44 protein-coding genes, 15 tRNA genes, 2 rRNA genes, 1 pseudogene and 1 other annotated feature (1 of these 63 running past the window's edge) are annotated in these 57,671 nt (G+C 43.3%); of the genes and pseudogenes, 22 read left to right on the top strand and 40 right to left on the bottom strand.

Going from position 1 to position 57,671, the window contains the following annotated elements; genetic code table 11:
* From EDD68_RS07025 to EDD68_RS07010, 4 genes are all read left to right on the top strand, one after another.
* Nucleotides 1-1,053, top strand: the 3' portion of a protein-coding gene (locus EDD68_RS07025; protein WP_243646786.1) for a DEAD/DEAH box helicase. Its footprint begins 789 nt before the window's first position; the window shows 1,053 of its 1,842 coding nt (coding positions 790-1,842); its start codon lies off the left edge, out of view; the stop codon is at nt 1,051-1,053.
* 13 nt (nt 1,054-1,066) lie between these two features.
* The gene (locus EDD68_RS07020; RefSeq protein ID WP_132371530.1) at nt 1,067-1,393 is read left to right on the top strand and encodes a hypothetical protein; all 327 of its coding nucleotides are present in this window, start codon (nt 1,067-1,069) and stop codon (nt 1,391-1,393) included.
* Nucleotides 1,394-1,495: 102 nt separating this feature from the next.
* Complete coding sequence (locus EDD68_RS07015; RefSeq protein ID WP_132371529.1) at nt 1,496-2,011, top strand: ImmA/IrrE family metallo-endopeptidase; 516 nt, start codon at nt 1,496-1,498, stop codon at nt 2,009-2,011.
* A 32-nt stretch (nt 2,012-2,043) separates the two neighbouring features.
* Nucleotides 2,044-3,591, top strand: a complete 1,548-nt coding sequence (locus EDD68_RS07010; RefSeq protein WP_132371528.1) for a recombinase family protein — start codon at nt 2,044-2,046, stop codon at nt 3,589-3,591.
* A gap of 49 nt (nt 3,592-3,640) precedes the next feature.
* Here EDD68_RS07010 and yhbH read toward each other — a convergent pair.
* Nucleotides 3,641-4,651 (bottom strand): annotated as a pseudogene (yhbH, locus tag EDD68_RS07005) (sporulation protein YhbH); the annotation flags it as partial.
* A gap of 163 nt (nt 4,652-4,814) precedes the next feature.
* Here yhbH and EDD68_RS07000 point away from each other — a divergent pair.
* Nucleotides 4,815-5,303 carry a hypothetical protein gene (locus EDD68_RS07000; protein WP_165902089.1) on the top strand — a complete coding sequence of 163 codons (489 nt, stop codon included), beginning with the start codon at nt 4,815-4,817 and terminating at the stop codon, nt 5,301-5,303.
* A gap of 334 nt (nt 5,304-5,637) precedes the next feature.
* On the opposite strand, the gene opp4C is transcribed toward EDD68_RS07000, so the two are convergent.
* The 8 genes from opp4C to EDD68_RS06960 all read right to left on the bottom strand — a co-directional run bounded on the left by opp4C (nt 5,638) and on the right by EDD68_RS06960 (nt 18,070).
* On the bottom strand, nt 5,638-6,549 hold the full coding sequence (gene opp4C, locus EDD68_RS06995) for an oligopeptide ABC transporter permease (RefSeq protein ID WP_243646785.1): 912 nt from the start codon (nt 6,547-6,549) through the stop codon (nt 5,638-5,640).
* 11 nt (nt 6,550-6,560) lie between these two features.
* The gene (gene opp4B, locus EDD68_RS06990; RefSeq protein ID WP_132371526.1) at nt 6,561-7,526 is read right to left on the bottom strand and encodes an oligopeptide ABC transporter permease; all 966 of its coding nucleotides are present in this window, start codon (nt 7,524-7,526) and stop codon (nt 6,561-6,563) included.
* A 39-nt stretch (nt 7,527-7,565) separates the two neighbouring features.
* Nucleotides 7,566-9,293 carry an oligopeptide ABC transporter substrate-binding protein gene (gene opp4A / locus EDD68_RS06985; RefSeq protein ID WP_132371525.1) on the bottom strand — a complete coding sequence of 576 codons (1,728 nt, stop codon included), beginning with the start codon at nt 9,291-9,293 and terminating at the stop codon, nt 7,566-7,568.
* Nucleotides 9,294-9,334: 41 nt separating this feature from the next.
* Entirely contained in the window at nt 9,335-10,354 is a 1,020-nt protein-coding gene (locus tag EDD68_RS06980) for an ABC transporter ATP-binding protein (RefSeq protein WP_132371524.1), read from the bottom strand.
* Entirely contained in the window at nt 10,351-11,373 is a 1,023-nt protein-coding gene (locus EDD68_RS06975) for an ABC transporter ATP-binding protein (protein ID WP_132371523.1), read from the bottom strand. The genes EDD68_RS06980 and EDD68_RS06975 overlap by 4 nt, the downstream gene beginning before the upstream one ends.
* Before the next feature lie 369 nt (nt 11,374-11,742).
* On the bottom strand, nt 11,743-12,969 hold the full coding sequence (odhB, locus tag EDD68_RS06970) for a 2-oxoglutarate dehydrogenase complex dihydrolipoyllysine-residue succinyltransferase (RefSeq protein WP_132371522.1): 1,227 nt from the start codon (nt 12,967-12,969) through the stop codon (nt 11,743-11,745).
* Complete coding sequence (locus EDD68_RS06965; RefSeq protein ID WP_132371521.1) at nt 12,956-15,847, bottom strand: 2-oxoglutarate dehydrogenase E1 component; 2,892 nt, start codon at nt 15,845-15,847, stop codon at nt 12,956-12,958. The genes odhB and EDD68_RS06965 overlap by 14 nt, the downstream gene beginning before the upstream one ends.
* Nucleotides 15,848-16,174: 327 nt before the next feature.
* Entirely contained in the window at nt 16,175-18,070 is a 1,896-nt protein-coding gene (locus tag EDD68_RS06960; protein WP_132371520.1) for a PrkA family serine protein kinase, read from the bottom strand.
* Nucleotides 18,071-18,239: 169 nt separating this feature from the next.
* On the opposite strand from EDD68_RS06960, the gene EDD68_RS06955 reads away from it, so the two are divergent.
* From EDD68_RS06955 to trmL, 5 genes are all read left to right on the top strand, one after another.
* On the top strand, nt 18,240-19,952 hold the full coding sequence (locus EDD68_RS06955) for an ABC-ATPase domain-containing protein (protein ID WP_132371519.1): 1,713 nt from the start codon (nt 18,240-18,242) through the stop codon (nt 19,950-19,952).
* Between the two features lie 75 nt (nt 19,953-20,027).
* Nucleotides 20,028-21,164, top strand: a complete 1,137-nt coding sequence (gene queG / locus EDD68_RS06950) for a tRNA epoxyqueuosine(34) reductase QueG (protein ID WP_132371518.1) — start codon at nt 20,028-20,030, stop codon at nt 21,162-21,164.
* 217 nt (nt 21,165-21,381) lie between these two features.
* Nucleotides 21,382-21,906: a methylated-DNA--[protein]-cysteine S-methyltransferase gene (locus EDD68_RS15585; RefSeq protein ID WP_132371517.1), complete on the top strand. Its 525-nt coding sequence runs from the start codon at nt 21,382-21,384 to the stop codon at nt 21,904-21,906.
* A gap of 61 nt (nt 21,907-21,967) precedes the next feature.
* Nucleotides 21,968-22,828, top strand: coding sequence for an amidase domain-containing protein (locus EDD68_RS06940; RefSeq protein ID WP_132371516.1), 861 nt, complete (start codon nt 21,968-21,970; stop codon nt 22,826-22,828).
* A gap of 47 nt (nt 22,829-22,875) precedes the next feature.
* Nucleotides 22,876-23,349: a tRNA (uridine(34)/cytosine(34)/5-carboxymethylaminomethyluridine(34)-2'-O)-methyltransferase TrmL gene (trmL, locus tag EDD68_RS06935; RefSeq protein ID WP_132371515.1), complete on the top strand. Its 474-nt coding sequence runs from the start codon at nt 22,876-22,878 to the stop codon at nt 23,347-23,349.
* Between the two features lie 423 nt (nt 23,350-23,772).
* On the opposite strand, the gene EDD68_RS06930 is transcribed toward trmL, so the two are convergent.
* Nucleotides 23,773-23,846, bottom strand: a tRNA-Gly gene (locus tag EDD68_RS06930).
* Between the two features lie 125 nt (nt 23,847-23,971).
* On the opposite strand from EDD68_RS06930, the gene EDD68_RS06925 reads away from it, so the two are divergent.
* The 10 genes from EDD68_RS06925 to EDD68_RS06880 all read left to right on the top strand — a co-directional run bounded on the left by EDD68_RS06925 (nt 23,972) and on the right by EDD68_RS06880 (nt 34,807).
* Nucleotides 23,972-24,124 (top strand): DUF1540 domain-containing protein, encoded by a 153-nt coding sequence (locus tag EDD68_RS06925; RefSeq protein WP_132371514.1) that lies wholly within the window; start codon nt 23,972-23,974, stop codon nt 24,122-24,124.
* A 237-nt stretch (nt 24,125-24,361) separates the two neighbouring features.
* Entirely contained in the window at nt 24,362-25,297 is a 936-nt protein-coding gene (locus tag EDD68_RS06920; RefSeq protein ID WP_132371513.1) for a metal ABC transporter solute-binding protein, Zn/Mn family, read from the top strand.
* A 13-nt stretch (nt 25,298-25,310) separates the two neighbouring features.
* Entirely contained in the window at nt 25,311-26,063 is a 753-nt protein-coding gene (locus EDD68_RS06915) for a metal ABC transporter ATP-binding protein (protein WP_132371512.1), read from the top strand.
* Between the two features lies 1 nt (nt 26,064).
* Nucleotides 26,065-26,931, top strand: a complete 867-nt coding sequence (locus tag EDD68_RS06910) for a metal ABC transporter permease (protein WP_243646783.1) — start codon at nt 26,065-26,067, stop codon at nt 26,929-26,931.
* Nucleotides 26,921-27,805, top strand: coding sequence for a metal ABC transporter permease (locus tag EDD68_RS06905; RefSeq protein WP_132371510.1), 885 nt, complete (start codon nt 26,921-26,923; stop codon nt 27,803-27,805). The genes EDD68_RS06910 and EDD68_RS06905 overlap by 11 nt, the downstream gene beginning before the upstream one ends.
* 372 nt (nt 27,806-28,177) lie before the next feature.
* Complete coding sequence (locus EDD68_RS06900; RefSeq protein ID WP_132371580.1) at nt 28,178-29,365, top strand: CaiB/BaiF CoA transferase family protein; 1,188 nt, start codon at nt 28,178-28,180, stop codon at nt 29,363-29,365.
* A gap of 11 nt (nt 29,366-29,376) precedes the next feature.
* The gene (locus tag EDD68_RS06895) at nt 29,377-30,603 is read left to right on the top strand and encodes an acyl-CoA dehydrogenase family protein (protein ID WP_132371509.1); all 1,227 of its coding nucleotides are present in this window, start codon (nt 29,377-29,379) and stop codon (nt 30,601-30,603) included.
* Nucleotides 30,600-32,003 (top strand): APC family permease, encoded by a 1,404-nt coding sequence (locus EDD68_RS06890; protein ID WP_243646782.1) that lies wholly within the window; start codon nt 30,600-30,602, stop codon nt 32,001-32,003. Before EDD68_RS06895 ends, EDD68_RS06890 begins: the two co-directional genes overlap by 4 nt.
* Nucleotides 31,978-33,297 carry an aminotransferase family protein gene (locus EDD68_RS06885; protein WP_132371508.1) on the top strand — a complete coding sequence of 440 codons (1,320 nt, stop codon included), beginning with the start codon at nt 31,978-31,980 and terminating at the stop codon, nt 33,295-33,297. The genes EDD68_RS06890 and EDD68_RS06885 overlap by 26 nt, the downstream gene beginning before the upstream one ends.
* A 55-nt stretch (nt 33,298-33,352) precedes the next feature.
* Nucleotides 33,353-34,807, top strand: a complete 1,455-nt coding sequence (locus EDD68_RS06880) for an NAD-dependent succinate-semialdehyde dehydrogenase (RefSeq protein WP_132371507.1) — start codon at nt 33,353-33,355, stop codon at nt 34,805-34,807.
* Nucleotides 34,808-35,277: 470 nt separating this feature from the next.
* Here the strand turns inward: EDD68_RS06880 and EDD68_RS06875 are convergent, their stop codons facing one another.
* The 6 genes from EDD68_RS06875 to EDD68_RS06850 form a co-directional block, all read right to left on the bottom strand.
* Nucleotides 35,278-35,586 carry a DUF3870 domain-containing protein gene (locus EDD68_RS06875; protein WP_132371506.1) on the bottom strand — a complete coding sequence of 103 codons (309 nt, stop codon included), beginning with the start codon at nt 35,584-35,586 and terminating at the stop codon, nt 35,278-35,280.
* Nucleotides 35,587-35,610: 24 nt separating this feature from the next.
* Nucleotides 35,611-36,372, bottom strand: coding sequence for an IclR family transcriptional regulator (locus tag EDD68_RS06870; protein ID WP_132371505.1), 762 nt, complete (start codon nt 36,370-36,372; stop codon nt 35,611-35,613).
* Nucleotides 36,373-36,473: 101 nt separating this feature from the next.
* Nucleotides 36,474-37,646, bottom strand: coding sequence for a saccharopine dehydrogenase family protein (locus EDD68_RS06865; protein ID WP_132371504.1), 1,173 nt, complete (start codon nt 37,644-37,646; stop codon nt 36,474-36,476).
* A gap of 61 nt (nt 37,647-37,707) precedes the next feature.
* Entirely contained in the window at nt 37,708-39,210 is a 1,503-nt protein-coding gene (locus EDD68_RS06860; protein ID WP_132371503.1) for an aldehyde dehydrogenase family protein, read from the bottom strand.
* Between the two features lie 50 nt (nt 39,211-39,260).
* Nucleotides 39,261-40,898, bottom strand: a complete 1,638-nt coding sequence (locus EDD68_RS06855) for a thiamine pyrophosphate-binding protein (RefSeq protein WP_132371578.1) — start codon at nt 40,896-40,898, stop codon at nt 39,261-39,263.
* A 38-nt stretch (nt 40,899-40,936) separates the two neighbouring features.
* The gene (locus EDD68_RS06850) at nt 40,937-42,115 is read right to left on the bottom strand and encodes an LL-diaminopimelate aminotransferase (RefSeq protein ID WP_132371502.1); all 1,179 of its coding nucleotides are present in this window, start codon (nt 42,113-42,115) and stop codon (nt 40,937-40,939) included.
* A gap of 266 nt (nt 42,116-42,381) precedes the next feature.
* Nucleotides 42,382-42,626, top strand: a binding site (T-box leader).
* A 100-nt stretch (nt 42,627-42,726) separates the two neighbouring features.
* Between EDD68_RS06850 and EDD68_RS06845 the strand changes: the two genes are divergently transcribed.
* On the top strand, nt 42,727-43,884 hold the full coding sequence (locus EDD68_RS06845; RefSeq protein ID WP_132371501.1) for a pyridoxal-phosphate-dependent aminotransferase family protein: 1,158 nt from the start codon (nt 42,727-42,729) through the stop codon (nt 43,882-43,884).
* Nucleotides 43,885-43,886: 2 nt separating this feature from the next.
* Nucleotides 43,887-45,473, top strand: coding sequence for a phosphoglycerate dehydrogenase (gene serA / locus EDD68_RS06840; protein WP_132371500.1), 1,587 nt, complete (start codon nt 43,887-43,889; stop codon nt 45,471-45,473).
* Nucleotides 45,474-45,853: 380 nt separating this feature from the next.
* On the opposite strand, the gene EDD68_RS06835 is transcribed toward serA, so the two are convergent.
* The 24 genes from EDD68_RS06835 to EDD68_RS06720 all read right to left on the bottom strand — a co-directional run.
* Nucleotides 45,854-46,687: a histidinol-phosphatase HisJ family protein gene (locus EDD68_RS06835; protein ID WP_132371499.1), complete on the bottom strand. Its 834-nt coding sequence runs from the start codon at nt 46,685-46,687 to the stop codon at nt 45,854-45,856.
* 180 nt (nt 46,688-46,867) lie between these two features.
* Entirely contained in the window at nt 46,868-48,250 is a 1,383-nt protein-coding gene (gene argH, locus EDD68_RS06830; protein ID WP_132371498.1) for an argininosuccinate lyase, read from the bottom strand.
* A gap of 19 nt (nt 48,251-48,269) precedes the next feature.
* Nucleotides 48,270-49,484: an argininosuccinate synthase gene (locus EDD68_RS06825; RefSeq protein WP_132371497.1), complete on the bottom strand. Its 1,215-nt coding sequence runs from the start codon at nt 49,482-49,484 to the stop codon at nt 48,270-48,272.
* Between the two features lie 79 nt (nt 49,485-49,563).
* Nucleotides 49,564-50,511 (bottom strand): ornithine carbamoyltransferase, encoded by a 948-nt coding sequence (argF, locus tag EDD68_RS06820; RefSeq protein ID WP_132371496.1) that lies wholly within the window; start codon nt 50,509-50,511, stop codon nt 49,564-49,566.
* Between the two features lie 688 nt (nt 50,512-51,199).
* Nucleotides 51,200-52,438: an MDR family MFS transporter gene (locus EDD68_RS06815; protein ID WP_165902087.1), complete on the bottom strand. Its 1,239-nt coding sequence runs from the start codon at nt 52,436-52,438 to the stop codon at nt 51,200-51,202.
* Between the two features lie 134 nt (nt 52,439-52,572).
* A complete protein-coding gene (locus EDD68_RS06810; protein WP_132371494.1) occupies nt 52,573-53,256 on the bottom strand; it encodes a fumarylacetoacetate hydrolase family protein in 684 nt (227 codons plus the stop codon).
* A gap of 184 nt (nt 53,257-53,440) precedes the next feature.
* Nucleotides 53,441-54,388 (bottom strand): ferritin family protein, encoded by a 948-nt coding sequence (locus EDD68_RS06805; RefSeq protein WP_243646781.1) that lies wholly within the window; start codon nt 54,386-54,388, stop codon nt 53,441-53,443.
* Nucleotides 54,389-54,868: 480 nt separating this feature from the next.
* Complete coding sequence (locus EDD68_RS06800; RefSeq protein WP_132371492.1) at nt 54,869-55,246, bottom strand: nuclear transport factor 2 family protein; 378 nt, start codon at nt 55,244-55,246, stop codon at nt 54,869-54,871.
* A gap of 309 nt (nt 55,247-55,555) precedes the next feature.
* Nucleotides 55,556-55,638: transfer RNA gene (locus tag EDD68_RS06795), tRNA-Leu, on the bottom strand.
* Between the two features lie 10 nt (nt 55,639-55,648).
* Nucleotides 55,649-55,719, bottom strand: a tRNA-Cys gene (locus EDD68_RS06790).
* Nucleotides 55,720-55,722: 3 nt separating this feature from the next.
* Nucleotides 55,723-55,797, bottom strand: a tRNA-Gly gene (locus tag EDD68_RS06785).
* Between the two features lie 5 nt (nt 55,798-55,802).
* Nucleotides 55,803-55,877: transfer RNA gene (locus tag EDD68_RS06780), tRNA-Gln, on the bottom strand.
* Nucleotides 55,878-55,887: 10 nt separating this feature from the next.
* Nucleotides 55,888-55,960 (bottom strand) — tRNA-His (locus EDD68_RS06775).
* A gap of 10 nt (nt 55,961-55,970) precedes the next feature.
* Nucleotides 55,971-56,044, bottom strand: a tRNA-Trp gene (locus EDD68_RS06770).
* 11 nt (nt 56,045-56,055) lie between these two features.
* A tRNA-Tyr gene (locus EDD68_RS06765) sits at nt 56,056-56,140 on the bottom strand.
* Nucleotides 56,141-56,164: 24 nt separating this feature from the next.
* A tRNA-Phe gene (locus tag EDD68_RS06760) sits at nt 56,165-56,240 on the bottom strand.
* A 176-nt stretch (nt 56,241-56,416) separates the two neighbouring features.
* Nucleotides 56,417-56,493, bottom strand: a tRNA-Asp gene (locus tag EDD68_RS06755).
* Nucleotides 56,494-56,497: 4 nt separating this feature from the next.
* Nucleotides 56,498-56,574, bottom strand: a tRNA-Met gene (locus EDD68_RS06750).
* A 222-nt stretch (nt 56,575-56,796) separates the two neighbouring features.
* A tRNA-Val gene (locus tag EDD68_RS06745) sits at nt 56,797-56,869 on the bottom strand.
* Nucleotides 56,870-56,876: 7 nt separating this feature from the next.
* Nucleotides 56,877-56,948, bottom strand: a tRNA-Glu gene (locus tag EDD68_RS06740).
* A 9-nt stretch (nt 56,949-56,957) separates the two neighbouring features.
* A tRNA-Ser gene (locus EDD68_RS06735) sits at nt 56,958-57,049 on the bottom strand.
* A gap of 2 nt (nt 57,050-57,051) precedes the next feature.
* A tRNA-Asn gene (locus tag EDD68_RS06730) sits at nt 57,052-57,126 on the bottom strand.
* Between the two features lie 199 nt (nt 57,127-57,325).
* Nucleotides 57,326-57,441 (bottom strand): 5S ribosomal RNA (rrf, locus tag EDD68_RS06725).
* 130 nt (nt 57,442-57,571) lie between these two features.
* Nucleotides 57,572-57,671: ribosomal RNA gene (locus EDD68_RS06720) — 23S ribosomal RNA — on the bottom strand; the annotation flags it as partial.

Raw genomic sequence — 57,671 nt, 5'->3', positions numbered from 1 at the left:
GCTGAATTTTCAATCCAACATTTAGAAGACAAGAAAAAAATCTCTGATAAACCACATAAGATAATTGCCGTTGCCTGCAGCATTAAGCACGCTGAACAAATTAAAGAGATTTATGAAAAAATGGGCTATAAATCCGCAATTGTACATAGTAAAATGGAGAAAAACGAACAAGAAAAAGAATTAAGTAAAATAGAAAATCATGAAGTTGATGTTGTCATAAATGTATCGATGCTTGGCGAAGGTTTCGACCACAAATATTTGTCAATTGCTGCAATATATAGGCCTTTTAAAACATTGTTACCTTATGCCCAATTCGTAGGAAGAGTTTTAAGATCAATTGAAAATGAAGATGGAACATATAATGAAGAAGATAATATTGCTTCGGTAATTCATCATTCAGAACTTGGTTTAGAAAAGCTGTGGGAGTACTATAAAAAGGAAAAAAAGAAAAGGGATGCTATCAGAAAAATCAAGAAGGATTTAGAACCTATAGATCCTAAAGGACCAAAAGATATAAGTTATGGTAATGCAGAAGAATCAGAAGAGTCAAAAATTGAAAAGGATGCCTTTATAGAAACTGAACTTTTAAAAGCTAGAAAACAAAGAATACAAGAAGAAAATGAAAAAATACAATTGTTACAGAAATCATTAAACGTCACCGAAGAGGTTGCTAGAGATCTTTACAGGCAATCTTTAAAAAGTCGAGATAAACAGAAGTTTTTACGACCGGATAAACATTATTTTCGTACAAGAAAAGACTTTGATAATTTAATTAGATATGATATTATTCCGTCAATAGTAGCTGATTTTGATTTAGAAATAGATGGTACTGAACTAATTGAAAATAAATTTGTATTACCAAGAAAATATCAATATCTCTACAAGGCATCTAAAAACAATGGAGCTCTATTAGGAAATTATTTTAATTTATCATTAAAACACCAAATTGGTGATAAAAGAGATAACTGGGAAATTGAAGACTTTGAAACAGCAGTAAATATTGCTAAAGATTTAGAAAAACATATAAGGTCCGTTTTGAAAGCCAAATTATAGGAGGTGGTTTTAAGTGCAGAAATTAATAAAAAAATTATACGACGAATTGTACTCCCCTAAATTAACACCAGAAGAACTATTAAACAACATAAAACATGATAATTACATATCAGTTAATTTTTCTAGAGAAGATGGTAAAATAATAGGAATAACAAAATGTTACTTAAAAAATGGTCTTTTAGCAGAATATAAATATGTTTTTGATAATGAAAAAAAACTAATTAAACTTTCTTCAAACATCTGTGGCGAAGAAGAAATCATATATGATCGAGATACTGCTATTAAAAAAATTTATAAAGAGATAAAATTGAAAAAATCATCATTAGAAAAAGCTATTTAATTAGTCATAATGCATCTTCATGAAATGAAGGTGTATTTTTTTATATTGCCAAAAGGAACATATGTTCTTATAATATTCATAAACAGATTTAGGGGGGATTACATGTATTTTCCACAGTACATAACCACTGCACTGGAGGATTGGGTAACAAATCTTTATAAACGGTTAGGGATTTATGATCCTGGAGAATTAAAAGTGTCTAGAATTTGCCGGTACTTTGAAATTTTTCTCAAAAGAAAAGAGATGCCTTCCCGCTTCGACATTATTGGTCGTTATAAAGCCATCACCGTAGATTCCCGTTTGACAGTCCAGAAACAACGGGAGCAATTTTTTCATGAGCTCTGCCACGTCCTTCGTCATGTCGGCAACCAATCTATGATGCCTGAAGCATTACGGGAACTCCAGGAACGGGATGCCAGGCATTTTACACGCTATGCAGCATTACCCTTCCATATGATCAGACGTTACGACCTCTCAGATCCGGACATCCTTCGAATACTTGCCGATGATTTTCGTGTTTCAGAATCCATTGTTCTTGAGCGTTTGCTGCAAATCGAAAGACGTTCCAGGGAATTTTGTACCATGCAAGTGGCCGAAAAAGATATACCATTTAAATAGAGCGCATATAGTGTCTAGTAGAAGGTGATGCCATGTACCGTTTAGAAAATCTGGATGTGTTTATATACTTGCGAAAAAGCCGTAAAGACATTGAGGAGGAGCAAAAAGCCATTCAGGAAGGCCGGCCCTTCGATACCCTGGAACGTCATCGCAATCGGTTGCTGGATATCGCAAAACGGGAAAACCATAACATCTTAAATATTTACGAAGAAGTCGTATCTGGTGAATTTATATCGGAACGCCCTATGATTCAAAAGTTGCTTCGTGAACTTGAAACAGGGATTGCTGATGCTGTCCTGGTCGTCGATATCGACCGCCTGGGCCGCGGAGATATGCTCGATTCTGGTATCCTGGATCGGGCTTTTCGCTATTCTGGAACGAAGATCATTACACCGTCTGAAATCTATGATCCGGAGTCAGAAGAATGGGAGCTCGTCTTCGGTGTTAAATCCCTCATGGCCCGCCAGGAACTGAAGGGAATAACCCGGCGTCTGCAGAATGGCCGGATTGATTCAGCGAAAGAAGGTAAATCGATTACGAAAAAACCTCCATATGGATATAAACGAGATGAGAATCTGAAGTTATATCCAGACCCTGACACCAGCTGGGTGGTGAAGAAGATTTTTGAAATGATAGCAAACGGTAAAGGAAGGCAGGCAGCTGCCCAGGAACTAGACCGTTTGGGAGTAAAACCACCTGAATCCGATCTATGGAGCCCTTATACTGTCTCGGCTATCGTGAAGAATGAAGTCTATCTTGGCCATATCGTTTGGGGAAAAACCAAGTACACCAAACGGAACGGAAAGTATGTAAAAAAAAGAATGCCTAAAGAAAAATGGCAAATATGCGAAAATGCCCATGAACCTATTGTTTCTGAAGAAATATTTCATGCGGCTAACCAGGCGTTAAAAGACAGGCATCGGGCACCCGTAAAGTCCAGCCACACCCTGTCCAATCCTCTGGCCGGTATAGTGCGCTGTGAAATATGTGGCCGGTCACTGATCTATACTCCCATGAAAGACCGGTCTGACCGACTCAGATGCCCCAATCATGCCTGCAAAGGAAAACAAAAAGGAGTCATCTTTGAATTAGTTGAGGAAAAAGTGATGGACGGATTGCATGAAATCGTGGACTCTTTTGAAATCAAAGAAAAAATGATGGAGCATAAAGTGCAGCACGAAAATGTAATTTCCCTGAAACAGAAAGCCCTGGACAAGAAAAGGAAGGAGCTTGATCAATTAAACAAACAAAAGAATAATTTACATGACCTTTTAGAACAGGGAATCTATGATATCGAAACCTTCATGGACCGGCAAAACATTATCACTGCCCGATTGAAGAAAATCAAAAAAGAAATGGATCTCTTGAAGAGTGAAATTATAGAGGAAGAAGAAAGACATAAAAAGCGTGACCACATCATTCCCCGAATACGAAAAGTCCTGGAAATCTATCATCATATTGAATCAGCAGAACGAAAAAACTCTCTCTTAAAATCCGTCATTGAAAGGGTCGATTTTATCCGTAAACCCGAATGGAAGAAAAAAGATCAGTTTGAAATCAGAATTTATCCAAAAATATAGCCGGTTATCCTTGATATCATCGGCTTTTTGAATGGTGATATCCTGGTTAGTTGTACTGGTTCACTTCCCCGTAAGCGAACATGTTGGAGTAATTCATTAATTCATTGACAAGTTTTACACAGTTTTTGTTGTCGGATGTGAGATTGTCGCCGTCAGAAAAGTGGATCGGATAAATATTATATCTAGATGGGGAATATTTTTGACCGATCAGCTCCAGTGCTTTACGGTAAGCCGATGAGCAGATCGTCCCTCCGCTTTCTCCTTTTGAGAAAAATTCATCTTCTGTAACAATTTTTGCTTCAGTATGGTGGGCGATAAATTCAATATCTACCGTTTCATACTTTTGCCGCAAAAATCTAGTCGTCCAGAAGAAAAAACTTCTTGCCATGTATTTTTCCCACAATCCCATAGATCCTGACGTATCCATCATGGCAAGCACTACTGCTTTTGAATCGGGCTTTTGAACGTCTTCCCAGGTTTTAAAGCGCAAATCATCGGGATAGATGGGCTGAAAAGATGTTTTCCCATCTTTGGCGTTTCTTCTTAATGCTTCGATAAGGGTACGCCTTTTATCAATGTTTCCGGTTAATCCTGTTTTTCTTAGGTCTTTAAACTCTGGCTCCACATGAACAATTTGATCCTTCTCTTTGCTTTCTAAATTCGGGAGTTCTAAATGCTGAAAAAACTCTTCCTCAAGCTCGGCAAAGGAGACTTCCGTTTCATAGTAGTCCTGGCCTGGTTGATCGCCTGCCTGATTTTCTCCTCCCTGACCCTTTTTCTGCTGATCTCCGTCTTTTGCCACCACATCCCCTATTTGACTGTCTCCGTCTCCCTGGCCTACATGTTTATTTTTATCATAGTTGTAGCGGATCTTATATTCATTAAGGGAACGAACAGGAATCTTAATCACATCTTTACCATTAGACATGATAATGCTCTCTTCTGATATCAATTCTGGCAATTTCTTTTTTATGGCTTCTTTCACTTTTTCTTTGTGACGTTTCTGATCTTCATGTCCTTTCTTGTGGAGGGACCAGTCTTCTTCCGAAATGACAAACATCTTATGATTACCCAATGCTTTTCCCTCCTTTTACGGTTATTACTCTAGTGTATGCAGGTATAAGATACGATTTGAGTGTTTTCCCCCTAAAATTTTGGCGAGATTAGAAACACAACCAATGATTAATACGACTAACCTTTCAGAAAGAGAGGTGCTAAAAAAGGTGAAAAAACTGTTTATGTTCTTCACTGTGTTAGGTATTCTGCTCTGGGGATGCGGAACAGATCACGGAGGTTCCCCTGAGTCTGATCTTTCTGGGATGTACATTTCAGCATTCGAAAAGCTTATCCAGCAGGATTCAGGCTTAAATCATCCTATGAACTTCATTAGTTTTGACTTTACGGAGCTGGAATTGTCACGGGCAGAAAAGGAAAGAATTATGGAGTACTTTGAGACGAGGTATGAGGTAGAAATGATGGAAAAAAACCTGGAACAGCTGCGGGATGAAGGCTATTTTGATGAAGAAAAAATGATGTTGGAAGAAGGTTTTCTGTTATCCATTAAAAAAGTTGAAAAACTTAGTGAAGATCATTATAAAATCGAAGGTGAAAAATACCGTTCCGGATTAGGAGCAATCGGATTAGCCATTGAAGTTCAAAAGAAAAATGATAGCTGGGAAGTCTCCGAAACAACAATTTTATGGATTTCCTAAGAAATCAAGATGAGGCTGGGACAAAAAGATTTGTCCAGTTAAGCAGATAATCAAATCATTGTTTAACAATGATCGAGTCATTTTACGCAGACTGCGAAAACGCAAAAGTAATAAACTAAGAGACAGAGAAGTGATCTTCCTTTAGGAAGGCCTGGTTCGCCCACCTGAATGATAGCCTGTTCGAAAAAAGATATATCCGAACTCATGCATATGATGGATGAAAGCAGTCCGGATATTTCCTTGCCTTTTCATGTTTTTCCCCATATTTAACGGTATATAACAAGATCGATACATGGTAGTCATAGCACCAGGTATCGATCTTTTTTCGGATAAATTAACGATAAGATTTTGGATTCAGGGCATCTTTAATCCCTTCCCCAATAAAATTAATGGACAAAATCGTCAAAGTTAACACAATTGCCGGTGGAATCCATGTCCATGGCATATTCTGCATCACATCTGGATCCCTGGAAGTCGATAGCATGTTCCCCCAGCTTGGTACTTCGGTCGGAACACCAAATCCTAAATAACTTAAGCCCGATTCGGCAACAATCATGGTTGCGAACAAGATCGTCGCCTGTACAATAATCGTCGACAGCACATTGGGCAGCAAGTGTTTAATAATAACTTTTGATGGCCTGCACCCAATCGAAATCGCTGCTAGAATATATTCATTTTCCTTTTCGGAAAGGATTTTGCTTCGGACCAGACGGGCTACCCCGCCCCAGCCAAGGACGCTAATCACCACGATTAGTACCCACACACCTGATAAATGTCCGAACAAAATCGCATTTAGCACAATCACAAATACTAAAAATGGAAAGTTTAAAATAAAGTCGGTAAAACGCATTAAAACACTGTCAACCACACCGCCAAAGTAACCGGCAATGGATCCAACAATCGTTCCAAAAACAACGATTAAAAAGGTACATGCCAGACCAACCAGCAGTGATACACGTCCGCCATAAAGTAGGCGGACAAATACATCCCTGCCGCTTTTATCGGTTCCGAGCCAGTGCTCACTGGATGGCGGAAGAGACATCTGTCCAAGGTTTACTCTGCTGATATCAACTGTAGTAATATATGGAGCTAAAAAAGATGCAATCATAACAATTAACAGAAATACGGAACTGGTCATGGCCAGTTTGTTTCGGACGAATTTTCGACGGGCGATGGCCCATGGGGACATGTTTTTTGGTGGCTTTGACGGTGTCTGGTTTGTGTTTTTTTCAGTGAGTGCTTCCACAGCCACTCCTCCTAATCAAGACGTATTCGAGGGTCTACAACCCCATACAATATATCTGCGATTAAATTACCAACCAGTACTAAAAACGAAAACATCATCGTTAGTGTCATCAATACCGGATAATCCTGATTCATAACGGAATTCAAGAAAAGTTGTCCAATTCCCGGATAAGTAAAAATCGCCTCCGTTATGATGGCTCCGTTGACAAGATTGACGATGTCAAATCCAAGAAAAGTAATTAAGGGGATAATTGAATTCCGTAATATATGACGGTTGTATATTTTGCCTTCCGGAGTACCTTTGGCTCGAGCTGTCCGAACAAAATCTTTGCGGCTGTTTTCAATAATGTCATTCCTCAAAAACTGGGTATAACTTGCAATATTTAATAATCCAAGCACAATGGCTGGTGTAATGACATGATGCAGTCGGCTCAGCCAGTACTCCAGCGTACCTTTTTCAACGGTAATATCCACAGATCCCTGAAAGGGGATCCAGCCCAACTGAAAGGAAAAAATGTAAATAGCAAAAACACCAGCGATATACGAAGGGATTGCCAGTCCAAAATAGTTAAAGCCACCGATAAAATGGTCACCCAGTGTGTAAGGTTTCCTTCCGGCGTACATGCCCATCGCAAATGCCAGTATATAAGTAATGACAAGGGACGTTGCCCCGAGCAAAACTGTATTTGGCAAACGTTCTGCAATTAAATCTGACACTTCCATTTTATATCGGGTAGATTCCCCGAAATCCCCCTGGACAAAATTGGAAATCCAGCGGGCATACTGGATGTGTAAGGGATCATTGAGTCCAAGCTTCTCCCGCATTTCTTCTATATATTCTGGATCTGTGTTGTTTGGATCGATTTCCCCCGAAAAGGGGTCCCCTGGCATGGCTAATGCCAGGGTAAACACCACAACGGAGATAAGGAAGAGCATTGGTATCATGCCTAATATTCTTCGGAGTGTATATTTTAACATCATCATTCTCCTTATCCATGCTTCTAGTCGGCTTTACACTTATTCTTCAATGTACCAGTGAACAGGGCTATTCCAGCCGGATACATCAAATTCCATCCCTTTTAAGCGTTTGCTTACAGCAACGGTCTCTTCAAGCTCCGTAATATAAAGCATTGGTACTTCTTCATTCACAAGTTTCTGCCACTCAACATATATTTCTTTTCGTTTTTCATCAGAAGTTCCAACCACATCCATATCTAGAGCATCGTCAAGCAGCTGATCACTTTCAGGGTTATCGTAGCGGGTATAGTTCCATAGTGCATTGGATTTCCAGGTTGCAGATGGATCAGGATCTGTTCCTGTACCCCAGCCGCCATAGAATACTTCAATTTCTGGATTGTCATTTTCAAGCATATCGTAGTACAGATTGACTTCTACCATTTCCAGCTCTGTCTGAAGGCCGACATCGTTCCAGTACTGAGTCAAGGCCTTGGCGCGGGACTCATACTGCGGATCCCCTACATCATAATGAGAGAATTTTACAACGAACTCATTGCCATCTGGATCTTCTCTCCAGCCGTCGTCGTTAACATCTTTGTAACCAGCTTCATCAAGCAGCTCTTTTGCCTTTTCCGGATCATATGGATATGTGTTCAGCTCACTGTCATCAGCAGCAATCCAGTGGGCGGTCGGTACGGGACGGTTAACGGGCTTGCCAAATCCGCTGAAGAATGCATCAATCCATTCCTCCCGGTTAATGGCATAATACATAGCCTGTCGCAGCCTTTTATCTGCATATTTATCATATTTTTCTACGATCTCCAGAGACTCATTGTCAAATTTGCCCAGCTTGAATCCAACATAGTAGTAAGACAGTCCGGGATAAGTGACAAGATCTGCCGTATCAAGCTCTTCTACCTGTTGCCCCATTGACGGATGAACGGTGATAAAGTCAATTTCACCTTTTTCAAGGGCTCCCAGAACAGAGCTTCTGTCTACGACTTTGACAATGATTTTGTCCATTTTTGGTTCGCCATTCCAGTAGTCTTCAAATGGTACCAGTTCAACAGATTCTCCCGGTACAATATTTTCTACTTTGTATGGTCCTAAACCAACAGGATTTTTACGGACAGGATCAGATCCTGACATATCAGCCACTTCGATTCCTTCAAAAGCTGTACGGTTCATCGGATACGCCCATAGATTCGTCAGGTTATTCACCCTTGCTTTGTCAAAAGTAATCTTAATGGTATAATCATCGATCACTTCAATTCCGGAAATGCTGTCAGCCTCTCCATTTCGGTAAGCTTCTGCACCCTCAATGGTTTTGACGTTTTCATATCTAGGTCCATCATAGTCCGGGTGAGCAATCGTTTCGAGGGCAAACACCCAGTCATGTACAGTCAGTTCATCACCGTTATGCCATTTAACTCCTTCCTCAAATTTAAAAGTAAAGGTTTTGTTGTCCTCTGTTTCCCAGGTAGCCAGATTAGGCTGTGGTTTTAGATTTTCATCATATTCAATTAGCCCTTCATCAAATAGGGAAATAATGTCGGCATCCGTTACGATTCCGTAGAATGCCCAGTTAAAAAGCCCTTCCGGCTCAGAGTCTACAGCAAACACCATGGTGCCACCTTCAGATGATGTCTCATCTGAATCTTCAGTATCCGTTGTATCCTCCTGCTCATCGTCTGTACCGCTGGATTCCTCTCCGCCGCATGCTGCTACAAACAGCGAGAGACCAAGCAACATGGCCAAAAGCCAAAACAACGATTTTTTGTTTCTCATTTGTTCTACCCCCTGTAAATTTGTCAATACAAGTGAACCCCTTAATCGTAAAGAATACAGGCTACTCGATGGTCTGGCTTCACCTCCTTTAATTTTGGTTTTATTTCAGAGCACGCTTCTTTTGCCATCGGACATCGGGTATGAAATGGACATCCGGAAGGCGGATTAGAAGGGCTCGGAACATCTCCCTGCAATACAATTCTTTCTTTTTTTCTATCAGGATCCGGTTCTGGAATAGCTGAGATCAGGGCCTGTGTGTAAGGATGCAGCGGTTCATCATAAATCGAATGTTTATCTGCAACTTCAATCAGATTTCCCAGATACATGACACCGATGCGGTCGCTCATATGTTTCACGACACTTAAATCATGTGCGATAAACAGATAGGTTAAATCAAATTCATCCTGCAGTTCCTTTAACAGGTTTAACACCTGTGACTGTACAGAAACATCTAACGCTGAAACAGGTTCATCTGCCACGATCAGCTTCGGTTTTAGCGCCAGAGCCCTAGCAATGCCAATTCGCTGACGCTGGCCGCCTGAAAACTCATGGGCGTACTTGTAATAAGCATCAGATGGCAGGCCCACTCTGAAGATTAGATCCATGACTTCTTCTTTGATTTCCTTTTTCTGTTTTCCCGGGTAAAAGTTTTTAATTGGCTCTCCTATGATATCTCCAACCATCTGCATCGGATTCAGAGAAGCGTAAGGGTCCTGAAATACCATCTGAAAATCTTTTCGCGCTTCTCTTAATTTGTTTCCGGATAAATTGGTGATATCATTGCCGTCAAAAATAATCTGGCCTTCCGTTGGTGATAACAGCCTTAAGATCGTCCGCCCAGTTGTTGATTTCCCGCAACCTGACTCCCCAACCAGACCAAAGGTTTCACCTTTTCTTATTTCAAATGATACGTTGTCAACCGCCTTTACATGACCGATTGTTCGCCGAAAAAATCCCCCTTTGACGGGGTAGTAGGTTTTTAAATGTTTAACTTCAAGCAGATTTTTTTTTGATTTCGTTTTTGCTGTCATGCTATTTTCGTTATTGATGGTGATATTCATGTGACATTCGTCCCTTCTCCTGTTTTGCTGGACTCATACAGCAGGCATGAAACTTCGTGTCCTTTTTCAGCTTCGGCTAATACCGGTTTCAGTTCCGTACATTCCGGCATGGCTTTGGGACAGCGGTTGGCAAATTTGCATCCTGTTCGGGGCATATCTTTTAAAGAGGGAACGATGCCTTTAATGGAACCCAATTTTTCTTCTTCTACATCCATTTTTGGGATCGAATCCATTAATAGCCTGGTATATGGATGTTTTGGGGCTTTAAATAAACTTCTAACATCCGACCGTTCAACGATTTCCCCTGCATACATCACCATCACTTCATCGCAGATTTCAGCCACAACCCCTAAATCATGAGTAATCAAGATAATCGCCATATCATTAACGGATTGTACGTCCTTCAAAAGTTCCAGAATTTGTGCCTGGACGGTTACGTCAAGAGCAGTAGTAGGTTCGTCTGCAATGAGCAATTTCGGCTGGCAGGCAATGGCCATAGCAATCATAACCCGCTGCCTCATCCCCCCTGAAAGCTGATGGGGATACTCATTGACAATTTGCTCCGCACGTGAAATTCCAACACTTCTTAATAATTTAATCGATTGTTTCCGTGCATCTTCTTTGGTGATTTTAAAATGGTTATGTAAAACTTCCTCAATCTGGTATCCGATTGTAAAAACTGGATTCAATGAAGTCATTGGTTCCTGGAAGATCATCGATATATCTTTGCCACGGATTTTATTCATTTCCTTTTCTGAATAATGTTCGATATTTTTGCCTTCAAATTTCACTTCTCCCCCGCGGATTCTGCCAGCACCCTTTGGCAAAAGTTTCATAATGGATAAAGACATGACGCTTTTACCGCAACCCGATTCTCCAACAACACCAAGAATTTTTCCCCGTTCAACGGTAAAAGAAACTTGATCAACCGCATTATAGTAATTTCCATCAATTTTAAATGCTGTTTCGAGATTCTTTATCTCTAATAACGGCACTTTTGAATGTAAGTAATGTTCCATAGTCCATTAGCCCCCGTTATATAGTCCTGTTTTTATTTTCTGTCTTTTCTCATATTTGTGAAAAATCATATAATATAATCGTCTCCTAGTCAATGCCTTTTTTGGTATATTTTGTGTCGAATTTTGTAGAAAAAATGGAAATGAAAAGAATCATCAAGTCGTTTCATTCATAGTTGAAGAACAAAAAATTTTCTAAATAACAAGAAAAAACCCTAAAACACCCGTTTACTCTGAAGAGAGACGAGTCCTGAAAGAGAGGCTGAGCAGCAGGCTGGCCGAAGCATCTCAAGGGGGAGGCGTACACAAAAAAAGCTCAACGAATGGATAGTCATTCGTTGAGCTTAAATTTATGCAAATATTCGTTTTTTCTTATCCCTCTAACAATAAATCATAAGGATCTTCAATAAGTTCCTTCACTTTCACCAGGAACTGTACGGCTTCACGGCCATCGATAATACGGTGATCATAGGATAGAGCCAGGTACATCATCGGACGAACTTCAATGGTATCATCAGGCATCACAACAGGACGTTTCTGAATCTTGTGCATTCCTAAAATACCTACCTGAGGCGCGTTTAAAATTGGCGTAGATACAAGAGAGCCAAAAATACCACCGTTTGTGATCGTAAATGTACCGCCCTGAAGCTCGCTTAAAGAAAGTTCATTGTTTCTTGCCTTTGTCGCAAGATTTGCAATTTCCTGTTCGATTCCGGCAAAGCTCAGGCGATCGGCGTCACGGACAACCGGTACGACAAGGCCTTCCTCAGTGGATACTGCAATACCGATATCATAAAATTTCTTGATGACAATTTCATCTCCCTGAATTTCTGCGTTCAAGAGCGGGAATTCTTTCAAAGCACCGACAACCGCTTTGGTAAAGAAAGACATAAAACCTAATTTAATGCCATGTTTTTCTGCGAATTCATCTTTGCGTTCACTGCGCAATTTCATGATCGCCGACATATCCACTTCATTAAATGTTGTAAGCATGGCGGCGTTGTGCTGTGCTTCAACTAACCGCTTCGCAATGGTCTGGCGGCGGCGGGACATGCGCACACGCTCAACAGATTTGTCAAATTCTGTTTTTTCAGCTGGTTTTTCCTGTTTTTGCTGCGGTTTTTGTACTTTGGACTGATGGGCAGCATCTACATCCTCAGGACGAATTCGTCCCAGTGGATCCCTGGCTGCCACTTCATTTAAATCAATACCTAATTCCCGTGCTCTTTTCCGTGCTGCAGGTGATGCGACTGGACCTTGAAGGGACTCCTCCTGTTTTTCTTCTGCGGGTGCAGGTTCTGGCTTAGCAGGTTTTTCTTCCTTTGGTTCTTCCGTTTTCTTCGCTTCAGGAGCAGGTGCCTTACCAGATTCATCCACCTTCGCAATCGCCTGGCCAACTTCTACATCATCGCCTTCTTCAGCAAGAATTTCTGCAATAACACCGGCATAATCAGAGTTGACCTCAACGTTTACTTTATCGGTTTCCAGTTCAACGACAGGATCTCCTTTTTCCACTTTGTCTCCTGGTTTGACGAGCCACTGGGCAATGGTACCTTCTGTTATGGATTCGGCTAGCTCAGGTACTTTAATTTCTTTCACGAGAATCTCCTCCTTTGGACAACTTTAGCGCCTCTTTTATGATGCGTTTTTGTTCGGTTTTATGAACATTTGGTTCCCCAACAGCCGGTGATGAGCGATGCGGCCGGCCGACATAATGAAGGGTCTGACCCTCAGATAAAAGATTCAGAATGGTTTCTTTGACAAAGTCCCAGCTTCCCATATTTTTTGGTTCTTCCTGAATCCAAATCAACTCTTCCGTATTCGGATAACGGGACAGTATTTCTTTTACCTGTTTTTCAGGGAATGGATAAATTTGTTCAATTCGCAAAATATGGAGCCAATCAAACTGATCATAACCGTGTTCTTCCAGCGCTTCCTCCAGTTCAACCATCACTTTACCGCTTCCCAGGACAATGGTTTTGACTTGGTCTGTATTTGCACCAAGTCCCGGCTGTTCCAGCACTGGCTTAAATTTACCCTCACTGAATTCTTCCGGTGAAGAAGCGACTCTTGGGTTTCTGAGCAGACTCTTTGGCGTCATTAATATGAGCGGACGGGCATTATCCTTGCCGCCAATAGCTGCCTGACGTCGAAGCAGGTGAAAATACTGGGCAGCTGATGTAACATTGGCCACCGTCCAGTTATTTTCGGCAGACAGCTGCAGGAAACGCTCCAGTCGGCCACTGGAATGTTCAGGTCCCTGTCCTTCATAACCATGAGGAAGCAGAAGAACCATACTGGATTTTTGATCCCATTTGGCACGTCCTGAAGAAATGAACTGATCGATTAATACCTGACCAGCATTTGCGAAGTCACCAAATTGGGCTTCCCATAAAACGAGCGTTTCTGGTGCCTGAACGCTATATCCGTACTCAAAGCCAAGCACACCTGTTTCAGAAAGGGGGCTGTTGAATATATCAAATGAAGCTTTTGCTTCATCGAGTCCATGCATGGGACAATAGGTTTCATCGGTTTCCGTATCATGTAAAACGAGATTTCTGTGTGCAAAAGTTCCCCGTTCGCTATCCTGACCGGTAATGCGGATTGGGTTTCCATCTTTTAAAATAGAGGCAAAGGCAAGAGCTTCCCCAAGGGCCCAATCCACTTTGTTTCCTTCTTCCAGGGCATTTTCTCTTCTTTTTAAAATACGTTCAAGTTTTTTAAAGGAATGGAACCCTTCCGGACGTTTTAATAAACCTTTATTCAATGCTTTTAAACTATCAAGCGGCACAGCCGTTTCAATCTGGTCTAAACCGTTTGCGATCGCCTCCGGAATCGCATCTACATCAGGATCTTCAGTTTCACTTTCCTTCATGCTGATATAAATTTCCCGAAGTTTATCATCCACTTCTTTTTTCATCTGCTCCATATCTTCTTTCCTGATCGTTCCTTCTTCCATTAATCGATCGGCGTAGATATGCAGAACTGTTGGATGCTGATCGATATCCTTATATAACGCCGGCTGAGTGGCGCGTGGTTCATCCATTTCATTATGTCCGTAACGGCGGTAGCCGACCAGGTCAATCAAAATATCTTTATGGAAGGTTTTCCGGTACTCATAGGCAAAGGATACAGCCGTTAAACATGCAACAGGGTCATCAGCATTAACATGAATAACAGGGATTTCAAATCCTTTAGCAAGATCACTGGCATAAGTGGTCGAACGTCCCTGTTCTTGATTAGTAGTAAATCCAATCAAGTTATTGGCGATAATATGAATGGTTCCTCCAGTCTGATAGCCTCTTAAACCGGACAGATTCAAAGTTTCTGCTACCACACCTTCACCGATGAAGGCTGCATCTCCGTGAATCAATACGCTTAAGGCTTTATCCACATCCTGTTCGGAATATCCAGGATTCGAACGATCATCCTGGGCCGCACGTGTATAGCCTTCAACAACCGGATTCACAAACTCCAGGTGAGAAGGATTATGGGCCAGAGTTACACGCATTTCTCTCGCATCATCTTTCACTTCACGTTTCGCACCAAAATGGTACTTTACATCACCAGTCCAGCCATAGTTAATTCCCATGGAACCTTCTGATGGTACCAGCTCTTTATTCGGGGCATGATGAAATTCAGAAAAAATCAAATCATAAGGTTTTCCTAAAACATGGGCCAGAACGTTCAGACGGCCGCGGTGGGCCATCCCCAGCATGACGTGTTCGGTAGCATCACGGTAGGCTTCCTGTACAATCCGATCCAGCATCGGAACCATCATATCCAGCCCTTCAATGGAAAAGCGCTTCTGTCCAACGAATGTTTTATTTAAGAAATGCTCAAAACCTTCAACTTCTGCCAGACGTTTCAGAAGTTGTTTTTTCTCATCAGGATTTAACGAAACATTTAAAGCTCCTGTTTCGACCTTATGCTGAAGCCATTCCCGTTCTTCATCATGGTGCACGTGGTAAAACTCGAAAGAAATTGTGCCTGAATATCTTTCTTTTAATGTTTCTACTACATCCAGACCATTCCGGACATGACCGGGCGCATCTTTCCACAGCCATTGTGCTGGAATAGACCTTAAATCAGCCTCTGACAGACCATAGGTCTTGATATCCACCAGAGGAGTATAGCGATTCTTCCGCTTTCCTACCGGATAGATATTCGCTTCTAAATGACCATGACGGCGAATCGCTTCCACTAACTTTAGCGCAGCCGTCACCTTTTGGATATCAACATCAGAAGCTCCACCTCTGTGTTCATGGACTCCTTTTTCTTGTGTGACCCAGTGAGGTGCTCCGTATTCATCAAACACTTCCCGCAAAGACGGATCAACCGTATCAGGGTCTTCTAAGTATTTCTCATATTGTTCTTCGATGTAACCCACATTAGGGCCATGGAAATGTTCCCATATGCTTTCGTTAGACCCTCTGTTAGACACTTTTACTACCCCCAATAGTTTGTGAAAATCCATTTTTTATTATAGTTTTCATCCATATAAGTCTCAAATCATATACCCCGATGATTAGACTGAACTATGGCGAAAAAAATGATGCTGTTTCATACCTTCAACTAGTATATATTAAATCTTTAAACCAGAAAAGCCATATCTCACGTTTTTCTTACACTTTTATGCAATCTGAATCACATATGCTGTTTCATCGTTTCAATCGTGTATGTTTAAGGCAAAAAACGCTATTTTAATGGAAATTTTTGAATTTTACCAATTAATGGACAGAATAAAAAAAGGGATAACCCATTAATTAAGTTATCCCAAAATAACAGGTTCAAACATGAATTTTTATCGATTGAGCAGGCTTCCTACATATCGAAGCAACTCATTTGCTGAGGTGGAATCATAGCCGTATTCATCAATCAGCGTGGCAATCACTTCATTGATCTTTTTTAGCTGCTGTTCATCCGGCGTTTTCGTAGTCGTTGTTATTTTGACCACATCTTTTAGATCAGCAAACAGTTTCTTCTGTATCGCTTCCCTGAGTCGTTCATGCGATTGATAGTCGAATCGTTTCCCCTTTCTGGCATAAGCGGATATTCGAATCAAAATTTCTTCCCGGAATGCTTTTTTGGCATTTTCGGAAATGCCGATCTGTTCTTCTATGGAACGCATCAGTTTTTCGTCCGGGCTCATCTCTTCACCGGTCAGGGGATCTCTCAGTTTGGTGTTATTGCAATAGGCTTCGACATTATCTAAGTAATTATCCATCAATGTTCTTGCCGATTCTTCATACGAGTAGACGAATGCTTTTTGTACTTCCTTCTTCGCAATTTCATCATACTCTTTTCGTGCTATATTAATATAGGTTAAATATTTTTCCTTATCTTCTTTTGTAATGGAAGGATGATGATCCAGCCCTTCCTTTAATGAACGGAGAACATCTAGAGCATTAATTGATTTTGCTTCTTTTTTTATGATGGCCGATGAAATCCGGTTCATGACAAACCTGGGGTCAATGCCATCCATTCCTTCGTCCGGATGTTCCTTTTTTAATTCTTCAACATCTATATCGCTGAACCCTTCTACACTGTCTCCATCATACAATCGCATCTTCTTTAACAAATCAATATCTTTTCGACTGGACTCTTTTAGTCTCGTCAATATGGTAAATATCGCAGTGATTTTTAATGTGTGGGGGGCGATGTGTACATCATGCATATTGCTTTCTTTAATCATTTTCTCATAAATTCGTTCTTCCTGACTCACTTTCAAATTGTAAGGGATCGGCATAACAATCATTCGTGAATGGAGGGCTTCATTTTTTTTATCGGCAATAAAGGAACGATATTCGGCTTCATTTGTATGGGCAATAATTAATTCATCCGCGCTGATCAGGGCAAATCTTCCCGCTTTAAAGTTCCCTTCCTGAGTCAGTGACAGGAGATTCCATAAAAATTTTTCATCACATTTTAGAATTTCCTGAAACTCCATAATTCCCCGATTGGCAACGTTCAACTCACCGTCAAAACGATAGGCTCTCGGGTCTGATTCTGATCCATACTGGGCTATAGTGGAAAAGTCTATTGAACCGGTTAAATCGGCAATATCCTGAGATTTCGGATCCGATGGGCTAAAGGTGCCAATTCCCTTTCTTTTGTTTTCAGATATAAACACCCTTTCCACCATGACATCTTCAATCCGTCCCCCGTATTCTTTTTCAAGACGCATCATGTTAAGAGGCGACAAGTTTCCCTCGATCCGGATGCCATACTCTTCATAAAAATCATCCCGCAAATGGTGCGGAATTAGATGAAGAGGATCTTCCATCATCGGACAGTCTTTAATGGCAAAAACAGCACCTTTATCTGTGTAGGAAAAGCGTTCCAGCCCCCTTTTTAGTAATGTCACAATGGTGGATTTTCCGCCGCTGACCGGTCCCATTAATAATAGGATGCGCTTCCGCACATCAAGCCGTTCGGCTGCGGGATGAAAATATTCTTCCACCAATCGTTCCATTGCTTCTTCAAGTCCAAAGATGTCATTGCTGAAAAACTTATATTCTTTATGACCGTTTTTTTCTTCCACACCGGCCTCTTTAATCATTTGATAAATACGGGAGTGAGCAGACTGAGCCAGATAAGGTTTTTCTTTTAATAACTTCAGATATTCAGCGAAGGTCCCTTCCCATTTTAACTTTTCTTCATCTTCTCGCTGGCTTTCAATTTTTTTGATAATATCCATTCATTGACCTCCCTGCAGGTTTTGAGATGGTTCGTTCATATACACTTTATGATGAAAGCAGCCGTTTCATGAAGAGAATTCATAGATGTTAAAGCAGTTTGCAATCGAAAGGGTAAGATAGTATTCTTGTCAGAGGAAACGACCTGAATGGGTAGAGAGGTGAATCGCAATGCAAAAACTCCGTTCGAGTCTGAAACAGATGGATGGAAAAGGGTATAAAGCCTACAAATCTCTCCAGGGGAGGTATCAGTATTCCCGTTTTAAGCTAATGGTGGATTACGTTCAGGGAGATCCTTTTGCTTCTCCGTCAAAAATCCGCATCCTTATCCCCTTTGACCAGAGACCGATCAAACCAGGCTGGAAAGATTGTAAGGAAAGAAAAATATACGCGGAAGACTGTCTTGCCCGCAGTGTAGCAAAAGCCATACGACGGTTAAACATTCCTGTCAGAGGAACAGGCAAAAGTGGCATGGTCTCCATTGATGAACCGGGACAGGAAATTCTGGAACGGGCAGCTGTAACCATAGGAGATGCTGAAACGACTATCTGCTTATCCATTGGGCTTCCCGCAAATGGCCGAAGAATAAACGGAAGGGAAGCAGATAAATTATTTTTTACGGTTCTTCCTGCCATACTGGATCAATCGATTTTTGCGATTTCCGATCAGGAAATCGATCAGGCCGTTCAGCTTTCGGATCAGCATCAGGCTATTCGAAAACAAATGAAAGAAAACAACTGGATCGCATTTGTAGCTGACGGAGCTGTCCTGCCCAGGGAAAGTGGTATCAGCAACCGCCCGCTGAAACATGCGATACCTTTTAAAAGCCCTGAGGAAAACCGGGTTTCCATCAATATCCCCCATCGGGACGAACCCCTTACCGGAATGGCACTGAAAAAGGGAATTGTTTTAATTGTCGGTGGAGGATATCACGGCAAAAGCACCCTTCTGAATGCCATTGAACGGGGCGTATATCATCATATACGTGGGGACGGCAGAGAATATGTCTTAACAGACCCTGCTGCCGTAAAAGTCCGGGCGGAAGATGGCAGAAAGGTGACCACGGTCAATATTTCTCCGTTCATCAATCACCTGCCCCACGGGGAAGATACGGTGCATTTTTCAACCGACAATGCCAGCGGAAGCACATCCCAGGCAGCCAATGTGATGGAAGCACTTGAAGCAGGAGCGAAAACGTTGTTGATTGACGAAGACACAAGTGCGACCAACTTTATGATTCGGGATGAACGAATGCAGGAACTGGTCGTAAAAGAAAAGGAACCGATTACTCCTTTTATTGATAAAATCAAGCAGATGAAAGAGGAACTGGATGTCTCCACTATTCTGGTTATGGGGGGATCCGGTGATTACTTTGATGCAGCGGATGAAGTTATAATGATGGATCAATATCTTCCTCTTAACGTGACGAAAAAAGCAAAAGAAATTGCCGAAAAATATCCGTATCAGCGGGAAAAAGAAGGCGGGGAATCCTTTGGGCAACTGCCGAGAAGGAGGTTTTTACCCGGCAGCCTGAACAGTCAAAAGGGAAAAAAATCGAAGGTTCAGGCTAAAGGATTATCCAAAATTGTGATGGGAAGACACGAAATTGATCTCTCCCAGGTTGAACAGCTTGTGGATAGTTCCCAGACAAGAATGATTGCTGAAATCATTCACTTTTTAGAACGCCGAAACAGACTGGAAAAAAACATTTCCTTAGCAGAATTGCTTGATCAGGTGGAAAAACAAATGGACACAGAGGGATTATCTTCCTTTACCCCACGTCCGGATGAACACCCGGGGGAAATCGCGAGACCGAGAAGGTTTGAAATTGCCGCAGCCTTCAATCGCATAAGAATTGCCAGAGTTGTTGAACTGTCATCATAAGACGATGCAATATATAATAAAGTTAGCAAAAAAAGATTAGCTGACACGAGTCCAGTTCAGGGAGGGATTCAGGCGATGACATATGACAATCTCAAACAGGAAGTCATAGAGTACAGCAGAGAAATCGGCATTGATAAAATCGGATTTGCTTCTGCCGATGTATTTTCAACCTTAAAAGAACGGCTAAAAATTCAGGCTTCCCTTGGTTACCAGTCCGGTTTTGAAAAAGGCTCGATTGAGGAACGGACGGAGCCGGAGCGTCTCCTTCCGGAAGCGAAATCCATCATTTCGATTGCCATGGCCTATCCCTCCAGAATGAAAAATGCCCCCAGAGGAACAAGAAAGGAGCGCAGGGGGATCTTTTGCCGGGCTTCATGGGGAAAGGATTACCACCATATTTTGCGGGAACGTCTTGAAAAACTGTCCCAATTCTTGAAGGATAAAAACCCCGATGTATTAACCAGAATCATGGTGGATACGGGCGAATTATCGGATCGTGCAGTAGCAGAAAGAGCTGGAATTGGCTTTTCCGGAAAAAACTGCTCCATCATTACCCCTGAATTTGGTTCGTATGTTTATTTAGGTGAGATGATCACCAACATTCCTTTTCCCCCCGATCAGCCGGTGGAAGACAGCTGCGGTGACTGCCATATCTGTGTGGACGCCTGCCCTACCGGTGCCCTTGTTCAGGGCGGTCAGCTAAATGCCCGGCGCTGCATTGCTTTTTTAACTCAAACGAAGGATTTTTTGCCTGACGAATTTCGCGGGAAAATCGGTAACCGGCTTTACGGATGTGACACCTGTCAGCAAGTATGTCCAAAAAACAAAGGAAAAGATGTTCACCTCCATCCGGAAATGGAACCTGAACCTGAAAACGTTAAACCGAAGCTCATACCATTATTGAAACTATCCAACCGGGAATTTCGGGAACGTTTTGGTTCCATGTCCGGCTCCTGGCGGGGAAAAAAACCGATTCAGCGTAATGCTATTCTGGCTCTTGCCCATTACAAGGATAAATCAGCGGTGAATGATTTAATTGCTATGATGAATGAGGACCCCAGACCGGTTATTCGGGGAACGGCCGCATGGGCCCTAGGAAAAATCGGTGGCAACAAAGCGGAAGAGGCAATTAAAGAGGCTATGCAAAAGGAAACGGATATGCAGGTTATTCAGGAAATGAAAAAAGGATTAGATCTGTTAAAAAAATCTTAAAAATATCGAATTTTTAATATCTGTTCCTGTATCATTCAATCAATCAGACAGAGAATTTGGTTCCCTTTCACCCGATCGTCCTTTCAACGATAGAACATTTTTTATTGCTCGGGAAAAAGGACAAATCCGTTCACGTGGTGGACCGGTATGTAGTGTTTACCATACGAATATGGATGTTTCCTTTTTGCCGGAAAATCAGTAAAGAAGGGGATTTGGTATGTCCGCAAAACCTTTGTTATTCGTAGACGACATGGAAAGCCCAATTGGACCGTTAACCATCCTGTCAAGTCAGAATGGTGTTTGCCAGATTGTTTTCGGAAGTAAAAATGACGTCTGCTCATCCTTAAAACAATGGGCGAGAAAATATTTTCTGTCCTGTGGAATGGAAGAAAATCCAGAACGGATAAAGGCAGTAACATTCCAGTTAGAGGAATATTTTTCAGGAGACCGTACCGATTTCACCTTTCCAATCGACCTGCAGGGAACCCCCTTTCAGAAACGAGTATGGAAATCGTTATTAACCATTCCTTATGGCGAGACCCGTTCCTATAAAGAGATAGCTCAGATGATCCATTCGCCAAAGGCTGCCCGTGCAGTTGGCGGAGCAATTAATCGTAACCCCATTGCCATTGCTGTCCCCTGCCATCGGGTAATCGGAAGCAACGGGTCTCTTGTGGGATACAATGGAGGACTGGATAAAAAACGATTTTTGCTCCAATTAGAAAATATACCTGCAGAATAACCATTCCCTCTCATCCATTCCCCCATCCCTTCATACACTTTTTTATAAAGGGGGAATAAACATGAAAGATCAGTTGATCAAATCCTGGCAGCGTATTTTTTTAGACTGCCCGGGTGATATGGACTGGTGGACAAGAAAAATGAACTTAATGAAGAAAAGAGACGCAGAGATAATTAAAATTTCTGGTTATATCCGATGTTATCGCTATTTTCATGTACCTGATTACATCTGCCAGGTCGAATATTTTTTACATTTAGCGTACTTGATCCGGCAATACAATCATTACTACATGGAAGAAGAAATTGTGCCCATACGGGCTGACTTTGATGACGGACAAATCACTAATCAGACGATGATGATCCCCCGCCCAGCCCGAAAATCACCTTCCCTTATGTCACCAGATCCTTCTCCTCAAAATGATCCCGTTTCTTCTCGGAGATTTCACTATGACCGGAGAAAAGCCGTACAATATGCTGAAAGATGGTGGAATGACTATAACCCTGCTTTTCGGAATTTTGAGGTAGACTGTACCAACTATGTTTCCCAGTGCATGCTGGCAGGAAATGCGCCTATGCGGGGCTACCCGAATCGTTCCAGAGGATGGTGGTACAAACATGACAACTGGAGCTACAGCTGGTCTGTAGCCCATGCCTTAAGGTGGTACTTAAGCAGTTCTGAACAGGGCCTCACAGCAAGAGAAGTCGATAAAGCTAATCAGCTCAGTCCAGGAGATGTCATTTGCTATGATTTTGAAGGTGACGGCAAATGGAATCATAATACAATTGTGGTAGCGAGAGATGCAAATGGAGAGCCCCTGGTCAATGCCCATACGGTAAACAGCAGACATCGATACTGGAGTTATGAGGACTCCCATGCCTGGACACCTGAATGCCAGTATAAATTTTTCAAAATCGGAGAATAAGATGGTATAATGTTCGAGGTTATATTCAACTAAAGAGGGTGAACAGAATGGGTTTACATGTTGTACTCTATCAGCCAGAAATTCCAGCAAATACCGGAAATATTGCCCGAACGTGTCTTGCAACCAACACAACCCTTCACCTGATCCGGCCCCTCGGTTTTTCGACCGATGATAAAATGTTAAGACGGGCAGGGCTTGATTACTGGCATCATGTGGATATCCATTATTACAATTCTATTGATGAACTGTATGCGACGTATCCAGAGGGTTTTTTTTATTATATTGAGAACTTTGGAGAAAGGTATTATACAGACTACGATTTCAGTGATCCAGACCGGGAATGGTTTTTTATATTCGGTAGGGAAACCAACGGTATTCCCAGGGAGATCATTGAAGGAAAAGAAGATCGATGCCTGCGGATTCATATGACGGATCAGGTGAGATCGTTAAACCTCTCCAATACGGCAGCGATCATTGTATATGAAGTACTCCGCCAGCAAGGATTTCCGGGTGTGAAATAAATGAATGTAAAATGGCATAACCCTGGCTAAACCTAAAAAACGCCAGCATTTAATTTATGTTGGCGTTTATGTTTTTGCAATGTTATTGATTTGGTCCACCTGGTTTTGATTCGTAACCCGCTGTGAAAATAGCCGTTAAAAATGCGACAGTAACCATTAAAATCAAAAATAATTTCATCTGCCGTTCCTCCTTTATGCATACTTTTCGCATATGTATCCTTCACTATTCTTCATTATAACAAAAATTTTTTCAGTGTGAACCCTCTTTTATGTACAATTTTTGATCATCATGAACAGCAAGAAGGTACTCATTATTGCCGGAAAATGAAGTGAAGTATTCTGTTGGCGGGAGTATCGGGAAAAAACTAAAAAACGCAATGCTTCGTGACTGAATCAACGAAACACTGCGTTAAACACATTTGATGGAGCGGGTGATGGGAATCGAACCCACGACATCAGCTTGGAAGGCTGAGGTTTTACCACTAAACTACACCCGCTTGTCCCTGAAAACATTTTTTATTATACCAGCGATTGAACAACCGTTCAATACCATACTTACACTTTTTTTATTTACATAAAAATAACTTTTCTGCGGCACAATGATGATAAGGGGGGATGACGCTTGGCACAAGATGTACTCTGTGAAGTCAAAAATTGTGTACACTGGGATCATGGAAACCAATGTACAGCCGATGCCATCTATATCATCAGTCACAACGGAACTGAGGCATCGGAACAAAAAGAAACTGACTGCAAAACCTTTGAACCACAATAAAAGGAACGCCTGGGCATCACGCTCAGGCGTTATTTTGTTGGTCAGTTAGAAAATATATCTTGACAACTTTTGCCCGAAACTATATATTTTTCATTAAAGAAACTTTTGTTGTTTAGGCTAATTTTTTTACATTGATTCACATTCATGGAATCATCGCATACAGTTTAAATATCTATATTTTTTTGTTCAAAAGTTGGTTTAAGTAAACTTTTTTAACCTGCGGAAAGGAGAATATCGATGAGAAAGATCGTTTTGTATGTACTGGCATCTTTTGCACTGACGTTAGCTGGATGCGGAGCGAAGGATGCATTATCTAAACAGGATCATGATTCCAGCCAAAACGTTAAAGTGGTGACTACCATATCCCAGATCGGAGATATCGTAAAAAATGTTGGAGGTGAGTATGTCAATGTCAAGAGCTTGATGGGACCGGGAACTGACCCCCATTTATACAAAGCGGTTCACAGTGATATCCAGGATATGAGTGAAGCCGATATGATCTTTTACAACGGACATCATCTGGAAGGTAACATGATTGACATTTTTGAACAGATGCGGGAACAAAAACCGACTATTCCAGTTGCAGAGGCGATTCCTGAGTCCAAACTGCTAGCCGACCCCGAAAATCCGGAAATCTACGACCCGCATGTCTGGTTTGATATTGAGTTATGGAAATATGCTGTAAAAGCCGTTCGTGATGAGTTAATTGCCATTGACCCTGAACATGAAGAAGACTATATCCAAAACACAGAAAGATATCTTCAAAAGCTGGATGAACTGAATGCATATGCAATAAAGAAGGTTTCTGAAATACCAGAAAAAAGCCGTGTGCTGGTTACTGCTCATGATGCTTTCAGTTATTTTGGGAATGCTTTTGGATTTGAGGTCATGGGACTCCAGGGATTAAGTACAGAAGCTGAATTCGGATTAAAAGATGTACAACATTTAATTGATACCCTTGTGGAACGGAATATTAAGGCTGTATTTGTTGAAAGCAGCATTTCGGAACGATCGATTCATGCGGTTGTAGAAGGAGCAAAGAAAAAGGGGCATAACGTTTCCATTGGAGGAGAGCTGTATTCCGATGCAATGGGGCCTGAAGGAACGAAAGAAGGCACCTATATCGGAATGTTCAAACACAATATTGACACCATTGTGGAGGCTTTAAAATAAGGAGGTTTGTGAAATGAATGCGTTATCTGTTCAAAATTTAACGGTGACCTATGATAAGACGCCTGTATTACAACATGTCGGTTTTGACATTCCAAAAGGGTCTTTAACAGGAATTATCGGGCCAAATGGGGCCGGTAAATCCACACTAATTAAAGCCATTTTGCAATTAATCCCCCGCACTTCTGGAGACATTCAGGTATACGGAAAACCTTATCATCGAAAGCGCCGTTTAATCGGCTACGTTCCCCAGCGGAGTGAAGTGGACTGGGATTTTCCCACCAGTGCCCTCGATGTGGTCCTGATGGGAAGATATGGGCACATCGGCTTCATCAAACGCCCTGGAAAAAAAGAAATCCAGATGGCTCAGGAAGCATTACGAAAGGTTGGCATGGAAGATTATCAGGATCGGCAAATCAGCCAGCTTTCAGGGGGACAGCAGCAAAGGGTGTTTTTAGCCCGTGCTCTGGCCCAGGATGCCCGGATTTATTTCATGGATGAACCTTTTGTCGGGGTGGACGCCGCAACGGAAAAAGCCATCATCCAGCTCATGCAGGAATGGAAGGACGAAGGAAAAACGGTACTGGTCGTTCATCACGACCTGCAAACCGTTGAGGACTATTTTGACCACGTCCTATTATTAAATAAATCCCCGGTTGGATGTGGACCGACCCAGAAAGTATTCACCATGGAAAATTTAAAGCAAACCTATGGAGGATCCTTGAAATTTATAGGTGAACATTCTGTTGTCCTTCAGGAGCGTGTCTGACATGTTTGATCTACTGTCCAATGCCAATACCCAGTGGGTTTTGATCGGTTCCATCATGCTGGGATTTGCAAGTGGGGTTATCGGAAGTTTTGTATTATTGAAAAAGCAGAGTCTGATCAGTGATGCGATGGCCCATGCCACATTACCGGGAGTCGGGCTCATGTATATCATGTTTGAATACAAATCTATACCGCTTTTTTTAATTGGAGCAACCATGACAGCATTGCTGGCCACCTACTCCATTCAGCTGATTATCAAACATTCCCGAATCAAAACCGATGCAGCCATTGGGTCGGTATTATCCGTTTTTTTCGCCCTCGGAATTGTTTTTCTTACCTACATTTCGAAAAACACTTCCGGAAATCACAGCGGTCTGGATGATTTTATTTTCGGGCAGGCAGCATCACTAGTAGCCAGTGACGTTCGGATGATTACCATAGGGTCAGCAATCTTAATCCTGCTTTCAGCTTTATTTTTCAAAGAGTTTAAAATTACCATTTTTGATCCTCTTTATGCGATGGGACTGGGACTTCCCGTACGGTTCTTAAACATGGTGCTCTTAGGACTGGTGGTAGGAATTGTTGTGATAGGCATTCAAATGGTTGGGGTAGTGCTGATTGCCGCGCTCCTCATTACCCCTCCCCTTTCAGCCCGATACTGGACGGATCAGCTGGGCTACATGACGATTCTGTCCGGGATTTTCGGTGCTGTATCAGGTGTGGCCGGAACAGTAATCAGCACGATTGGTGAAGGGTTGCCTACCGGACCTATGATCGTGTTAAGTACGTCTGTAATCTTTTTGTTTTCCCTCCTCCTTGGAAGCAAGAAGGGTTTGATCCCAAAGGTGGTGAGTACCCATGAGTTATGATGCCTGGATCCTGCTAACAGGAAGCCTGGTCGGACTAACATGCGGAGTGACAGGGGCACTTCTTGTATTGCGGAAGATGTCCATGCTGGCAGATGCCATCAGTCATACGGTTTTATTAGGCATCGTAGGAGCTTTTTTTGTTACCCAATCCTTGAATGGCTTGCCGATGTTCATTGGAGCAGCCATTGTCGGAGTGTTAACTGCCTTTTTTGTACAGATGCTGGATTCCAGCGGCGTTCAATCTGATGCAGCCATAGGAGTTGTTTTCACATCTCTGTTTGCTCTTGGCGTTGTTCTCATCTCTTTTGTCGGTGATTCTGTACACCTGGATGTGGAGCATGCTCTCATGGGGGAAATCGCCTTTATTCCATGGGATACACTGAATTTTCAGGGAATGAACCTCGGTCCAAAAGCCGTATGGATGCTTGGATCTGTTTTTTTGATCAATATTCTGGTTATCACCCTCTTTTATAAAGAGATTAAGCTGACTACTTTTGATCCACAATTCGCAGTATTACTTGGCATTCCGGTTATGTTCATCCATTATTTGCTTATGGGTATGATTTCCCTTTCTACGGTAGCATCGTTTGATAGTGTCGGTGCGATTCTGGTAGTTGCCATGCTTATCGTTCCAGGAGCAACTGCCTATCTTCTCACAGACCGATTTTTAGTTTTACTCATTCTCAGCGGGTTAATCGGTATTTTGTCAGCCATAACCGGCTTTGCCTTTGCTGTTTGGTCTAATGTGTCCATCGCCGGATCCATAGCATGTGCTACCGGGCTATATTTCATCCTTGCGTTTATTTTTAGTCCAAAACACGGTGTATTGATGAAAAAAATACGAAACGATAAATTTTCTTCCAGTCAGCCATAAAAGCCGACATTTGACCGGATAGAGTTGTTAGACCAAATATATACCAAAATTTTTCAAAATATATTTACAAATTTTTCTGAATATTATATCCTATTACCAGGCAGGGCAAAGCAAGTTGTAAACGCTTGCTCTTTCCCCTGTCGGACTTATATTCAAATAAAAAGCTGTTCAGTCTGCTCACAATCCTTGCCCGGATTGTTTCAGCAGATAGAAGCCAGTTTTATCTGCACGCAATATGTGGGATAAGACTGGCTTTTTTTGTTCCGGCTGTCCCCGGCTCGCTCTCGACCTCCCCGCGGTCGGGGAACAGCCCTTTACAGACCTTTAGGAGAATACAGGTCATCATTTTTTGATCAGAAAGAGGTGATACAACTGTCAGGAGCGTTAGCAGGAATAAAGGTACTCGATTTATCCAGAGTTCTGGCTGGTCCGTTTTGTACCATGATTCTTGGCGATCTCGGTGCAGAAATCATTAAAGTGGAAGCCCCTGGAGGAAGTGATGATACAAGAAAATGGGGACCGCCCTTTCAAAAAGGTGTCAGTGCCTACTACCTTTGTGCCAATCGCAACAAAAAAAGCTTAACCGTTAATTTAAAATCTGCACAGGGAAAGGTCATTATTCAAAAACTTGTCAAACAGAGTGATGTCATGATTCACAACTTTAAGTCGGGGACGATGGAACGTCTTGGACTGGGTTATGAAGCGATCAGACAGATCAATCCGGAAATGATTTATTGTTCCATCACAGGATTTGGAGAAACAGGTCCATATAAGCATTTACCTGGTTACGATTTTATCATTCAGGCGATGAGCGGACTGATGAGCATTACCGGTGATGACAAATCCGGTCCCCAGAAAGTGGGTGTGGCCATTACCGATGTACTCACCGGCCTGTATGCATGTATTGGCATTCAGGCAGCTCTGATCGAACGTCAACATTCAGGTTCTGGCCAAAAACTGGATATTTCTTTATATGATTCTGCAGTCAGCTCCCTTGTCAACATCGCCAGTAATTATCTCATATCCGGGAAAATTCCAGAGCGCCTTGGAAATTATCACGCCAACATTGTTCCTTATCAAACCTTTCAGACAAAAGACGGGGAAATGGTGATTGCAGTTGGGAATGATCGGCAGTTCCAGACCCTCTGCCAGATCATTCAGAAACCGGAACTTGCAGAAGACCCACGATTTCTATCCAATCCTGACCGGGTGGAAAACCGCCATGAACTGACTTCCTTATTACAGGCGGAATTTTTAAACCACACAACGAACCACTGGAAAGAACTGTGCCATCGTTATTCCATCCCGTGCGGTCCGATCCAGAGCCTGGAGGACCTTGTGGATGATCCGCAGTTAAAGGAAAGGGAAATGTTTGTAACCGGAAAACATCCTACCGCCGAGGAAATCACTATGGTAGGGAGTCCCCTGAAGCTATCCCGTACGCCAGTTGACTACAGGAAACATCCGCCTGATCCAGGGGAGCATACCGAAGACATTCTCCTATCTTTAGGTTACAAAAAAGAAGAATTAAAAGAACTGAAAAAAAATAAAGTGATATAGGAGTGATCATCATGAATTTTGATTTCACAGAGGAACAAAACATGCTGAGGCAGACAGTGCGCCATTTTGTAGACCATGAGATTATGCCCCATATTGCGAAATGGGACAAGGAAGGAAGTTTTGACCCTGAAATCATGTCAAAGCTTGCCGATCTCGGGCTGATGGGTGTCTGTATACCGGAAAAGTATGGCGGAAGCGGAATGGATTATAATTCCCTGGCTATCGTATGTGAAGAACTGGAACGGGGAGACACCGCCTTTCGGACCGCTGTCTCCGTGCATACTGGTCTCAACAGCTTAACCATTCTCCAGTGGGGAAATGAAGAACAAAAGCAAAAGTATCTCGTTCCCCAGGCTAAAGGCAAAAAAATCGGCGCATTTGGGCTGACCGAGCCCGGAGCAGGTTCAGATGTAGCTTCCATTCAAACAACAGCCGAAAAACAGGGGGATTATTACGTTTTAAACGGCCAAAAAACCTGGATTTCCCTCTGTGATACGGCTGACAACTTTATCGTTTTTGCCTATACGGATAAAAGCAAAAAACACCATGGAATCTCTGCCTTTATCGTCGAGAGAACCATGCCCGGTTTCTCTTCAAAAGCGATCAAAGGAAAACTGGGGATACGCGCCGGCAATACCGGTGAATTATTTTTTGACAACGTCAAAGTTCCGGCAGAAAACCTTCTTGGTAAAGAAGGAGAAGGGTTTAAAATTGCCATGTCCGCACTGGATAACGGGCGTTTTACCGTTGCAGCAGGTGCCTGCGGGCTGATCGAAGCATGTCTGGAAGCCAGCGTGAAATACTGTCACGAACGGGAGACATTTGGGAAACCAATCGGAAAACATCAGCTTGTTCAGCAAATGATTGCCAACATGGAAGCAGGACTTCAGATGAGCCGACTGCTCGTTTACCGGGCGGGGGAGTTGAAAAATCAGGGGAAACGGAATACAAGGGAAACTTCACTTGCTAAATGGCAGGCCTGTGATTTTGCCAACAAAGCGGCAGATGATGCCGTTCAAATTCATGGTGCCTATGGCTATTCCAGCGAATATCCGGTAGAGCGATACCTGCGCAATTCCAAGGCACCTGTGATTTATGAAGGTACAAGGGAAATTCATACCATTATGCAGGCTGAATATGTCCTCGGCTACCGTAAAGATAAACCGCTAAATCACATGTTGCCTTCATGGCCATTTGACGATGATTCAAATTCCATTGACAGAGGAGGGTCTCAGTGAGCGATAAACATCGTTTTAATCGGGTTTTAACAAGAGTGGATATTCTCGTTCTGGCATTTGGGGCAATGATTGGCTGGGGATGGGTTGTTTTATCAGGAGAATGGATAATAGAAGCAGGTTCAGCTGGTTCAGTCATTGCCTTCCTTATCGGAGGAGTTCTAGTTTTATTTGTCGGTCTGACTTACGCCGAATTAACGACTGCCTTTCCGAAAACGGGTGGCGCTTACTACTTTGTGGAAAACGCACTCGGAAAAAGACTGGCTTTTGTTGTATCATGGGCTCTTTTACTGGGCTATGTTTCCGTTGTGGCATTTGAAGCCGTTGCACTGCCAACGGTTATCGAGTACATTTTTCCAGATTTTCAATTTGGTTATTTGTGGACCATCAGTGGATGGGATGTGTACTTTTCATGGGCCATCATCGGTATGGCCGGTTCAATCCTGATTACATTGATTAACTGGATCGGTGTCAAACAAACGGCTTTTGTCCAGCTAGTTCTCACCCTGACACTGGTAGTGGTCGGACTGATGCTGGCAACAGGAGCCTTCGCAAATGGAATGACAGAAAACGTAACCCCTCTCTTCACTTCCAGCGGCGGTCTGATGATTGTATTAATTATGACTCCTTTTTTATTTGTCGGTTTTGATGTCATTCCCCAGGTAGCCGAAGAAATGAATATTCCAAAAAAAGCGATCGGCAAAATCCTCACCTTATCGGTCAGTTTTGCTGTCCTCTGGTATGTGCTGATTATCGTTAGCGTGTCATTAGGGTTAAACAGCAGTCAGCTTGCCGGAGCCAGCCTGGCTACTGCTGATGCCATGGCAGCCTTATTTGGCTCCGCCCTATTCGCGAAAATTTTAATTCTTGGCGGAGTTGCCGGCATTTTGACAAGCTGGAATGCCTTTATTTTAGGAGCCAGCCGGATGATGTATACCATGGCAAAGGAAGGAATTCTACCAGGTTGGTTCGGTAACATTCATCCGAAACATAAAACCCCGGGCAATGCCATTTTATTTATCGGAGTTCTTTCTACCCTCTCTCCCCTGCTCGGCAGGCCGGCATTAGTCTGGTTTGTTGACGCTGGAGGACTCGCTATTGTCCTTGCCTACTTTTTGGTTACGATTTCATTTATTCAGCTGAGAAAACAGATGCCGGGCCTTCCGAGACCGTTTCAGGCCGGAAAATCATCATGGGTTGGCTGGGTCGCAGCTGTTCTATCCTTTGGTTTTATAACTTTGTATATGCCTGGTATGCCATCTGCCCTAATCTGGCCGTATGAATGGCTAATCACACTCATCTGGTGGACAGCAGGATGCTATTTCTTGATCAAAATTCCACATCAGCCGTTCCAACATATAAAGGAGGGAAATCAAAATGAATCAGTTACAATTGATCAATGAACTGATTGAACTGGATCAGAACCATTTTCTCCACCCAACATCTTCCATAAAACAGCAGCAAGAAGAAGGCCCTGCGGCCATTTTCACAGAGGGGAAAGGAATCTATGTAACCGATCTAAGTGGAAAAACCTATATCGAGGGTATGTCTTCACTGTGGAATGTACATGTCGGCTATGGAAGAAAAGAACTGGCAGAAACGGCCAGGGCACAGATGGAAAAGCTGGCTTTCTCCAACTGTTTCTCCACTTTCAGTAATGAACCGGCCATTCGACTGGCCAAAAAAATAGCCGATATGACACCAGGGGATTTACAGGCCGTATTTTTCACATCCGGCGGTTCGGAAGCAAATGATACTGCCTACAAACTGGCACAGTATTATTGGAAACTAAAAGGGTTTCCTAATAAAACGAAAATCATTTCCAGAAAACAGGCCTATCACGGTCTCGCGGTAGGTTCCACCAGCGCAACCGGAATCAGCGCTTTTCACACCATGACCCCTTCACCGTCTCCAGAATTTATCCATATCGATCCTTTTTCTGCTGAAGAACTCGAACAGGTGATCCAGCAGGAGGGGGAAGAACATATCGCGGCCTTTATTGCGGAACCTGTTCAGGGTGCTGGCGGGGTCCATATTCCTCCCCCTGACTACCTGGAGAACGTCAGAAAAATCTGTGACAAATACAATGTTCTCATGATTGCTGATGAAGTCATCACAGGTTTTGGGCGTACCGGAAAAATGTTTGCATGTGAGCACTGGAATGTTGTACCTGATTTTATGCTGTTTGCAAAAGGGGTTACCAGCGGCTATATGCCCCTTGGTGGGGTTGTAATCCGCCAACCCATTCATGAAGATTTAAAAGAGCTTGCTAAAGGAACCCTCCTTCACGGATTCACGTACAGCGGCCATCCGGTATCATGTGCCGTTGGCCTTCACAACATAGATATCATTGAAGAGGAGAAGCTCGTGGAAAATTCCAGAACGGCAGGAGAAGAAATGAAATACCACCTTCAACAGATTCAGGATGAAATCCCTTATGTAGGTGACGTTCGATCCCTCGGTTTAATCGGCGGCCTGGAAATCATGAAAAATCCGGAAACCAATGAACGCTTTACTGAAAAGATCTCACCTCTGATTGTGAAGGAAGCAAGAAATCGGGGGTTAATTTTGCGAAATGTGGTTTTTGAAGAAGCCGATACCATTGTGTTTGCACCGCCGCTAATCATTCAAGGAGAAGAAATCATGACCCTGTTCTCCATTCTGAAAGATTCAATTCTAGCTGTTTTGAATCATTGAGTTTCACAGAAAACGTATACATGTAGTTAAAAAACCTATTTAGGAGGAGATGCCATTGGTATCATTCCCGAAAAAAATAAAGAGTTTGTACATCGATGGAAAATGGCAGAGTGCAGCTTCAGGGAAAACTGATCCTGTGTATAACCCCGCCACAATGGAAAAAATCACAGAAGTGTCTTTTGGGGGAAAGCAAGAAACAGTCAAAGCTATCCAATCGGCTTCAAAGGCTTTTTTACAGTGGTCATCCATGACAGGCAGAGAACGGTCTCAGATTTTGTACAGAGCTTATCAGCTAATGATGGAAGATGCGGACCGTCTAGCGGAAATTTTAACTACCGAACAGGGAAAGCCCCTGAAAGAGGCAAAAGGAGAAATTCAATCAGCTGCGAGTTTCCTGCTCTGGTATGCAGAAGAGGCCAGCCGTCTTTACGGCGAGTGGATCCCTTCATCCAAACAAGAAAAGCGGCTTCTTGTCATTCCTCAGCCTGTAGGAGTAGTAGCTGCTATTACACCCTGGAACTTTCCTTCCTCGATGATTACGAGAAAAGTGGGGCCAGCTCTGGCGGCAGGCTGTACTGTAGTGTTAAAACCTGCTCCGGAAACTCCACTTTCTGCCATTGAAATTGTAAAAATGTTTGAAAAGGCAGGTCTTCCAGAAGGCGTATTCAATCTGGTCACAGGGGATGCAAAAGAGATCGGGGAAACCTTACTCGGGGACAAATCTGTCCGCTTAATCACCTTTACGGGTTCTACAGAAGTGGGAAAATACTTAATGCGCGAAAGTTCCCGTCATGTGAAAAAACTGTCTCTGGAATTAGGGGGCCATGCACCGATTCTTGTATTTGAGGATGCAGACCTTGAGTTGGCTGCTGAACTCTCACTGGCAAGCAAATTTCGAAATGCCGGGCAAACGTGTATTTGTGCCAACCGGCTATTTGTCCAGGAGTCGGTCCAGGAAGCCTTTTCGGAAAAACTGCTTGAGAAGGTCAAAGCATTAAAAGTCGGGTATGGCAAGGAAGAGGATACAGATATTGGGCCATTAATTAATCAGCAGGCTCTTGAAAAAGTCGAATCCCATTTAAAGGATGCTGTTTCCAGAGGTGCTGAAGTTCTATATGGAGGCGGGGTAATAGACTGCGGCCTTCAGGGCTATTTCTACCAGCCAACCGTTTTAGCCAATGTGAATCCTGACATGCGAGTCATGTATGAAGAAACCTTTGGGCCGATTATCCCCGTCCAGACATTCAAAACCGAAGAAGAAGCCATTGAACGGGCAAATGACACTGACTACGGCCTTGCCTCTTATATGTTTACCGAAAATTTAAACCGGGCTTATCGAGTGATGGAAAAACTCGAATATGGAATCGTAGGTGTCAATGATGTATTGCCCGCCACAGCCGAAGCTCCGTTTGGCGGCATCAAGCAGTCTGGAATCGGAAAGGAAGGCGGGCACCACGGCATCCACGAGTTTGTGGAAATGAAATATGTATCGATGGGCATTAAAGTCTAAAGCAGCCTGTACGGAAAAGAAGGTTACCAGCATCAGGTATATGAGGGACATTACCGCGCATCTATATCATGTTTTTGACCGTCATCGGGAGGATGAAGAACATTTTTTACGTTTTTTCGCAAACATTTGTCCTTGATAACACGGATGAAGGACATGATATGAAAATCGTTCTTCCATTTTATTCTTCATGGAATGGATCAAGGACATTATGCAAACATTCATGTATTCATGCGCGGTTTTGTCCTTCATCGTTCTCCAGGGACCAGTGTTAAAAGTCTGACGCAGTTTTGTCCGTCATTTCATTTGTGACAGACATTTAAAAAACAGTCTTTAACATGCCATGAAGGACCATTGGTTTATTGCGCATTTTCAATTGTCCATGAACATCGTGCATGTTCATATGGTTTAAAAACATTTATGATTGGCTCATTACAAACGATACATAGGTCATAGTTTTTAAGAGTACTTGTTTAATTTTTTTGAATCTGATACTGCTTGTACAAATCCTTCATGGCTGAGGCCAGAGCATTTCCTGCTTTTCCGAGATAATGGGCCTTGATGGTTTCAATCGGCTCGTCTACCCCATCTCTCAGACTGTACCCTTTTAGCAGCTGATTAATAAATTTTCGTCCGTGTTCAGTCGCCAGGGTACAGTTGGCTTCCACAATCACCCCGTATTTTTTATCAATTTCAGCGGTAATGGTTAATATTTCATACATGTTTTGAGCAGCCATCCCTGATGGTAGACGGGCGTGTCCCGCTATAAAATATGTATTCATCCTTTTCCCTCCTTTCAGTTTTGATCATGGCTGGAACCCAAGACCCCTGGAAATGGCCAGAGCCGTTTCTGCTGTTTTTCTTTTGATGTTCTCCAGGTTTTCTCCCTCAAAATGACTCGATAATCCACTGACGGCCAATGCGGCTGCAACCTGTTTATGATGGTTCCAGACAGGATATGAGATCCCGGTTGTATCAATATCCTGTTCTCCAGTGCTCATGGAATATCCTTTTTTTCGGATATCCTTTAATTCACAGAGCAAATCTTCCTTAGCAATTGGTTGATGATCCACAAGAGACTCGAGGTTGTTTTGAGATAAAACAACCTCCTGTTTGTCTTTTTCCATGAAGGCAAGGAGAAGTTTGGGGCCTGAACCAATAAATAAAGGAGAACTTTTCCCTATCCGGGTGTACAGCCTTAAAGCCCGGCTGCTGTCCACTTTTTCGATATAGATTGCCTGATTATCGTGGGCAATAACCAGGTGGACGGCTTCATTGATCTCCTGAGCCAGTCTTTCCATATAAGGTTTTGCGATCTTTCGTATTTCCAGCTGATCGGAAACGAGATTTCCAAGCTCCATCAGTTTCAGACCAAGCCTGTATTTTTCGTCCTGTTCATGTCCGTTTGTTTTCATCAGAAACCCGCAATATTCCAGTGATCGTAACAAACGGTAGACCGTGGGTTTGGGGATCCCGGCTTTTTCTGTAATTTCTTTTAAAGTCAGTTCCCGCTTTTCTTCTGTAAAATAATTAAGCAATTTCAGTGCTTTGATGACACTCTGGTTCATTGTGCCTGCTCCTTTATAAACGGATTTCGCTCAGCCCAAAGACAGGTTCTCACTGACGATGAAAATCCCCCCTGCTATATGCAGAGGGGACCATCTGTTGCTCACACCCTGATTGAGGCTTCCTCTGTTTTGACCGATTCTTGAATCTCCACTCCCCGTCTGGCCATCTCCTTGATATAAACATCACCTGGAACAATTTTTTCCGGCGGATACACGCCCCTGGTGGTGATGGTGCCATTTCCGATCATCTGGGCAACAACTGAAATGGAATTGGCTGTCGCTCTTGCCATGGCGGTTACATGATGTTTTTTGTCTTTATACGTGGTCATTTCATACTGGTAGATTGTCTTCTTGCCTTTCTTTCGTCCCCCGATTATAGCCCGGAGTAATACGGCATCATCTTTATCTTTTAAATCCACAATTGGTTCAAGAACCTTCAAAAGCACCTCCCTGGGTTTCACTTTCTGTCCTTTGATTTCCACTTCATAATCATTTCGGGTTAAATTTAAATCCACCAGCAGTTTAAATTTTTCCGCGTGTCCCCGGTAGCGGATCGTTTTATATTCCAGGGTTTCTACATCAGGAAAGGAATGGGGCAATGTAGACGTTCCCCCTGACGTATGGAAGGCTTCCAGGGGTCCAAATTTTTCAAAATGCACCTGTTCAATTTCGGAAAGGGCGGGGACTTCCTGTTTTTTTCCGTTACGTATAATCAGTGCAGGATCAGTATAATGATCAAAAACGCCTTCCATGGAAAACACATGGTTATATTCCAGCGGGGGTTCCGGGTGAACCGGAATGCCACCAACATATAGTTTAATCGATTCCAGTTGATCCAGTTTGCTTGCCCCATAGCCTGACAAAATATTAATCATTCCAGGAGCCACGCCTAAATCTGGTATGATGGTCACCCCGGCAACTTTTGCATCTTCCTTTAACTTCAAGACCTGATCGGTTATATGTCCGATATGCCCCCCCAGATCTACGGCATGAACCCCGACCTGAATTGCTGTTCGGGCTACGGTTTCATTAAACGTATAAAATAATGCATTGATAACTACATCGTACTGGCGCATAAAATGAGCCAGTGCCTGTTCGTCATTCGCATCGACCTGAAAGGCTTCCAGTTTGTCCGAATTCAGCTGGTGGCAGACCTGCTCAGCCCGCTTTAGATCAATATCAGCTAGCCCAATTTTCTCTACCCCTTCACTGCTGGCTAAGTCCCGTGCAGCTTCTTTTCCCATTAAACCTGAACCTAATACAGCTACTTTCATTACCATACTCCCCCTTATCTGTAATGATCAATAGATGAAAAGAACTCCTGATCAACAAACATTAATCCACATCGATCTGGGCCCGCTGCAGTTTTCCGCTGAAATCCACATACACCGATTTCCATTCGGTAAACACATCGAGGGCAGCCTGACCGGAATCCCTGTGTCCATTGCCGGTTCCTTTTGTGCCGCCAAAGGGCAAATGTATCTCTGCACCAATGGTACCGGCATTTATATACACAATACCTGTATCAAGATCCCGCTGTGCCTTGAATACTCGATTGACATCACTGGTAAAAATCGAGCTTGAAAGTCCATAGGTTACACTGTTGTTTACTTCAATGGCCTCTTCAAAGCTTTTCACCGGAATCAGGGATACAACCGGACCAAAAATTTCTTCCTGGACAATGCGCATATCCGGTTTAGCATCTGTAAATAAAGTAGGGGCAAAGTAGTTCCCATTTTCAAAGTTTTCTCCTTCCAGGACATATCCCCCTGCATGCAGTTTTGCACCTTCTTCTTTGCCAATCTGGATGTACTTTTCAATTTTTCTCAGACCCGCTTCATTGATGATCGGTCCTACCTTAATACTTTCATCCAACCCATTGCCGATGGTGAGCTTTTCCATTTCAGCCAGTAAGCGTTCTTCTACTCGTTCTTTTATATTTTCATGAACGATGACCCGGCTGCAGGCCGTACAGCGCTGGCCACTTGTTCCGAACGCACTCCAGACAATGCCCTGAATAGCCAGATCGAGATCGGCATCATCCATGACGATGACGGCGTTTTTCCCACCCATTTCAAGGGATACTTTTTTCAGCTTTTCACCGCATTTGCTGGCGATGGTGCGTCCCACTTCATTCGAACCCGTAAAAGAAATTACCCGGATTCCGTCGTGCTCTACCATGGCAGTGCCCACTTCCGAACCTGAGCCAAACACAACGTTTAAAACCCCTTTCGGAAGTCCCGCTTCTTCAAAAATTTTAGCCAGTTCATAGGCCATCATCGGGGTCTCTGTGGCCGGCTTCCAGATGACCGCATTTCCGGCAACGATGGCCGGGAACGATTTCCAGGTAGCGATGGCGATGGGAAAGTTCCAGGGTGTGATGATCCCCACGACTCCAACCGGTGCACGGACACTCATGGCAAATTTATCCCGCAGTTCTGAAGGGGTGGTTTGCCCGAACAGACGTCTTCCCTCGCCGGCCATATAAAACGCCATATCTATTCCTTCCTGCACTTCTCCCCTCGCTTCTTCCAGCACCTTGCCATTTTCCATAGTCAAAATTCTGGACAGATCCTCTTTACGCTCTTTCATGATGTTTCCTACCCGGTACAGGATTTCTGCCCGCTGTGGCGCGGGAACCAGGGCCCATTCTTTCTGAGCTTCAGAAGCGGCCTGAACTGCTTTTTCTACATCTTCTTCTCCTGAAAGAGGAACATCAGCCAATGTTTCACCATTCGCCGGATTGTTCACAGGCATGTATCGGCCTCCCGATGCTTCATCCCACTGTCCATTAATATAATTGAGCAGCTTATGTTCTTTTACCAGCGTGTTTCTCATTTTTCTCCCTCCATTTCATGTTTTCATCTATTAAACTGAAAATGATCAGCTTACTCACGTATTCTGTGACGCAAATCTTCTAGCGTCGAAGTCACGGAAATTTGTTCCGGATTCGTAATGACATCCATGACCGTCGGGCGGTCGCCTTTTAGAGCCTCTCGTAAAACAGATTCAAATTCATTCTTTTCATGAATGGTATATCCATCAGCCCCTATGCTTTTGGCCAGTTCTGCAAATCTTACATTTCCTAAATCCGTTCCGATCCCTTTACCGGGGTAATGGATTTCCTGATGCATGCGAATGGTTCCATACATACGATTGTTAAATACAATGCAAATGATTGGAATGGTATAGCGAACTGCTGTTTCCAGTTCCTGAATGGTCATAAAGAAACCCCCATCGCCTGATAAGGAAACAACCGTTCGTTCAGGATTTGCCAGTTTGGCCCCCAGGGCTGCAGGCATCCCATACCCCATGGCACCTGAGGTAGGTCCTATATAAGTACGTTTATGTTTGAACTGGTAGAACGTATGAAGCCAGCCGGTAAAATTTCCAGCATCGTTTGTCAGGATTGATCCTTCTGGCAGATGTTTTTGCAGCAAATCAATCACATGACGATTAATCGGATCATTGGGATGAACATCCGGACTGGATACGTTTTCATAGGTATGTCTCCGGCTAATGGTCCAGTCTGACCAATGTGACTGAATATTCAGATCCATCATGCCTTTCAGGGCTATGCGGATATCAGCTGTGACCCCAATATCCGGTGCATAAACCCTTCCTATGACATTCGGGTCGATATCGATGTGAATCAGCTTCTGATCAGGAGAAATCAGTGTATAATCCTGGGTAGTCACTTCCGACAATCTTGTGCCGAGAGCAATCACCACATCAGCCTCAGTCGCTGTCCGGATGAGATTCGGGTTCGTTCCAAGGCCCAGATGTCCCACATATAACCGGTGATCATTCGGAAATACATCATGCCTACGAAAGGCAGCCATGACAGGAATCTCGACGTTTTCGGCAAACTGAAGAAGCTCCTGTTCTCCCTGCGCCCACTTGACACCTCCCCCTGCAATGATCAAGGGGCGCCGGGCCTGCTGCAGCAATGTTTCGATTTTCTCCAGTTCTCCTGATGAAGGACCGGGTTTTGATTTTTCCACAGCCGGCCCAAAGGTCATCATTGTTTCTTCTAACAGGACGTCCTCAGGCAGCGAAAGAACGACAGGTCCTGGCCTTCCTGACTGAGCGATTCGAAAAGCACGCTGGACAATCTCCGGAATTCGTTCGGCATCGCGGATCTCAAATGTCCATTTCGCAATGGGCTGAAAAAATTGATCGAGATCGACTTCCTGAAACCCTTCCCTCCCCCGAAATTTGCTGTGGACCTGGCCGAGAAACACCACCATTGGTGTAGAATCCTGATAGGCTGTATGTACCCCGATGGTCAAATTGGAAGCGCCTACTCCCCGGGTGGCCATCACTACGCCTGTTTTTCCTGAAGCTTTCGCATATCCCTCTGCCATAAAAGCTGCCCCGCTTTCGTGCCGGTTTGAAATCAGTTGGATGGACGGCTCACCGCGGATGGCATCCATCACGGGCAAATAGCTTTCGCCGGGAACGCAGAAAACGTTTTCGACTTTTTCTCTTTTCAAGCATTCTATAATCCCTTTTGCCCCTGTCATCGACTGGCGAGAAAAACGTTTTACTTCAGTACCCTCAGTCACTTTCTATCACCCCCTGTTTTCAGACCGTTCATCCTCTTTACTGCTTCTTCCAGACGGTCTGTCGGTACAGAAAGGGAAAGACGAAAATACCCTTCTCCAGAAGGTCCGAAGGCTGTTCCTGGTGTAACAATCACTCCTGTCTCTTCCAGTAGTCTGTCAGCAAATTCCATGGATGTATATCCCTCCGGCACCGGTGCCCAGATAAAAAAGGTCCCCCTGGGCTTTTCAATGTGGATCCCGATTTTCTGTAAAGCATCTGCCATTTTTTCCATTCGGCTTTTATAAATGGCATTATTTTGTCTGACAACAGTCAGATCCCCCGTCAGAGCCCTGGCTGCAGCCTTCTGAATGGGCAAAAACTGACCGGTATCAACATTACTTTTTACAGTTGATATAGCTCTGATTATTTCTTGATTTCCCACCACGTAACCGATTCGCCAGCCGGTCATATTGAAACTTTTAGACAGCGAACCGAATTCAACGGCGATGTTCTTTGCACCGGGAACTTGCATCAGACTCGGAGCTTCATATCCATCAAAAGTCACCAGGTTGTATGCCGAATCATGGGCGAGGGCAATGTCATATGTTGAAGCGATTGAAACCGCTTTCAAAAATGTGTCGAGTTCTGCAGTGGCAGCTGTCGGATTTCCGGGATAATTCAACAGCATCAGACGGGCATTTTTCAACGTTTCTGCTGGAATTTGTTCAAAAGCAGGTGTGTAGCCTTGTTGAGGATTCAGAGGCAAATGTGTGGGTTCAGCTCCTGCGAGATAAACAGCTGATTGATATACGGGATATCCAGGATCAGGGATCAATACGCTGTCACCGGGATTGGTTACAGCAGAAATGAGATGGGCAATTCCTTCTTTTGAGCCAATAAGGGTGAGCACTTCCGTTTCAGGATCCAGTTCTACCTGGAATCGATTCTGGTAAAAAGATGCAACAGCCTCTCTGAATTCCTTGCACCCTTTATATGGAGAATAGCGGTGATTTTCCGGCTTTTTAGCTTCTTTGTACATTTCTTCGATAATGAAGTCTGGTGTGGGCAAATCTGGTGCACCGATTCCTAAATCAATGACATCCACTCCTCTGGCTTCCAGCTCTTTTTTCTTTTGCTGAAACCTGGAGAAAATATAAGGCGGCAGTGACTTCACCCGATCTGAGGTAACATTCAACTCCTCCCCTCCCCTTTGTTTCAAATAATGAAATCGAGTTTCATATTTCACTTCAAATTATACCTTTTACAGGAAACCGTTTCAATTGAAAATAGCACAAAAATTCCGACATTTTTTCCAGATAGAAAAGAATATTTTGTCTGTAAACGGATAGTAAAGCTCTATCCCTTCATTATCTACTCCAACTTTTTATGTTTTTTTCTTAAAAATGTATTGACATTCTTTCAAATTTTGCTATGATTATAAAAAATTCAATCCTTTACCACATAAAAACGGTGAAGAAGTCAGGTCCGTTATGTTTAAAACCTCAGAGAGCTGGTGGGTGGTGGAAACCAGTGTTTTAGCATAATGGATAGCCCTTCGGAGTTGACAGGCTGAACTTATTTGAGTAGGTTTGTCCGGATGATGCCCGTTACGCATAGGCCAATGAGGCTGCCTCGGATTCATCGATGATTGGTTGAGGCAGTGAAAAAGGGTGGCACCGCGTGAGTATAAACTTTTCGCCCCTTCGATAACAGGGACGGAAAGTTTTTTTATTTATTCTTTAAGGGGCAACAACCTTTTTAACTCTCCTGTTGCATAAACCAAATCAAAGATGGAGGATGATTGAAATGTTACCTGATCAGAAACTGTTACGAATTCCTGGACCAACTCCTATTCCGCCTTCCGTCAAGCAGGCCATGAGCCGTCCCATGATCGGACACCGCAGCCAGGAGGCCAGTGAATTGATTCAGTCCATCCGTCCCGGACTGGGACCGCTATTTGGTACAAAAGAAGAGGTCATGATTGTGACCGGAAGCGGGACCTCTGGTCTGGAGACAGCTGTGGTCAACGCTGCAGCACCGGATGATGAAGTACTTGTCATCGTAACAGGAGCTTTTGGAGACAGATTCGCCAAAATTTGTGAGGCCTACGACTTAAAAACTCACCGTATGGATGTGGAATGGGGCAAGGCTGCCAGACCAGAGCAGGTGGAGCAGTATTTAAAAAGCCACCCTGACATTCGTGTCGTTTTTGCTACGTTCTGTGAAACTTCCACGGGAGTCCTGAATCCTATCGGTGAAATAGGAAAAGTCGTTCAGCATTCATCTGATGCCCTGTTTGTGGTCGATGGGGTCTCAGCCATCGGTGGTGTAGAGGCCAACATGGACGACTGGGGCGTAGATATTTTTGTAACAGGTTCTCAGAAAGCATTGATGCTGCCGGCAGGACTTGCCCTGATTGCAGTCAGTGAAAGAGCATGGAAAAAAATTGAATCCAATCCGCAACATCGTTTTTACTTGGATTTAAAAAAATATAAAGAGAAAATCGAGGGAAATTCTACGCCATTTACCCCCGCTCTTTCTCTGTTATTCGGACTCAGGCAGGTGCTTGAACTCTTTGAAGAAGAAGGATTGAAACAAGTTTTCAATAGACATAAGCTGATGATGAACATGACCCGGGAAGCTTTTCGAGCATTACAACTTCCGCTTTTCACCAGTGATCAGGATGCTTCACCAACCGTTACCGCTGTTCAACCGGATCGCTTTTCTGCTGAGGAGTTCCGACAAGTGATCCGAAAAGAATTTGGATTATCCGTTGCCGGCGGGCAGCAAGACTTGAAGGGGCAAATTTTCCGGGTGGGCCATATGGGTTACAGTTCGCCGGCAGATGTCCTGCAGACGATTAGTTTAGTCGAAATCGGACTGAAAACAATTGGCGCCAGGTTTGACTTTGGCCAGGGCGTTGCAGCTGCCCAGCAAGTATATACAAACTGGAGGGAACAATAACGATGACATTTCAGGTTTTAATCAGTGATCCGTTAAATGAAGATGGTATAAAGCCTTTAATCGATGCTGACCATATCGAGGTTCATATGCTGACCAATTTATCAAAGGCAGAACTTTTAGAGCGCATACCTGAATACGATGCCCTGATCGTCCGAAGCCAAACGAAAGTAACTGAAGATGTGATTGAAAAAGGTGAACGGCTGAAGGTCATCGGACGGGCAGGTGTTGGGGTCGATAACATCGATTTAGATGCCGCTACAGAACGGGGTATAGTTGTGGTCAATTCCCCGGACGGAAACACAAACTCAGCTGCTGAACATACAATGGCCATGTTGATGGCATTAGCCCGTAACATTCCCCAGGCCCATGCATCCATTAAAAATCATAACTGGGACCGTAAGTCATTTGTCGGTGTTGAACTGAAGGACAAAATACTCGGCATTATCGGACTGGGACGGATCGGCACCGAGGTTGCTTATCGTGCAAGGGGACAGCGTCTGAAAGTTATTGCCTATGACCCTTATCTGACCGAGGAAAAAGCCAAACAACTCGGTGTTCAGTATGGGACACTGGATGATGTGTTACGCAAGTCAGATTTTATCACCATTCATACACCCCTTTTAAAAGAAACGAGACATATCCTGAGTGCAGGTGCTTTCCGAAAAATGAAAGACGGGGTACAAATATTAAACTGTGCCCGGGGAGGATTAATTGATGAAGATGCACTGTATCGGGCCATTAAAAGCAAAAAAGTCAGAGGTGCCGCACTGGATGTTTTTGAAGAAGAGCCTGTGAAAAATTATAAGTTGCTTGATTTGCCGGAAGTCATTGCCACTCCGCATCTCGGAGCAAGTACGGTCGAAGCCCAGGAAAATGTAGCAGTGGACGTCAGTTATGATGTCATCCGTATTTTAAATGGCGGCCTCCCGCAGAACCCGGTGAACATTCCGTCTGTATCTGCCGAAGTTATGGAAAAAATCGAACCCTATTTTAACCTGTCTGAAAAATTGGGAAGATTCATTGCCAGAATGACGGAAGAGCCGATAGAGGAGGTAACCGTTCGTTTTTCTGGCAGCCTGACGGAACTGGATATTTCACCTCTTACGAGAAATGCCGTAAAGGGGATGCTAAAACCTTACCTCGGGGAGCACGTCAATGATGTCAATGCTCCTTTCCTTGCCAGCCGAAAAGGAATTACGATTAATGAAAGCAAAACGTCCCGGACAAAAGGATTTACCAATCTGATCACCATAGAAGTCCAGACTAGATCATCCGCGAAAACCGTTGCCGGAACATTACTGAACGGCCTCGGCACTCGGATTGTCAAAATTGATAACTACAGCGTGGACGTCATGCCTGAGGGCAACCTCCTATTGATTCGTCATAAAGATCAGCCCGGTGCCATTGGCCGGGTCGGAAGTCTTCTCGGGCAGTACGATGTCAATATTGCAACCATGCAGGTCGGGCGTTCCAACGTCGGCGGAGATGCCATCATGGTTTTAACCATCGATAAACCTATAGATAAAGAATGCCTGGATGATTTAAGAAATATTCCAAACATCATGCATGTGATCCCTATTGAATTGTAAAATCTGAGAAGCTTGGACAAATCTTCACAAGATCATAAAATATCCGAACTCCATCATCACATGAATGAGTTCGGATATGTTTTATTTTGTCAACATGCTCTATTTTCCGCGGGCACGGCCGAGGTTTTCTAAGACAGCTTCTCCTTCTATCTTTAGAGATGTTCGGCCTATACAGTTTCCGCGATGTACAGGTCGTACTAGTGTCACACAGGAAGTGGTCGGTTATAATCGACCTGGAGTCTACGCATGCTCACTGCGTAAATGGTTTTTGCAAAACAGCTCGTCTTTTCCGCCAATCAATCCTTATTTGTCCCCGTCTCCTTATTTGTTGAGTATTTGCCGGCACAACCTGATTTCGTTGTAAATACATCAACCACTTTTCAGGAATCCGTATTCAGATCCCCGAGTGAACAGCTTTTCTTTTTCCGTTTCGTAAAGGTTTGAATTTTATCATATCCTGCAGATCGTGCCAGATCCAGCGATTGATCATAAGCATAGCCTACATGTTTCGGAGCATGGGCATCGGAACACAGGACGATGCCTACTCCGTTGTCGTAGCATTTTTGCAGGAGCACTGGATCGGGATAGATCTCCCCTACCGGTTTTCTCAGGCCTGCAGTGCTGATTTCTATACAGGTTCCTGACTTTGCAAGAGCTTCTACTGCACGATCATATTGTTCTTCGACAAACGCCTGATCATCGGGCTTATATCCAAAAATTTTAATTAAGTCAATATGTCCGACAACGTCAAACAACTTCGATTCCGCCAGGGTTACAATCTGGTCAAAATACCGTTCATAGGCTTCATAAATATCTCGCTTCTCATATTCGTCCCGAAACATTTGCAGATCTATTCCCCAGTCGCCAATCCAGTGCACCGATCCGATGACGTAATCAAATGGGTAGGACTTGATAAACTTCTCCATTTCTTCTTCTTTCCCCGGAGTATAGTCCATTTCTATTCCCATTTTGACCTTCAAATTTTCTTTTTCCGCTTCCTCAAACAGACGCCAATAATCGTTAAAATCAAGTCCCCGGCGATTATCAATCCAGGGATTGGAGATGATATTTTTTGTCTCGTTAAAAAAATACGCATGTTCGGAAATCCCAAGCTCCTCTATCCCCTTTTCCTTTGCCTTTTCAATATACTGCCTTAAATAGTTGGTGGAAAAATATCCTGTTTCATGCATATGCACGTGATAGTCGGTGAGCACTGTAAACCCCTCCAAAAAAAATAATTTATCTCAATATATCAGGTTTATCAAAAAGGTCAAGTGTCAAATAATCGCTCAAACATTTTATGCCGGGATGCCCGTTTATCCAATTTGATTTACCCATTTAAGATCCATTTCATCCACAAACAGAGAGTGCCCATTTGCCGGGCACCCTCTAAACTATCCATCTTCATTCAATATTTGTTCCGCCATTTCCAGCTGTTTCTTCACCTGCTCCTGAGACGTTCCCCCCATGTTGTTTCGTGCAGCTACCACCTGTTCCGGTTCAATCGCTGCATAAATGTCATTATCCACCAGATTGCTAAATTGATAGTATTCTTCAAGGGACAGATCCAGCAGGCTTTTTTGTTTTTGTATGGCATAAAGCACAGCTTTCCCGGTGATTTCATGGGCTTCCCGGAAAGGGGTTCCTTTGCGCACCAGATAATCTGCAAGATCCGTAGCATTGGAATAATCATTCCGAACCGCCTGATACATATTCTCTTTCTTCACTTCCATGGTCAACAGCATCGGTGCCAGCACTTCTAAAGCCATGGTCAGCGTTTCTACGGTATCAAACATCCCCTCTTTATCTTCCTGCATGTCTTTGTTATAGGTTAAGGGCAGGCCTTTTAAGGTCGTTAAAAGGCCCATTAGATGACCGTAAACCCTGCCCGTTTTCCCCCTGAGCAATTCCGGAATATCCGGGTTCTTCTTCTGGGGCATCATGCTGGATCCCGTACAAAAGGCATCATCCAGTTCCACAAACTGAAATTCCTGGCTGGACCAGATGATAAGTTCTTCACTGAGCCGGGAGATATGCATCATTAAAATGGATGCATGGCTTAAAAATTCCACAATAAAATCCCGGTCACTTACAGCATCCATGCTGTTTGGATATATAGCATCAAATCCCAGCTCCTCTGCTACCATTTCCCGGTCAATTGGAAAGGTCGTTCCGGCAATCGCACCCGCTCCCAGCGGCAAAATATTAATTCGTTTCAAGCTATCGGCCATGCGTTCAAGATCCCGCTGGAACATCCAGAAATAAGCGAGCAAATGGTGGGCAAAGGAGACCGGCTGGGCTCGCTGAAGGTGAGTATATCCTGGCAGGATCGTATTCACATGCTCACTGGCCTGCTTCACGATGGCTTCTTGAACCGATTTCAACAGTCCCATGAGATGCTGCACCTGTTTTTTCAGATACAGATGCATATCGGTTGCCACCTGGTCATTCCGGCTTCTTGCTGTATGGAGTTTACCTGCTACTGGCCCGATCTCATCGTGTAAAAGACTTTCAATATTCATATGAATATCTTCATGAGCAATAGAATAGGATACTTCTCCATCATTCAGCTTCTGGTGAACCTTTTTCAGGCCATCCTTAATTTTTTCAGATTCTCCTTCTGTCACAATTCCGCATCTGGCAAGCATATTCACATGGGCGATGCTTCCCTGAATATCTTCATCTAATAATTTTTGGTCAAATGTAATGGAGGCATTCATCTGTTCAACTAATTCGTTTGTATTTTTCGTAAAACGGCCTCCCCAGAGCTTTGCCATCAACAGATCCCCCTTATGTTTACTTCGTCAAAACTGGCTTTTTGTTGTGAATCTGGGAGTACACTTTGGTCGGAAGTCCCCACAGCTTGATGAATCCTACTGCTGAATCGTGATCAAATGCATCTCCCTTCGTATAGGTGGCCAGATCCTCGTCATACAGGCTGTTGGAGGATTGTTTGCCCACAACCATGGCATGGCCTTTGAAACATTTCATCTTCACGACACCGGAAACCATCTGCTGAGTTTCTTCCACAAAGGATTGGAGAGCGTTCATCAGCGGTGAATACCAGAGTCCTTCATAAATCATGTTGGACATCTGCTGTTCCACAACTGGTTTGAATTTAGCCATTTCACGCGGCTGTGTTAAAAATTCCAGTTCCTGATGGGCCTGAATCAGCATTAACGCGGCCGGGTTTTCATAAACTTCCCGGGATTTGATGCCAACCAGACGGTTTTCCACATGGTCAATCCGGCCGATTCCGTGCTTCCCACCCATCACATTTAATGTTTCAATGATGTCCACGAATTTCAGGCTCTCTCCGTTTAATCCAATCGGCTTTCCTTTATCAAAAGTAATCGTAATATATTCCGGCTCATCTGGAGTGAGTTCAAGCGGTGCAGTCCACTGATAAGCTTCTTCCGGTGCTTCAAGCCATGGATTTTCTAAGACACCCGCTTCACAGGCACGTCCCCAGATATTGGCGTCAATGGAGAAAGGATTATCCAGGTTAACCGGAATATCAATGCCGTGTTTTTCTGCGTAAGCAATTTCCTCATCACGGGTCATTTTCCATTCACGTACCGGTGCAATGATTTCTAATTCAGGATTCAATGCCTGGATGGAAACTTCAAAACGAACCTGATCGTTTCCTTTTCCGGTACAGCCATGAGCCACGGCAACGGCCCCTTCTTTTTCAGCCACTTCCACTAATTTTTTAGCGATTAAAGGGCGGGAAAGGGCTGAAGATAATGGATATTTCCCTTCATATAAAGCATTGCCTTTTAGTGCCGGTAATAAGTATTCTTCCGCCAGTTCTTCTTTTGCATCCAGCATAATCGCTTTGATGGCTCCGACCTTCAAAGCCTTCTGACGGACCGATTCCATATCTTTTCCTTCCCCGATATCCAGTCCAAGGGCAATGACATCATATCCGTATTTTTCCTGAATCCACTTAATGGAGACCGATGTATCTAAACCGCCTGAATAGGCCAATACACATTTCTTTTTCATCATTTAACACTCCTGTTCTCAAACTTGAATTACGCCCCTTGACCATATGGCGTGTGGCGTTACGCCGAACGATAAAAAACAGCTAGAGAAGTCCTTTTAAAATCGCTTTATGAATATGAAGACGATTTTCCGCTTCATCAAATACAACCGAATGGGAACCATCGATAATGTCAGCTGTTACTTCTTCTCCCCGGTGAGCCGGAAGACAATGCATAAATAAATAATCCGATTTCGCATTCTTGCATAATTCCTGATTCACCTGATAAGGTTTAAAGATTTCCACTCGTTCTTCTGCTTCGTTTTCATCTCCCATGCTCGCCCAGACATCCGTTACAATAATATCTGCATCCTGAACCGCTTCTTTTGGATCAGACGTTACGAAAACATGAACCCCATTTACGTTTGCCTGGTTTTGGACCTGAGCTGTAATGTCTTCATCCGGCATGTAGCCTTCCGGGCATGCGAGGGATATATGAATTCCGACTTTCACACAGGCTTCCATTAAAGAATGGGCCATATTGTTGCCATCACCCACATAGGCCAGTTTTAATCCGGAAAATGTTTTCTTATATTCATAAATGGTCATTAAATCAGCCAGTGCCTGGGTTGGATGATGGGTATCCGTCAATCCATTGATGACCGGAATGGACGCATGGTTCGCAAACGTCTCAATCTTTTCATGCTCATGGGTTCGGATCATGACTCCATCTACATATTTTGACAGCACTTTCGCTGTGTCTTCTATACTTTCGCCCCGGCCAAGCTGCAAATCCCGGGAACTGAGAAACATCGCATGGCCGCCTAATTGAATCATAGCCGCTTCAAAGGATACCCTGGTTCGGGTGGACGACTTTTCAAAAATCATCCCCAGTGTTTTCCCTTTCAGTTCCTGACCGTATTGTTTCCGTTTCTTCATTCGGATGGCATCCTGAATGAGAAATAAAATTTCATCTCTGCTGACACCATCAATCGTCAATAAATCCTTGTTGACCAGTCCCTTGCTCTCCACTCGACTTGCAGATGGGAACATGTCATCACATCCTTTTTTTCCATCAATCTGCTTCTGTTGAATTATTATACACATTTATGCATTAATATTCAATAGTGTGTATTAAAATAAACATAAATATTTTGATACCCTGTCCCCTGCCAAAATAAAAAAGCTTAAAGCCCCTTCAGTTCCGAACACTGCTTGAGGACACCCGTTGAGACTGTGACAGCCCCAGGATGGCCGAAGTTGATCAAGAGACTGAACACTGAATCTGGACAGATACAAAGAAATCCACAGCCGCTGTTTTTATAAATTTCCTAAATAATAAAAAAGAACTGTAAAAAAACGATTCCTCTTTTTTTACAGTTCTTTTTTATCAGTTTTTTTCCTCTGATTCTATATCCGGGTTGTCAGATCTCCCTTATATCCGGAATGAAATGGACATTACAGAGAAAAATGGTCTGATGTGCTGCTTCACCTGAATTGATGCCAGAATGATATCGGACTGGAACGTTACATCCTGCAACAGTGTTCATTCAAAAAGAAGAGACACTGGTTCACCTGAATTCCTCGCAGGTCCAATCAAAATGAACCAGGCACTTTTCTATTTGGACTAATTACTGTCCTTCTTTAACCGGGCAACGATCGAAATAGGCAGTGTCCCATTCATTTTCAGCGACTTGTTCTGTGATCTGACACAAGACACAATCGATCAACTTTCCCTTTTTTATTGTATGTTGGCCTTTCGCTCCTCCAGACGGGGAATAATCCTTTTCATCATCAACAGCCCTATCAGTCCGCTTCCAAATATGATGATGCTCATCAACTCTGAACTGAATACTGCTCCGAGAGTCACAAACAGGGAGCTGATAATGCTAGCGCCATAAAACAGAAGTCCATTTACCGCAAGATATGAACTTCTTTTATGATCGGGCGGAATGCTTGCCAGATAATCCTGCTGCACAGGCACACGCATCAGTTCGCCAATCGTTGCCATAGCCATGAAGATAAACAATACCCAGATGTTATTGGCATAACTGACCACAGCATATCCCAGTGTAAAGATAAAAATGGATGCAATCATGGTACGTCCATCGTTTAATTTTGAAACCCATCTCGTTATAAAAACGGTTAATAATACAACCAGAATTGTATTTTCAGATTTTAAAAACCCGACCATCTCTACACCTGTTACCTGAAAGCCAAACAATCCCTGATCCGGCATTTCATTATGAAGTCTAACTGCGATATAATTTTCCAGATGGAGCTCAAGAGACTGGATAAAAAGTCCAGCCAGGACAAATAACATAAAAATTTTGTCACCTGCTACCTCCCGATAACTTTTGACCATTTTCCCCAGTACATGCTTTTGTTTGGTCAAATCAGGATTTTCCAGAGTTTCTTCAATAAAAAAGATGACAAGTAGATTCGATAGAAAAATGGTAATAGAAAGAGCAAGGAGCAGTATAAACAGATAGTCGGCAAACATCAGCGCTCCGATTACCCCTCCGGCCGCAAATGCAAGGTTAAAGCTCCAGTAAATGAGTGCAAAAACCCCTTTTCTTTCATCCGGTTTTGTAATATCAATCAGCATGGCCTCAGCAGCCGGTCCATCCAGCCCAAAAGAAGACCAGATAATCACCGTCATGAAAAATGTGAGCTCAGGAGATGTAAACCAGGGAGAGTTAGCTGCTGTAATCACAAAAAAGGCAAACATACGGATTAATCCCGCGATCACCATCAGCCTTTTTCTTCCAATCAGATCTGCATAGTACCCCCCATAAAGCCCCACAAACATGGCAATAACCACATTGACGATCAATAATATCCCGGTTAAAGCGGCTCCAAAGTAATCAGAAAAATAGATGGCCAAAAACGGGAAAATAGCGCCCGCTACTGTATCTGATAAGAAGATTTGTGCAATACGTATTTTTACATTTCGGTGATAATCTCTAAATTTTGTCATACTCAAGTTTTCTCCAGTTTCCATAGGATTTGTGCTTTCGTTAAACCATTTCCATTATAAATCAGTTCAAAAGAATTGGATTGATTCTAGAGATTTATTGTTTTTCAGACCCTAGATGGAGTAGAAATATCAAATTATAAAATTTTGATCGGGCCATCCTTATAGGTTAGGCCTTCAGTGGGATCAATCATCCTCATCTCGATCACATCTCTGCTGCTCACAGGTCCAACCCCTTCAGGTGTACCGGTAAAAATAATGTCGCCTTTATCCAGGCCAAAATGTCCGCCAATATACTGAATCAATTTCTCTAACGGAAAGATCATGTGAACGGGATTTCCCTGCTGCACAACTACGCCATTTTTATGGAGCTCAAATTGAAGCTGATGAAAATGGTCTAGCCCTTTAAACGGACGGAATCTTCCCAGAATGGCAGATCCTCTAAACCCTTTAGCCAGCAGCCAGGGGTGACCTTTTGCTTTTAAATCAGATTGAATGGATCTTGAGGTTAAGTCAATGCCGATTGCAACGCCATCAATTATGTTTTCCGCAGAAATTCCTTCTTCATAAGCCTGTCCAATGCGAACGACCAGCTCTACTTCATGATGCACCTCTCCAAGGTTCTGAGATAACTTTAGTTCTCCTGTCGCTGGATGCAGGGCATGGGTCGGCTTTGAAAAAATCATCGGCCTTTTCGGAACATCATTTCCCAGTTCCCTGGCATGTCTAGCATAATTTCTACCCACACAGTAAATATTGCGGATCGATTCAAACTCCTGCACGATGTTTCCTCCCTTGTATGTACATGATGGGTGTTCCATTGGCGATTCTTCCCCTTTCACTTTACCACAAATCCCCTTATTTTTCTGAACATAAAAAAGTCCAGTAGATATAAACCGAACTTTTAGCTTAACAGGCAGATAATGTGCCCATTTTAGATCTGCTGAAATCTTATTACCCCTCTTGCTTTTCCCGGCTCTTTCCTCTTAAACAGTCCACCTCTTTTTATTCATCTTTTGTGTCTTTTTCCCTGTTCTGCTGCTGCATTCTTTCTAGTACCCGCCGAAAGGCAGCCAGATGCCTTGTGGATCCATTTCGTAAATTGGTGAAAACATTTCTGACATCCTGTGGTAAATGATAAGTTAAAAACCGGTCGTACATAGAAATATTATTCACTTCGATTTCAATTCCCTGCTGAAGTGCTTCCCTGAATGTTTCCGGAACAACAACATATCGCACAGAATCATCAGGAGGAACAGGAATCTGATAGTTTTGAAATAGTCTCAATAACGCATTCGCATGTCTTATTTCAGCTTCTTGAATACGGGAAAAAGGACGGACATTCCCAAACTTTTGAATCACTGCACGATAAGTAGAATGAGCCAGATATTCATCCTGAATACCATAGATGAGCATCTGAGGCAGGGTAAGAGTTGAAGCATTCAGTGCACCAATAGCACCGTAATTAGCCGGGGGCTGACGATCTGGAGATTCAGGTTTTCCTGTTGTCATTAAATAACGCAAAAACCATACCGCATGATTCTGTTCATCTGCTGCTGCCCGTTTAAAAGTCTCTTTTATCAAAACATCATCTGCCTGGTCCGCTATATCCAGATAAACATCTACTGTTTCCTGTTCGTCTTTAAATGCAGCTTCAAGCCCTTCTACGTACGTATCCGGACATTTCTCCGTCATTTTCGGTTCAGGTTCCCTGTCTGTGATAGTCCGGTAAATATTACGGAATGCATTTAAATGATTTTGTTCATCTTGACGTATTTCTGCAATTTGATTTCTTTCATTTTCTGACGGCGCCATCATTAAAAGCTTTTCATAACATATTACCGCACTAAATTCACCATTTATAGCCTTTCTGATATTTTCAATCAAATTGTGTTTTTCCGAACGATACAAATGAAGTTGATCATTTGGGTAAGGCTGAATTAATCCATTCACATAAAATCCCTCCCCTTGTTTAAGATCAGCCGTCATTTGTATCCTATGTTAACAACCAGGAAAGGTGCCTGTATGGAATGGTGATTTTTCCCTTTGGAGTTTCCTTTTTCTCCATTCCTCTTTTTCTCAAGAGGTGATGGAGGTTCCAAGTTCTGCATTGTATATCTGCAGAACTTTTTTTATGACTGGAATGATCGATTTCAAAAACTACAAACTAGCGCTTATCCCAGATGAATATATTACTAGTGTTGAATGAATTGCATCTAGTCATTCGAAAAACTCATAATGTTCAACAAAAGATAGTGTTCCATCCATAAAACCTATTTAAAATGAAAAGAAAGGTGGTTCCTGTCCAAATCAAAAGCAGAGGATATAACTTTTGGACAAGAATACTCGACTGTCTTCGTTGGGAAAATGGGTTACACCCTTAGATTTAAAACAGAGGATTTTACCAATAAACGAACGATAAAAGCGTATATCCTACATTTTTTTTGCGATCTGATCAATTTCCAGCTCCGTAATCGTTCCTTGATGAAAATAAAGCCGCCATCTTCCGTCGATCAATTTCCAGATGGAACTTCGCAATGTATTGCGGTTTCTCGTTTTGTCTTTAATATAATAAGTAGATAATACAACATGTTCAGCTAAAGGGTGGATCTCATAATGATGTAATGTCATTTCCGTTAACACGACACCATTCTTAAGGCAGTCGTTTTTATTAATCATGTTTCCCGAACTGGTTATTTCAAAAAAATCATCAGCCAGGATTTGTCCTAATTGTTCACGATTCCTCCGAACCTCCAAATGAATATGACGCTCCTCTAATTGTTTTAGATGTTCCTTTAAATGTTGATTCATAGTTCCAGCCTCGTCCTTCCCGTTATCGATTGGTATCAATAACTATAGTGAATAATCGATCAAAATTCAACTGAAAATTTTGATCAACCGCATTTATTATTTTAAATAAAGAACCTGAATACAAGATACTCACCAGCATTGTTCAGCTTTATTAACTGGAACATTTCTAAAAAAGGTCTATCACAAAGTTCCGTTTTAAGTATGTGTCACATTTTTCTAATTCCAACAATTTTGTTTTCGAGCATTAAAATAACCTATAGACAACTATTTCAGCGTCTATAGGTTATTCATTCCACGTTATCACTTTAATACCGGTGGTGGGAGTCGAACCCACACTCCACAAGGGAACACGATTTTGAGTCGTGCGCGTCTGCCAATTCCGCCACACCGGCAAAAAATTAAAGGCGGCACCCGGATTCGAACCGGGGATAAAGGTTTTGCAGACCTCTGCCTTACCACTTGGCTATGCCGCCATCTGGAGCGGAAGACGGGATTCGAACCCGCGACCCCCACCTTGGCAAGGTGGTGTTCTACCACTGAACTACTTCCGCATCAATGGCTGGGGTAGTAGGATTCGAACCTACGCATCACGGGACCAAAACCCGTTGCCTTACCGCTTGGCTATACCCCAACGAATGAAGGGCGATTGGTGGGAATCGAACCCACGAATGCCGGAGCCACAATCCGGTGCGTTAACCACTTCGCCACAACCGCCATATAAAAATGGCAGGGGCAGTAGGAATCGAACCCACATTTGCGGTTTTGGAGACCGCTGTTCTACCATTGAACTATGCCCCTACTTTATAAAATGGTGGAGGGGGCAGGATTCGAACCTGCGAACCCAGAGGGAGCGGATTTACAGTCCGCCGCGTTTAGCCACTTCGCTACCCCTCCATATAATTTAAAATTACTGAAAGATGGTGGCTCGGGACGGAATCGAACCGCCGACACAAGGATTTTCAGTCCTTTGCTCTACCGACTGAGCTACCGAGCCATATGTAAATGAATTGACTTACTAATAAAATTTGCCGGTTATTTTCAGTCTTTCACCCCACGCTCAGAAAGCTAATTCAAGATGTCTCTCGCGTGGTGCGCTGATGCCATTTCTATGATGTTTACTCGTACGTGCTCTACTGACTGAGCTACCGATCCTTATCTAAAGTTTGAAAGTGGCGGTCCGGACGGGACTCGAACCCGCGACCTCCTGCGTGACAGGCAGGCATTCTAACCAACTGAACTACCGGACCTATTTGGTTGCGGGGGCAGGATTTGAACCTGCGACCTTCGGGTTATGAGCCCGACGAGCTACCAGACTGCTCCACCCCGCGGTATTGCATAACCATTAAACCGTGGTTTATGCGATATAAGAAAATGAATTTTTAACTTTGACTGCTCACAACGATTTAGTCTATCCAATGATGCGTTCTAGTTGCTCGCAAACCTTCAAGAAGTAATTCGTTGCAGCGGGTTTGCTCCACCCCGCGATGGTGCATAACCTTTAAATAATGGTTCATGCCATATTAAATAATGATTGATAATTGTCAGGATGATGGAGGATGGCGGGCTCGAACCACCGACCCCTTGCTTGTAAGGCAAGTGCTCTCCCAGCTGAGCTAATCCTCCACAGAGATGACCCGTACGGGATTCGAACCCGTGTTACCGCCGTGAAAGGGCGGTGTCTTAACCACTTGACCAACGGGCCATGATTTTATGGCGGAGAGCGAGGGATTCGAACCCTCGAGACCGCTTTGGCGGCCTACACGATTTCCAATCGTGCTCCTTCGACCACTCGGACAGCTCTCCAATGGCTCCACCGGCAGGATTCGAACCTGCGACCAATCGGTTAACAGCCGATTGCTCTACCACTGAGCTACGGTGGAATAATCATAAACCAGCACCAGCAGAAAACAGTGCATTTAACAGCCGATCACCCCACGCTCAGAATGCTCATTCAAGATGCCTCTCGCGTGGTGCGCTGTGGCTACTTTCGAAGAAGCTTATTCGATCGTGCTCTACCACTGAGCTACGGTGGAATAATTCACAATAACTTCATCCAAAGTGGCAGATCATTCAGTTGATGCCCGGCAGCGTCCTACTCTCGCAGGGGAACAACCCCAACTACCATCGGCGCTGGAGAGCTTAACTGCTGTGTTCGGAATGGGAACAGGTGTGGCCTCTCCGCGATCGCCACCAGACATCCTATCAAATTTGTGACATGAAATATTATAATTGTTTTTTGGGAAATTTCAAGGGGTTTTTCATTATTTTTTATACCTCGAAAACCAGATAAGAAGTTTGAATCCGCATCATGCGCTTTTTTTCCGCTAAGGTAAGTCCTCGATCGATTAGTACCCGTCAGCTCCACGTGTCACCACGCTTCCACCTCGGGCCTATCCACCTCATCGTCTCTGAGGGATCTTACTCA

This window comes from Melghiribacillus thermohalophilus (assembly GCF_004342905.1).
In the GTDB taxonomy this organism is placed as follows: Bacteria; Bacillota; Bacilli; order Bacillales; family Alkalibacillaceae; genus Melghiribacillus; species Melghiribacillus thermohalophilus.
The sequence above is the reverse complement of the archived record's forward strand: the minus strand, read 5'-3'. Positions and strand labels throughout refer to the sequence as shown.

What these genes read in the sequence shown, in the direction of transcription:
- EDD68_RS06855 (WP_132371578.1), bottom strand. Translation starts at nt 40,898, where the DNA reads ATGACAGGGGCAAAAGGGATTATAGAATGCTTGAAAAGAGAAAAAGTC.
- EDD68_RS06825 (WP_132371497.1), bottom strand. Translation starts at nt 49,484, where the DNA reads ATGATGAAAAAGAAATGTGTATTGGCCTATTCAGGCGGTTTAGATACA.
- trmL (WP_132371515.1), top strand. Translation starts at nt 22,876, where the DNA reads ATGGGTTTACATGTTGTACTCTATCAGCCAGAAATTCCAGCAAATACC.
- EDD68_RS06860 (WP_132371503.1), bottom strand. Translation starts at nt 39,210, where the DNA reads ATGAGAAACACGCTGGTAAAAGAACATAAGCTGCTCAATTATATTAAT.
- EDD68_RS07015 (WP_132371529.1), top strand. Translation starts at nt 1,496, where the DNA reads ATGTATTTTCCACAGTACATAACCACTGCACTGGAGGATTGGGTAACA.
- EDD68_RS06865 (WP_132371504.1), bottom strand. Translation starts at nt 37,646, where the DNA reads ATGAAAGTAGCTGTATTAGGTTCAGGTTTAATGGGAAAAGAAGCTGCA.
- EDD68_RS06975 (WP_132371523.1), bottom strand. Translation starts at nt 11,373, where the DNA reads ATGGAACATTACTTACATTCAAAAGTGCCGTTATTAGAGATAAAGAAT.
- EDD68_RS06815 (WP_165902087.1), bottom strand. Translation starts at nt 52,438, where the DNA reads ATGACAAAATTTAGAGATTATCACCGAAATGTAAAAATACGTATTGCA.
- queG (WP_132371518.1), top strand. Translation starts at nt 20,028, where the DNA reads ATGACATATGACAATCTCAAACAGGAAGTCATAGAGTACAGCAGAGAA.
- EDD68_RS06920 (WP_132371513.1), top strand. Translation starts at nt 24,362, where the DNA reads ATGAGAAAGATCGTTTTGTATGTACTGGCATCTTTTGCACTGACGTTA.
- argF (WP_132371496.1), bottom strand. Translation starts at nt 50,511, where the DNA reads ATGTTCCCATCTGCAAGTCGAGTGGAGAGCAAGGGACTGGTCAACAAG.
- EDD68_RS06980 (WP_132371524.1), bottom strand. Translation starts at nt 10,354, where the DNA reads ATGAATATCACCATCAATAACGAAAATAGCATGACAGCAAAAACGAAA.
- EDD68_RS06885 (WP_132371508.1), top strand. Translation starts at nt 31,978, where the DNA reads ATGAATCAGTTACAATTGATCAATGAACTGATTGAACTGGATCAGAAC.
- EDD68_RS06960 (WP_132371520.1), bottom strand. Translation starts at nt 18,070, where the DNA reads ATGGATATTATCAAAAAAATTGAAAGCCAGCGAGAAGATGAAGAAAAG.
- serA (WP_132371500.1), top strand. Translation starts at nt 43,887, where the DNA reads ATGACATTTCAGGTTTTAATCAGTGATCCGTTAAATGAAGATGGTATA.
- EDD68_RS06870 (WP_132371505.1), bottom strand. Translation starts at nt 36,372, where the DNA reads ATGAACCAGAGTGTCATCAAAGCACTGAAATTGCTTAATTATTTTACA.
- EDD68_RS06905 (WP_132371510.1), top strand. Translation starts at nt 26,921, where the DNA reads ATGAGTTATGATGCCTGGATCCTGCTAACAGGAAGCCTGGTCGGACTA.
- EDD68_RS06965 (WP_132371521.1), bottom strand. Translation starts at nt 15,847, where the DNA reads ATGGATTTTCACAAACTATTGGGGGTAGTAAAAGTGTCTAACAGAGGG.
- EDD68_RS06875 (WP_132371506.1), bottom strand. Translation starts at nt 35,586, where the DNA reads ATGAATACATATTTTATAGCGGGACACGCCCGTCTACCATCAGGGATG.
- EDD68_RS06895 (WP_132371509.1), top strand. Translation starts at nt 29,377, where the DNA reads ATGAATTTTGATTTCACAGAGGAACAAAACATGCTGAGGCAGACAGTG.
- EDD68_RS06800 (WP_132371492.1), bottom strand. Translation starts at nt 55,246, where the DNA reads ATGAATCAACATTTAAAGGAACATCTAAAACAATTAGAGGAGCGTCAT.
- EDD68_RS06910 (WP_243646783.1), top strand. Translation starts at nt 26,065, where the DNA reads ATGTTTGATCTACTGTCCAATGCCAATACCCAGTGGGTTTTGATCGGT.
- EDD68_RS06915 (WP_132371512.1), top strand. Translation starts at nt 25,311, where the DNA reads ATGAATGCGTTATCTGTTCAAAATTTAACGGTGACCTATGATAAGACG.
- EDD68_RS15585 (WP_132371517.1), top strand. Translation starts at nt 21,382, where the DNA reads ATGTCCGCAAAACCTTTGTTATTCGTAGACGACATGGAAAGCCCAATT.
- EDD68_RS06955 (WP_132371519.1), top strand. Translation starts at nt 18,240, where the DNA reads ATGCAAAAACTCCGTTCGAGTCTGAAACAGATGGATGGAAAAGGGTAT.
- opp4A (WP_132371525.1), bottom strand. Translation starts at nt 9,293, where the DNA reads ATGAGAAACAAAAAATCGTTGTTTTGGCTTTTGGCCATGTTGCTTGGT.
- EDD68_RS06845 (WP_132371501.1), top strand. Translation starts at nt 42,727, where the DNA reads ATGTTACCTGATCAGAAACTGTTACGAATTCCTGGACCAACTCCTATT.
- argH (WP_132371498.1), bottom strand. Translation starts at nt 48,250, where the DNA reads ATGGCAAAGCTCTGGGGAGGCCGTTTTACGAAAAATACAAACGAATTA.
- EDD68_RS06810 (WP_132371494.1), bottom strand. Translation starts at nt 53,256, where the DNA reads ATGGAACACCCATCATGTACATACAAGGGAGGAAACATCGTGCAGGAG.
- EDD68_RS06940 (WP_132371516.1), top strand. Translation starts at nt 21,968, where the DNA reads ATGAAAGATCAGTTGATCAAATCCTGGCAGCGTATTTTTTTAGACTGC.
- opp4B (WP_132371526.1), bottom strand. Translation starts at nt 7,526, where the DNA reads ATGTTAAAATATACACTCCGAAGAATATTAGGCATGATACCAATGCTC.
- EDD68_RS07010 (WP_132371528.1), top strand. Translation starts at nt 2,044, where the DNA reads ATGTACCGTTTAGAAAATCTGGATGTGTTTATATACTTGCGAAAAAGC.